A 46,076-nucleotide genomic window follows, 5' to 3' on the forward strand; every position below is an offset into this window, starting at 1 on the left:
ATAGCGAAGATTTTGTGGTATACTAGTCATGAGAAGATTTCCTTTTTGATGAGTAGGTGGTACTCTTATCATATCAGGGAATCTTCTTTTTGACTTCTAGAAGTCTCACATCTATTGTAACGCTACAAGAGCAACTCAGCTATTTCTCAAATCAGTTGACAAAAAGGTCATTCCTTGATAGAATGGTTAAGGTCCAGAAGGACACATCTAGCTTTTTCTTGGTTACAGGTCGCCAACCTGTCACTCGGATTAGGCTCAAATACAAAGGAGAACATATCATGGCAATCTCAAAAGAGAAAAAAAATGAAATCATGGCACAATATGCTCGTCATGAAGGCGACACAGGTTCAGTTGAAGTACAAGTAGCTGTACTTACTTGGGAAATCAACCACCTTAACGACCACATCAAACAACACAAAAAAGACCACGCAACTTACCGTGGTTTGATGAAAAAAATCGGTCGCCGTCGTAACTTGTTGGCATACCTACGCCGCACAGACGTAAACCGTTACCGTGAATTGATTCACTCACTCGGACTCCGTCGTTAATCAAGATGTGAGAGCGTTAAGAAAGTCCAGCAAAAATAGGAATTCATCGCAGTGTGCTTTAGCACACAAGTTGAATTATCTTTTTTGCCAGACTTTTAGCTCGAACTCAATTCAGCAAGAGCCTGTTTTTCAGGTTCTTTTTTGTTTTCCCGTTTTCTCTTTTTTCCGAGTTTTTAGGCTGTGTTCGACTGCTCAAGATATAAAAGCGGTAAGAATGTCCAGCAAAAATAGGAATCCATCGTAGTGTGCTTTAACACATTTGCTACTTGTTAATCAAGATATGCTGTACCCTGCTGCTTCCCTTGGTTAAAGTCATAATTTCCTTCCTCATTTCCCCACATTTTCTATTAAATATGATAAAATAAAATTTAAGCGTGGTTTTGTGCAAAGCTGAATCCAGTAATACTATTGGGTTGAACTTTGTAGAAAACACGTAAACTAACAATTAGGAGAACTTTCATGTCAAAACAAGTATTTGAAACGGTTTTTGCTGGCAAAAAATTGGTCGTTGAAACTGGCCAGGTTGCCAAACAAGCCAACGGTGCGGTGGTCGTTCGCTATGGTGACTCCACAGTCTTGACTGCGGCGGTTATGTCCAAAAAAATGGCGACGGGAGACTTCTTCCCCCTCCAAGTCAACTATGAAGAGAAAATGTACGCTGCTGGGAAATTCCCAGGTGGCTGGATGAAACGTGAAGGGCGTCCGTCAACCGATGCGACCTTGACTGCTCGTTTGATTGACCGTCCGATTCGTCCAATGTTTGCGGAAGGCTTCCGCAACGAAGTCCAAGTCATCAACACAGTGCTTTCTTACGATCCAGATGCTTCTGCTCCAATGGCAGCTATGTTTGGTTCTTCATTGGCATTGGCAATCTCAGACATCCCATTCAACGGCCCAATCGCAGGTGTACAGGTCGGTTATGTCAATGGTGAACTCATCATCAACCCTGACAAGGCTCAGATGGAAGAATCATTCCTTGACCTGACAGTGGCTGGGAACAAGGACGCCATCAACATGGTAGAATCTGGTGCCAAAGAATTGTCAGAAGACATCATGTTGGAAGCTCTTTTGAAAGGTCATGCGGCCATTCAAGAACTCCTTGACTTCCAAAACCAAATCGTGGCAGCAGTCGGCAAGGAAAAAGCAGATGTGGAACTTCTTCAAGTGGATCCAGAATTGCAGGCTGAGATTGTTGCAGCATACAATGATGATTTGAAAAAAGCGGTGCAGGTTGAAGAAAAATTGGCCCGTGAAGATGCGACCAATGTGGTGCGTGAAACCGTCATCGCAGCCTACGAAGAAAAATACGCTGAACACGAAGAATTTGACCGCATCATGCGTGACGTTCATGAAATCTTGGAGCTCATGGAGCACGCAGAGGTTCGTCGTTTGATTACAGAGGACAAGGTCCGCCCAGACGGTCGCCGTGTCGATGAAATTCGTCCGCTAGATGCAGAAGTGGACTTCTTGCCAAACGTTCACGGCTCAGGCCTCTTTACCCGTGGTCAAACGCAAGCTCTTTCTGTCTTGACCTTGGCTCCAATGGGTGAAACTCAAATCATCGACGGTTTGGATGATGAGTACAAGAAACGCTTCTTGCACCACTACAACTTCCCACAATATTCAGTTGGTTCAACTGGTCGTTACGGTGCACCAGGTCGTCGTGAGATTGGTCACGGGGCCCTTGGTGAGCGTGCCCTTGAGCAAGTCTTGCCAAGCCTAGATGACTTCCCTTACGCGATCCGCTTGGTAGCAGAAGTCTTGGAGTCAAACGGTTCTTCCTCACAGGCTTCTATCACAGCTGGTACCCTTGCCCTCATGGCAGGTGGTGTGCCAATCAAGGCACCAGTTGCAGGGATTGCCATGGGTCTGATTTCAGACGGTACCAACTACACCGTCTTGACCGATATTCAAGGTCTTGAGGACCACTTTGGCGACATGGACTTCAAGGTGGCTGGTACCCGTGATGGTATCACAGCTCTTCAAATGGACATCAAGATTGACGGTATCACACCGCAAATCTTGGAAGAAGCCTTGGCACAAGCTAAGAAAGCTCGTTTTGAAATCCTCGATGTCATCGAAGCGACGATCCCAGAAGTTCGTCCTGACTTGGCACCAACTGCACCGAAGATTGACACGATTAAGATTGATGTCGATAAGATCAAGATTGTTATCGGTAAGGGTGGCGAAACCATCGATAAGATTATTGCAGAAACTGGCGTGAAAATCGATATCGACGAAGACGGTCTTGTGGCCATCTTCTCACCAGATCGCGATGCGATTGAACGGACCAAAGAAATCATCGCAGGTCTTGTTCGCGAGGCAAAAGTGGACGAAGTCTTCCAAGCAAAAGTCGTTCGTTTGGAGAAATTCGGTGCCTTTGTCAACCTCTTTGACAAGACAGATGCCTTGGTTCACGTTTCTGAAATGGCTTGGACCCGTGTCAATAAACCAGAAGATTTGGTTGAAATTGGTGATATTGTTGATGTCAAAGTTATCAAGATTGATGATAAAGGACGTATTGACGCTTCTATGAAGGCTCTTCTTCCAAAACCAGAAGGCTATGTAGAGCCAGAAAAACGCGAGCGTTCTGACAGACCACGCCGTCATAAAGATCACGACAAAAAAGACTACAAAGAGAAAAAAGACAACAACTTTGGTGAATTCAAATTCCACAAGGTTGAAAAGAAATAAGCTGATTAGACAAGTTCGGTAGCGGGCTTGTCTTCTCGCTAGAAGGAGTGACTATGGGTTGGTGGAAGGACACCATTGAGATTGTAAAAGAAAAAGATCCGGCAGCACGGACCAGCTTGGAAGTTCTTTTGACCTACCCAGGTGTCAAGGCCTTGGCTGCCCACCGTTTGTCCCACTGGATGTGGAATAAAGGCTTTAAACTCTTGGCTCGGATGCACAGCCAATTTTGGCGCTTTTGGACCAATATCGAAATTCATCCAGGTGCCGAGATTGCTTCGGGAGTCTTCATTGACCATGGAGCTGGTTTGGTTATCGGAGAAACCGCCATTATTGAATCAGGTGTCATGCTTTACCACGGCGTAACGCTTGGTGGAACAGGAAAGGATACAGGCAAACGCCACCCGACTGTGCGAAAGGGTGCCCTTGTCTCTGCCCACGCTCAAGTCATTGGTCCCATTGAGATTGGAGAAAATGCTAAAGTGGGTGCAGCTGCCGTTGTCCTAGCTGATGTTCCAGCAGATGTGACAGTCGTCGGTATGCCTGCTAAAATTGTCCGTGTACATGGTCAAAAAGATGAGAAGGTCATTCATGACATGGAAGGTGGCCGTGAACACTACACCACCAAACTGGCAGAGTTAAGAGAGGCTAGTCACCGTTCGTCGCATTTGTAGGAAGAGGATAAAATGAAAGCATTTAAAGGAAGGAATTGGCTCTATCCAGTCAATCTGATTTTGGCCATTGTGTTGGCAGTTTTAAATTATAGCCAGGGGTCCTATGGGCTCGGTCATATCTGGGCTGCCTTGGCAATCTTTTGGGTGATCCGACTGGTGATGCTGTGGATCCAGCGGAAGAAAAAGTAGGAGTACGCATGATTAAAATTTACGATACCATGACCCGCAGTCTGCGTGACTTTGTGCCCTTGGAAGAGGGTAAGGTTAAGATGTATGTTTGCGGTCCGACGGTTTACAACTATATCCATATCGGTAATGCCCGTAGTGTCGTGGTTTTTGACACCATCCGTCGCTATTTTGAATACCGTGGCTATGATGTGACCTACATTTCAAACTTTACGGATGTGGATGACAAGATTATCAAAGCTGCTAATGAAGCTGGTATGACAACCAAGGAACTGTCTGATAAATTTATCGCAGCCTTCAAGGAAGATGTGGCAAAGTTAGGTGTCAAGCGAGCTACCAAAAACCCTCGGGTAATCGACTATATGGATGAAATCATTGCTTTTGTGCAGGTCTTGATTGATAAGGGTTACGCCTATGAAGCTTCTGGAGATGTTTATTTCCGTGTGGAAAAGGCTGAAAACTATGCTCGTTTGGCCAACAAAACCCTGTCTGACTTAGAAGCTGGGGCTTCTGGTCGGGTTGAGGGAGAAGGTCAACTCAAAGAACACCCTTTTGATTTTGCCCTGTGGAAAACTGCCAAGCCAGGTGAAGTATCTTGGGAAAGCCCTTGGGGAGCAGGTCGTCCAGGTTGGCATATCGAGTGTTCGGTTATGGCGACAGAGATTTTGGGAGATACCATTGATATTCACGGTGGTGGAGCGGACTTGGAATTCCCTCACCATACCAATGAAATCGCCCAGTCTGAGTGTAAGACAGGTCAGACTTTTGCGAATTATTGGATGCACAATGCCATGCTCAATATCAACGATGAGAAGATGTCCAAGTCCTTGGGCAATTTCCTGACAGCACATGATATGTTGGAACAAATTGATGGGCAGGTCTTGCGCTTCTTCCTATCTACCCAGCACTACCGCCGTCCACTCAACTACACTGAAAAGGCTATTTCAGATGCGGAAATCAATCTCAAATATCTGAAAAATACCTACACCCAGCCTTTGTCAGCTGTGTCAGATGAGACAGGTTTGCTTAAACATCTGGCAGCCTTTGAAGAGGCAATGGATGATGATTTCAATGCGGCAAATGGGATTACGGCTATCTTTGACTTTGCCAAATGGATCAACTCAGGCAATTACGATGAAGCTGTAAAAGAAGCCTTTGGCAAGATGCTCGCCGTCTTTGGTATTGTCTTTGAAGAAGAAGTCTTGGACAGCGAGATTGAAGCTTTGATAGCAGAACGTCAAGCAGCGCGTGCCAATCGGGACTTTGCGACGGCTGACCGTATTCGGGATCAATTGGCAGCCCAGGGAATCAAGCTCTTGGATACCAAGGATGGTGTGAGGTGGACTCGTGACTAAGTCAGTCGATGTCAATCTCATTAACGGTATCGCACTTGCTTTTGAGGGTGATGCGGTCTATTCCATGTATATCAGACGGCACTTGATTTTCAAGGGGCTGACCAAACCCAACAAACTGCACGGAGAGGCCAACAAATATGTCTCGGCCAAGGCTCAGGCAAGTCTGATCTCTGCCCTCTTAGAAGCTCAGCTATTGACCGAAAAAGAGGAAGAAATCTACAAGCGAGGCCGCAATGCCAATAGCCACACCAAGGCCAAGAATGCAGATGTAGTGACCTACCGGATGTCCACGGGCTTTGAGGCGGTCTTGGGCTATCTGCACATGACAGACCAAATTCAGCGGCTGGAAGAATTAATCGCCTGGAGTATCGCGCAGGTGGAGAGTGACTAGGGACTATTTCATGGAGGCAAGTGTGGATAAGAATAAGTTAAAGCAATATTTTCCGACGGCATCACTTGCTGATTCTCCTCAAAAAAGGGAGGGGATGGCTAGTTTGAGCTTGGGAGAACGATTTTTCTTGAATCTAGAATTAAACAGTCTGACAGATAGAGAGCGCTATTTGTTGGAACTTCTGCAGGAAAATCAGGACAATATTCCTCGCGCTCCGTGGCAAGATTTTTTTGATGGACAAGGTCCGATGCCGACTTCGGTTGGGCAGTTGCAGGTCCTTCAAATAAAGTTATGGTCCAATCCCAGCGAGGAGGTTGTGCAGGCCTGGTTAGAATTCATGGAAACCTTGTTACCGAATTTGGTTAGTCACTATGCCTCAGCATCGGATTATTTTGTATTTATCATGGACCAGCGTCCTTTTATTGACTATCAGGAGATTCTCAGAGATACAATTGGAGTCATGGAATATGACTTTGGCATAAAGATGACTGCTTTTCTGGGGCAAATTTGGCCGGGTCAGGTTCAAGAATGGTGGCCAGATGCCATAAGGGCTGAAATGGATTTATTCCGTAGTTGGATGCAAAAGAATCTTTCTGCTAGCTTTTTAACCTTTAGTCAATTGTTCTTTTTGGATGGGGCTAAGGACAAGGCGATCATGCGCATTTTATCGGATATGATTGCGAAACATGAGATGGAAGATGTAATTCGTGCACTTTGGGACAATGGTGCAGTGTTGACCAAGGCGGCGCAAAGTTTGTTTGTTCATAGGAATACCTTGCTGTACCGATTGGACAAATGGTTCGAATTGACAGGCTTGCAGCTGAGGGAATTGACGGATTTGGCGCTCCTATACTATATAGTGGAGAGCCAGGTATTGGGATGATGACGAGGTCAGAAAGGATCCTGACGCACCTGTGAGGGTACCTGAGATGTTGGATGCGCCGCCCAACCGCTATCATTGTATGTTGAATTGAGCCTTCTGGAGAAATCCGAGGGCTTTTTGTGTATAAGTCGATTGGGGATAAATGGCAAGAGTAAATAGAGTCATTTTAATAAATCAAAGAAAAATTTGCCCACCAACTTTACCAAACTTAACCGAATTTAACCGAATAAAAAATCAAAAAAGCCCGAAAAATCGAGCTTTTGACTTGTATAAATTCGGATAAAATCCTATAATAAAGGCGGTAGACGGATTTGAACCGACGATCAAGCTTTTGCAGAGCCGTGCCTTACCACTTGGCTATACCGCCATAACAAAGAATATTGTACCTTAAAAAGCGAAAAGGGTCAAGTGGTAAAATCAATATTTAGATATTATTGAAAAAGGAAATTGGCGTTTGAAAGTATGTCGTATGTAGAGAGTCCGAGAGTTTAACAAAAGATTTCGATCTTTAGTCGGTGCATATTTTATTTTGGGGGTTAGAATGAAAAAACATTTTTTACTAGGTCTGGTGTGCTTGATGACTTTATCGGCTTGTACTCAATCCAACATTCCGGTTGAAACAGAGAACTCTTCTTCGACAAGTCAGGAAAGTTCGACCAGTTCAAGTGAGCTAAAGATAGACGATAAAGAGTTGTATCAGGCAGTCTTTGCTGACTATCAGAAAATTGTGGAATTTGCAGCTACAGCTGATCCAAGTAATGTAGATGGTGTGCTAACGGTATTGAATGAACTTCAGTTTCCGATGAATTCTTGGGTGGTGGAAAGTGCAATAAATTCTTCGGACTCCATTAGATATGCCTTTTATGATTTCAATAACGATGGTCAAAATGAATTATTTTTCGGGTCAGAAAATCCAGATGGCTCTATGTTTGTGACGGGTTTTTATGGGATATTTGCTGACCAGGTATCATTGTTAGCCGAAGGTTTTGTGGCTGGAGTTGGTGGTGCAAGAAGTGCCATGGTTCTCTTCCAAGGTGGGGAATATGTGAGTTACGGATGGTACTCTGGAACAGGCGAGGCTGTCGGTACACTGAATCGGATTGATGAAATGGGTCAATTGATAGAAGGCACTCCGATCGATTTTCATATGAGAGATGAATTGGTTTCCGTTTTTGGAAAGACAGAGTCAGACATTTTGAATCCCAATCAATTTGATTGGGAAGAATTTGAGATTGATAGAATAGAATCAGAAACAGAAACGAGTAGTTCCGACCAAACTGATGGAGTCCAGTCCATGAATTTGGAACAAATCCAAGCTGGAAATTTTGCTAGTTTAGAAGGAGAATGGGTCAATGCGCGTGGAGATAAGATGGAGATTGATAGCCAGGGGAATGTCTCTTATAATGATGATCAATTTGTTGGCTTTATTGATTTAAAATATCATAAAGTTGAAGGGGCTATCCTAATTGTAAGTATTACCGATCCGAATGGTCGGGCCTCTGCTAGTGTACCGACCTTATTGATTCCAAAAGGAGTGCAGAATACCTATGGATTTTTAGAAGGGCATAGCGATCAGACGGACACCAGCAAGGATAGGATGTTCAGTACGCAAAGTGTTACGACGACTGAAGACTTTAGTAAAGGTGTCTTTTATCGAGTAGACGATTAGGAGAGACGGAATGAAAAAGAATAGACTCATTTTGGGATTGCTTTTGGGGGCTAGTGTTGGCTTATTGGTGGCATGTGGTCATCAGAAACAGGAGGCGACCTCAACCTCTTCGTCGACTTCATCTTCTCGTTCTAGCTCGACAAGCACGAGTTTCAGTACATCAACTACAAGTTCCACGACCAGTAGTTCAAGTAGCCAGGCTGGTCCCTGGGATGCTGATAAGACAGAGGCGTTAAGGAATTTCGTGATTGAACAATGGGGACCATCCTTCTCGCCACCTCAGTACTATTTATCCTATCATCCAAGAAATGAGGGAAGCTTTTTTGGGGTGAGCTTGCCGTCAGGGGTTCTAAGTGGTCCTGGTCAGCAAATGACACCCGATTTTCAAGGGGAGGCTCCGGAATTGGTTTGGAGCGAGAACGGTCAAGTTGGAGCGGGGCAGACAGCCGTGGTCGGAATCTATTCAGATATTGAAGCATCAAAATCCCAATTAGCCCACCTCTATCTCTTTACTATCAAGGATGGTCAGGTGATTGCTTGGATTACCGAGCAAAATCAGGGCAATCCAGAAAAACGTTTGTATTTCCGACCAACTAAAAACCGGGAATTACAAGCTTTCTTTGAAAACTTGGTTCTCGGTGGTTCAGCAGTGGCAACTGAAACTAGCTCAGCAACTGTTCCTAATACGTCTGTAGACACCAAGAATTTGACCGTCGAGCAGGCAGCTAATTGGGCCAAGGCACATCGCGCATCAGAATATGGAAGTCCGTATAACAAATCGGATTTCATCTCACAAGTAATTACTAACAATCAATCATCGGATGGTTTGGCCTACATTGAAGTTCGAGAAGACCATAATAGTGCAAATATGCAGGCAGCTGGAGCGGATAGGAGTGTTTCCTCTGGAGCAACCTTCTACCGTGTCAATGCTAATGGTCAATTAGAGAAAATGGATGTTGTGGCAGGGTCCTATTCTGTTGTTGCAGAAACATACTTTGAATAGAAAAAGTACCGATTTTTGACGAATTTATCTACTATTTTACTTGAAAATAGGCAGGTATTCTGATATACTAATAGAGTTGCTGTGCAACAAATACTCATCTCGGACCAATTGTGGTCTTGTTGCCAAAAGGTTGGGCTGCAAGTCGAAGTTCGGGAGAGGAGAAAAAACAAAAAGGAGAAATACTCATGGCAGTAATTTCAATGAAACAACTTCTTGAGGCTGGTGTACACTTCGGTCACCAAACTCGTCGCTGGAATCCTAAGATGGCTAAGTACATCTTCACAGAGCGTAACGGTATCCACGTTATCGACTTGCAACAAACTGTAAAATTGGCTGACCAAGCTTACGAATTCATCCGTGACGCTGCAGCAAACGACGCAGTTATCTTGTTCGTAGGTACTAAAAAACAAGCTGCTGAAGCTGTTAAAGACGAAGCTATCCGTGCTGGTCAATACTTCATCAACCACCGTTGGTTGGGTGGAACTCTTACAAACTGGGGTACAATCCAAAAACGTATCGCTCGTTTGAAAGAAATCAACCGCATGGAAGAAGATGGAACTTTCGAAGTACTTCCTAAGAAAGAAGTAGCATTGTTGAACAAACAACGTGCTCGTCTTGAAAAATTCTTGGGCGGTATCGCTGACATGCCACGCATTCCAGATGTAATGTTCGTAGTTGACCCACACAAAGAGCAAATCGCTGTTAAAGAAGCTAAAAAATTGGGTATCCCAGTTGTAGCGATGGTTGACACAAACACAGATCCAGATGATATCGATGTAATCATCCCAGCTAACGATGACGCTATCCGTGCTGTTAAATTGATCACAGCTAAAATGGCTGACGCAATCATCGAAGGTAACCAAGGTGAAGACAGCGTGGCAGCAGTTGAAGCTGAATTGGCAGCTGAACCAGCATCTACAGAATCAATCGAAGAATTGGTTGAAGTAGTAGAAGGTAAATAATCTAAGTAACGAGGACGTTAAGAAAAGCCTTAGATTTATCTAAATTCTAGCTTTTTAGTCCGAGTACATTCTACATCATTTATCAAACACAAAAAACAATCCTAGAGGGGCAGGGCTGAGCCCGCTCCCTCTATTTTTATAAAAAACAAACAAGGAGAATAGACATGGCAGAAATTACAGCAGCTCTCGTTAAAGAATTGCGTGAAAAATCAGGTGCTGGCGTTATGGACGCGAAAAAAGCATTGGTTGAAACTGAAGGTGATATCGAAAAAGCGATTGAATTGCTTCGCGAAAAAGGTATGGCTAAGGCAGCTAAGAAAGCTGACCGTGTAGCAGCTGAAGGTTTGACTGGTGTTTACGTTGATGGTAACGTAGCAGCAGTTGTTGAAGTGAACGCTGAAACAGACTTCGTTGCGAAAAACGCTCAATTCGTTGAATTGGTAAACACTACTGCTAAAGTAATTGCAGAAGGTAAACCAGCTGACAACGAAGCAGCTCTTAAATTGACAATGCCTTCAGGTGAAACGCTTGAAGAAGCATACGTGAACGCAACTGCAACAATCGGTGAGAAAATCTCATTCCGTCGCTTTGCTTTGGTTGAAAAAACAGATGCTCAAGCATTTGGTGCATACCAACACAACGGCGGCCGTATCGGTGTTATCTCAGTTGTTGAAGGTGGCGACGAAACTCTTGCAAAACAAATCTCAATGCACATCGCTGCAATGAAACCAACTGTTCTTTCTTACACTGAATTGGATGAGCAATTTGTTAAAGATGAGTTGGCACAAATCAACCACAAAATCGAACAAGATAACGAAAGCCGTGCAATGGTTGACAAACCAGCATTGCCACTCTTGCAATATGGTTCAAAAGCTCAATTGACTGACGAAGTGATTGCAGCAGCTGAAGAAGCTATCAAAGCAGAATTGGCAGCAGAAGGCAAACCAGAAAAAATCTGGGACAAAATCATCCCAGGTAAAATGGACCGCTTCATGCTTGACAACACTCAAGTTGACCAAGCTTACACACTTCTTGCACAAGTTTACATCATGGACGACAGCAAAACAGTTGAAGCTTACTTGAACTCAGTAAACGCTTCTGTTGTAGAATTTGCTCGTTTCGAAGTGGGTGAAGGTATCGAGAAAGCTTCAAATGACTTTGAAGCAGAAGTTGCAGCGACAATGGCAGCAGCTCTTGGTAAATAAGAATAAAGATTACAAAGCAGGTTAGTTGAACTAGCCTGCTTTTCTTATCCTTTGCATCTCTGGTCCATGCTTCTCCATTCTTGATAAGAGAAATGTGGCTCTTAATGGAAATTTATCACAGTCTGGGGACTGGGAGGTTGGAAGAAATATGGTAATCCTGTTGGCTACAACAAGTCGATAATTGAATTCAGTTATTGGCTTGTTTGCAAGTCAATAGGCAGATAATCTTCGCGGAAGCTTTTCACCCGTCAAGATAAGTTGATAATCTATAATATGATTTTTGGAGGTTTTCCATGTCTGGAAGTCTCTTAGAAGAAAAGAACACCACAATTGGCACGTCAATTGTGGTGTGTTTTTATCATGAAATATGTGTGTGATTATACCAAACCTTGGGCAATCATCGTATCAGCGATTTGCTCAAAGGCTGCGATGTTAGCACCTGCAAGATAGTCTGTACCAAGGTCGTATTTCTCAGCAGTTTCTTTGGCAGTCTTGAAGATGTTGGCCATGATGTCTTTGAGGCGACCGTCAACTTCTTCGCGTGTCCATGACAAGCGGAGGCTGTTTTGGCTCATTTCAAGGGCAGATACGGCTACACCACCAGCGTTGGCAGCTTTAGCAAGACCGTAAAGCACACCGTTTTCTTTGTAAACTTTGATTGCGTCAAGGTCAGATGGCATGTTAGCACCTTCAGCAACACAGTAAACACCATTTTTCACCAAGGCAGCAGCTTGCTCGCCGTTGATTTCGTTTTGAGTCGCACATGGAAGGGCAATGTCAGCCTTGCCATCGTAGTTCCATACAGAACCTTCGAAGTACTTAGCAGTTGCTTTTTCTGCAGCGTATTCTGTCAAACGAGCACGGCGTTTTTCTTTGATGTCCACCAAGAGGTCGAAGTCGATTCCAGTTTCGTCAATGATGTAACCATTTGAGTCTGAAACAGAAATAACTTTTGCACCAAGTTCAGTCGCTTTTTGAACAGCATATTGGGCAACGTTACCAGAACCTGAGATAAGGACAGTTTGGTCTTTGAAGGATTTACCGTTTGCTGCCAACATGTTATCAGTGAAGTAAACCAAGCCGTAACCAGTTGCTTCTGGACGGATGAGAGACCCACCGAAGCCGAGCGGCTTACCAGTCAAGACACCAGCATCAAATTGGCGAAGGCGTTTGTACTGACCGTACATGTAGCCGATCTCACGGCCACCAACACCGATATCACCAGCTGGAACGTCAAGGGATGGTCCGATGTGTTTTTGCAATTCAGTCATGAAGCTTTGGCAGAAACGCATGATTTCAGCGTCTGTTTTTCCTTTCGGATCGAAGTCAGATCCACCTTTACCACCACCGATTGGCAGTCCAGTCAAGACGTTTTTGAAGATTTGCTCGAAACCGAGGAACTTCAAGATGGATTGGTTTACAGTTGGGTGGAAGCGAAGACCGCCCTTGTAAGGACCTACAGCTGAGTTGAACTGAACACGGTAGCCACGGTTAACTTGGACATTTCCATCTTTGTCAGTCCAAGGAACACGGAAGCTGATTACACGTTCTGGCTCAACGATACGAGCCAGGATGTTTTCTTCGATGTATTCTGGATGTGCTTCAAAAACAGGCTCAAGTGTTGAGAAGAGTTCTTCAACCGCTTGGAGGAATTCTGTTTCGTGAGGGTTGCGGGCTTTGACTGCTTCAAAAGAAGCTTGAATATAAGCTTTTGCATTTGTCATAGGAGTCACCTGATTTCTTTATTTATTATTAAATTGTCTGACAATTTAATTTATCTGAAAATTATTATAGCACTATGATTTTTAAATGTAAAGAAGAAAATGCAAAAATTTTTAAAAATTTTCAAAATTCCCTGATAAAAGCCGAACAATGGCAGTAAATAGGGAAAATCCGTATGTTTTCTATGGTATAATCAAGCTAGAAAACGCAAAAAGGAGTTATAGAATGGTTTCAACAGCGACGACATTGGGTGGATTTTCTTTTGACAATTGTTTGATGAATGCGGCAGGTGTCTGGTGCATGAACAAGGAAGAGTTGGATGGTGTGAAAAACTCAGCAGCAGGAACCTTTGTCACCAAGACCGCTACACTGGAATACCGGGAGGGGAATCCAGAGCCGCGCTACAAAAATGTACCGCTGGGGTCTATTAATTCCATGGGCTTGCCCAATCAAGGCCTAGATTATTATTTAGATTATCTTTTGGAGTTACAGGAAGAAGAACCAGAACGTACCTTTGTTCTTTCATTAGTAGGCATGTCGCCAGATGAGATCCACACCATTCTCAAAAAAGTGCAGGATAGTGCCTTTCAAGGGTTAGTTGAGCTCAATCTTTCTTGTCCGAATGTTCCGGGGAAACCGCAGATTGCCTATGATTTTGAAACGACAGAAACCATCTTGCGGGAAGTCTTTGCCTATTTCACCAAACCGCTGGGCATCAAGTTGCCACCTTATTTTGATATTGTACATTTTGACCAGGCTTCTGCGATTTTCAATCAATTTCCGCTCAAGTTTGTCAACTGTGTGAATTCGATTGGCAACGGTCTTTATATAGAAGATGAGAGCGTGATTATCAAGCCTAAAAATGGATTTGGTGGTATCGGTGGCGAATACATCAAGCCGACTGCTTTGGCAAACGTCCATGCCTTTTACCAACGCCTTAAGCCAGAAATTCAAATCGTAGGAACGGGTGGTGTCTTGACAGGACGCGATGCCTTTGAACACATTCTCTGCGGTGCCAGCATGGTTCAAATCGGGACAACTCTGCAAAAAGAAGGGCTAGCAGCCTTTGACCGCATTACCCAAGAACTCCGAGACATTATGGCTGAAAAAGGCTATGAAACCATTGAAGATTTCCGTGGGAAATTGCACCATTTGGATGACCTTACGTAAAAAAGAAACAGTAAAAGAGTTTGGGGCTTCCAAACTCTTTTACTTACGGTTAAAATAATTAAACAAATCACCGATGGTTTTTTGGTGCATATTCACTAGCTCCTGGCCATCAAGGGTGACACTTTCAATCACGAAGAAATCCTGTAGTTGCGGAACTTCCCGAGATTGGAGCATCAGAAATTCTTCTGGACTTTCATACTGCTTTTCTGATGGATGGGCAATTTGTGATTGATAATACCGAATGTGTAACATAATAGACCTCCGTTCGTGACTGCTTGGGACTCAAGCACCTCCAGTCGAGTTTTATCTATCTCTTGTCATATCACTAATTAGTTATTGTTCAACACTTTTAACCGATGAAAAATCCTAATAGCATAACGGCGATAACTAGTAGTGGAGACGGGATGCGTTTGGATAGGAGGAGTAGGGTTGCCAGAATACAGATGAAGCACTCCCCTCCTGATGATAGGCCCTGCAACTGATTCAAAGCTGTCCAGCTGATGATGGCAGCGACCGACCAGGAGATGCCCTTTAAGAATGAGGAAACATAATGTAACTGACGATAAACCTGCCAAAGGGGGGTTGCGAAATAGACTAGCAGGATTCCAGGAAGGAAAATGAGTCCTCCACCCAATAGGCCAGCTAGGAATTTTACCACTATTCCTCCTGTCACAGAGCGGGCAGCGACAAAGGAAGCAAAGCTGAAGAGTGGCCCAGGAACTGCCTGATCCAAGCTATAGCCCGCTAGAAAATCGGCCTGGCTGAGAAAGCCTTCTTGTTTGACCAGGTCTTGAATCATTAGCGGAATCATGATTTGTCCACCGCCAATGATGGAATAGCCATAGCGATAAATAGATGCAAACAAGCGACTATCGCCACCAAAATAGTTTGCCATTGCAGAAAATAGAATAGCTAGGATGATAATGGTGGCTGGCAATTGCCATCTGACTTTGCTGGTTTTGGGGATATTTTGCAATTCTTGTCCGGCTTGCCCCCAGACGGGCACCAAGCCTGCTAGACCTCCTGCAAGTAGAAGCAAGAGAATAGACCAGCTAGAAAGTGGAATAAGAACAAAACTCAGAAGATAGAAAGAGATATATAGGATGAGGTCTTTTTTGGAGGTGACGACCTTCCTGGTCAGTTGAATGGCTGCGTAGAGAATGAAGGAGACCGCTACGGCAGGTAAGAAAATCAGTAGCTTGTTCCAAGCCTGGTTTTGAGCTACCCATTCCAGACCGATTCCTAAGCTGGTCATGATGATTAAGGCAGGAAGAATCCAGATGAGAAAGCTAGCCAAGGCAATCCATGGCCCGCCTAGCCGATAGCCGATAGCAGTAATTGTTTGTGTGCTGGAAGGTCCAGGCAAGAGCGAAAAAATTCCGATGAGTTCCGTCATCTCCTCCTGGCTGATATACTTCTTTTTGTCAATCAATTCCCTGCTAAAGACACCGTAGTGAGCTTCGGGCCCGCCGTAGGAGGCTAGTGAACAGAGAAAGACATCTTTTAAAAATTGTTTGTTTTGTATGTGTTGCGGCATAGTGTTCTCCAAATCTATTCTTATTTCAGTCTATCATAAATTGACAGATTAGCCAGGGAATCTAGGAGAAATATGTGTAAAGTTCTTGTAAAAGTCTATAGGTATTGTCTGGATTTTTGAGGTAAAAAGGCGTATAATGAAAGGGATTATAGGAAAGAGAGAGGTCGACTTCTATGTCTAGAACATCATTACAGGAACGTCGGAAACTTGCTAGAAAGGCACGAAACAAGCGCCAATTTATGTTTATCTGTCTTTTGGCTGCGGTCATCCTGTCCATTATTCTCGTGCATGACCATGTTTTGCCCTTGTTTGGTAAGGCGGATAGGACCAGCCAGCAATCATCTGGGATAGGTTCTTGGTTTTCAGGCAAGCAGGATGAGGTGCAGACCGCCCGTATCATGGCTCATGGGGACTTGCTTTACCATGATATCCTCTATTGGAGTGCTCTCCAGGCGGATGGGACCTATGATTTTTCTGAGAATTTTACCTATGTGAAACCCTGGATTGAGCAGGCTGATTTGGCTATTGCGGACTTTGAGGGGACTATTTCTCCTGATTTTCCTTTGGCTGGCTATCCTTTGTTTAATGCGCCGGCCCAGGTGGCAAAGGATATTCGTGATGCAGGCTATGATGTGGTGGATTTGGCCCATAATCATATTCTGGATTCGCAGTTGTCGGGCCTCATTTCCACAGTGGAGACCTTTAAGGATGTCAATGTAGATGCAGTTGGTGTCTATGCGGAGGGCAATCGGGCGACAGCTCCCATTTATATTCGTGATGTCAATGGTATCAAGGTAGCAATTCTTGCCTATGCCTATGGATTCAATGGGATGGAGGCATCATTGACCCAGGAAGAATACAATGCCTATCTGTCGGATTTTGACCGCAAGAAGATGAAGGCTGAGATTGAACTGGCTGAGAAAGAGGCGGACATTACTATCGTCATGCCTCAGACGGGAGTCGAATACCAGCTGGAGCCGACGGAGGAGCAGGTTAGTCTCTATCATGACATGATTAACTGGGGAGCAGACCTGGTGTTTGGCGGGCATCCCCATGTAGCGGAGCCTTCTGAGACGGTTGAAAAAGACGGTGAGAAGAAGTTAATCATCTACTCTATGGGGAATTTTATTTCTAACCAGCGGATTGAGACCATGGCGGGTGTTGCCAATGCCCAGTGGACCGAGCGTGGGGTGCTGATGGACGTGACGATAGAGAAGAAGGACGGCGTGACCCGCATCAAAACAGCCCAGGCCCATCCGACCTGGGTCAGCAAGGAACCTAAGGGACGTTTTTCACCGGAAGGCTACGAGCTCTATACCTATCAAACCCTGATTTTGGAAGATTTTGTCCAAGGTGGCAAGCATTATGGTCAATTGGATGCAGTAACCCAGGAGCGGGTAGATACAGCCTATGCTGAGATGAATGAATTTATGGCTTTGGATTGGGTAACTGAGGAGAAGGAATAGTAGAGTCTATCTAAATTCTGAATGAAGAACATCTGCAGTTGACCAAGTAAGGTTCAGCAAAACGATGCCAGACAGTTATAAGATAAATAGATATAGTCTAAAATTCCTGTAGATAAGAAGGAGTTAGACATGAGTAGGGACTATCATGATATACAAAGTATGAGGGTTTGGATTGGAGGATATTTCGGACCGACTAATTCTGTTGATATGGATTTTGAAGATGAAGAAGTTATTTATACTCATATATCAGTTTAGATATGATTTAGAAAATTGTAAACTGCTTGAGTGGGATGAAGAATACGTAAATCCATACGTTCTAGATGGCACTCAATGGTATGTAGATATTCTATTTAAAAGAAATGCGCCGTTGAGAATTGAAGGTTCGAATGTTTATCCAAAAACATTTGACCAGCTTTGCAGTGCTATTTCAGAAATTATACAGGCTGATTTTATCTAGTCGACTAGTTGGAATGAGTTATAAAATAAAAACAGCCACTCTAGTGAGTGACTAAAATAAATCTGAGTGCGTGCCAGTATCAATCAAGGTCAAGGTTAGAATATCATTCTCTATTAAATAGATTAGGAGCCAATCTGGTATAATATGGCACTCATAATATCCGGAAAAATTTCCTGTCAGCATATGATTTTGATGTTTGTCTTCAAGTGGGATACCTTGGCTTAGTTTCGTAATAATTTCTTCCAACAAACCCAGATCGTATCCACGTTTCTTCATTAACTTGTAGCTTTTTTGAATTTGTTCGTGAACTTTATTTGATATATTATTCTTCATCCAATGCCTTAAATAAATCTTGGACAGTTGCATAACTTGGTACAGTTGGATCACGTGAAATCTTTCGTGCTTCTTCCATTGCCTCCCAGGTTTCTTGATTGTATTTTGGTAGCTCTACGGAAAATGGTAAACCGCCACGCAATACACATTGGCGTAAGAAGATATTCACTGCACTGGACATATCTAAGCCCAGTCTTGCAAACAAGGCATTAGCGTCTTCTTTAACGATTGTTTCAATTCTGATTTGAGTTGGACTTGTGGCCATTTGATACACCTCTTTCTTATCATGTCTTACTACAAATGCATTACTTTGTAAACTTATTAAGCAACCCAAGAGAGTTTTCTGTATTATAATTGTATAGCGCAGATTAAGAACTGATATAATGAGGTAAGAATTGTGGGCCTTTGATTTGAAATTCCATTGAAAGTGAAAGGATTGATGTATGATAAAACTAATAGCAACAGATATGGATGGAACCTTCTTAGATGGGAATGGTCAGATTGACCGAGCGCGCTTTTCAGCAATCTTGGACCAGCTAGATGCGCGTGACATCCCCTTTGTCATCGCTAGCGGCAATGGTATGGACCGGCTCTTGAAATTGTGTCAGGGCTTTGAGGACCGCTTGATTTTTGTATCGGACAACGGGGCCCGTGTGGTTGAAAAAGGGGAAACCAGGGTGCGGCATATGTTGGACCGGGACCTGGTGGCAGCTATTCTGGACTACTTTAGAGGTAGTTGGGGAGAGGTGTGCTTGATGCTGGCCAATGATCAGACCATTTTTATGCAGGAGGGGGCCAATCAGCCCTTCGCAGGTTCTGATTTGCCGATTGCTCCAGAGCAAATGCAGGCTTTCTTGGATAAGGTGACCTTCCTAGCGGATTTGAGCCAGTTGCCAGCTGAACAGCCTATCTACAAGGCTGGCATTTGGGTGGAGGAAGGTAAGGTCGAGGTTCTGACCTCAGCCTTTAATCGGGCATTTGAGGGTAGGTTGACGGCTGTGACCAGCGGTTATGGCTCTATTGACATCCTGCCAGTTGGTATTCACAAGGCTTGGGGCATCGAGCAGGTCATCCAACCGTTGGGCATTACAATGGCTCAGGTTATGGCTTTCGGCGATTCTGACAATGACCTTGAAATGCTGGCGCAGGCAGGTTATTCCTACGCTATGGAAAATGCGACGGATAGGGTCAAGGCCGTTGCCAAATACCGCGCTCCCAGCCATTTGGACAGTGGCGTCTTGCAGGTTATCGAAGAATTTTTACAAACACACTAAAAAGCCAGTCAAATGAGTGGCTTTTCTTCATTCTCGCGGTAGCATTTTCAAGAAAAAATCGGTCATATATTGAGGAGATTCTTGCTTTCCATTTTTTATCCAAACCTGCATGATACCGAAGAAGGCATGCGAAAAATAGATGCTGCTGTATTCTTTTTCAAGTGGTGATAAATCTTCTTTTCCCAAACGCTCGGACAAATCATTTGCGATAAGTAATCGGACTTTATTTATTAGAAAACTCTGTATTTCTTGAGTACCATTATGGGTCAATAAGGATGAGAGTAATATTTCTCGGTAGAGCAGTTCAAAAATTTCTAAGAAAGAGGACTGTCGATTTCCATCATAGCGATCAAATATGGCCTCTAATTTGTGAAAAAGTCCCTGTTGATAGGAGTCAATCAATTCATATTTATCCTTATAATGGGTATAAAAACTAGAGCGACTAATTCCTGCTGTTTGAGCGAGGTGGGTGGTTGTAATTTCGTTAAACCCTTGAGTTTCTAGGCAAGTCACCATTGCTTCTAAAATGGCTTGACGTGTCCGTTCTTTCCGATTATCTGTTCCCATTTTGCTCCTTTTGAACATTTTTAGACACATTGTCTAAAAACGATTCTTTCTACTTGATTTTGAAAATGATACTTGTATAATGTATTTTATCAGTTTTTGGACAGGATGTCTAAAGGAGTTGCTTATGTCAGAAAAAGTAAAGAATTTTTTCACTCGACCAATGACCTTGATTACCATTATTGGTATAGCTTGTGTCCCGGCCTTATACAATATTAGTTTCCTAACCTCTATGTGGGATCCTTATGGACGATTGGATCAGCTACCTGTAGCAGTTGTAAACCAAGATCAGTCTGCAACCTTTCAAGATAAAACTTTAACCATTGGTGATGATATGGTGGATAATATGAAAGAAAGCAAGAGTCTGGATTTCCACTTTGTATCAGAAAAAGATGCAGAAAAAGGTTTGGAAGAAGGGGACTATTATATGGTCATTACTCTACCAGAAGATTTGTCAGAAAAAGCTTCTAGTCTCTTAACGGATCAGCCTGAACCACTAACAATTTCTTACCAAACCTCTAAAGGTCACAGCTTTGTCGCTTCTAAGATGGGCGAATCAGCCATGGAAAAATTGAAAGCGTCTGTTTCAGAGACGATTACTGAAACATACACCTCGGCTGTTTTTGACAGCATGGGAGAGATTCAAAACGGCATGGTTGAGGCAGCAGATGGAAGCCAACAATTGACAGATGGAGCTAGTCAATTAGAAACCGGAAGTCAGACTCTATCATCAGGCTTATCTACCTTATCTTCATCAGGTCAATCACTGGTGACAGGAGCAAACCAATTGGCTACTGGGGTTGTGTCTTATACAGATGGAGTCAATCAGGCTGCTTCAGGAAGTCAAACACTTTCCAGTGGCTTAACCACCTATACAAATGGGGTAGCTAGTCTTGCTTCAGGTGCGGAGCAATTAAATGCCAATTCCTCTCAGCTCATCGCTGGGGTGGGACAATTGCAATCAGGAGCCAGTCAGGTTGAACAACTGGTAACAGGGGCCAATCAATTGCAGACAGGCTTGGAGCAACTCGCTAGTTCAACTAGTTTGTCTGCTGAACAGTCTAGTCAGATACAAGCACTCTTGACAGGGCTTCCACAGTTGCAGGCGGCCATCAATCAATTAAATGATAGCCTATCAAGTATCGGAGGACTTACAGTAGATACAAGCAGTTTATCCAATCTCTTGACAGAGATGGGGAGCCAAACTCAAGGATTGTTGACAGCAGCGCAAGCGGATAAAACAGCCAGCATTGAAGCCTTGCAAGCAACGGCTACCTATCAAAACTTGACAGCTGATCAGCAAGCTGAATTGGTTGGTGCCCTTCAAAATTCACCTTCGACAACAGTGACATTAGCCCAAACGATTCTGGGTCAATTGTCGCAACTCAGTCAAGCCCTATCAAGCTTGCAAAGTCTTTCTGGCATGGCAACACAAATGAGCCAGCTTCAATCAGCTGTCGGTCAGATCAACACGGCTGCCAATCAAGCATTGCCAGGGGCTACAACAGCCATTGAAAACCTATCAAGTGGCTTGAGTCAGGTCAACACCGCCTTGAACCAACAAGTTCTACCAGGAACTCAGGCGCTAACAGGTGGAGTAAGTCAACTTCAAACGCAACTGTCAAGTGGAGCTAGTCAGCTTATGTCAGGGGTGACAGCCTATACCGCAGGTGTTGCCCAATTAGCAGAGGGCGGAGCTCAGTTGGTTGCGAATAATAGTAGCATCCAATCAGGAGGTAGCCAGTTAACATCAGGATTGGCAACCTTGGCATCCAACTCCAGTCAACTTGTCAGCGGTTCAGGACAACTGGCTTCTGGTAGTCAGCAATTGATTGCTGGTGCAGATCAATTAGCTAGTGGCGGTCAAACCTTGACAAGCGGTATTTCCAGTCTTCGTACAGGTAGTGAAACCCTAACGAATTCACTCAGCTCAGCCAGTCAACAACTATCAGTCGTCTCTGTAGAAGACAAAAATGCACAAGCAGTTTCTCAACCAGTCACCTTGGAACACAGTGACCAAGATGATGTGAAGACCAACGGAGTCGGCATGGCTCCTTACATGGTGTCTGTTGCCCTAATGGTTGCAGCCTTATCAGCGAATGTAATTTTTGTCAAACACATTGATAATCGTTCCTACAAAAATCGTTGGGATTGGGCTAAAGGGAAACTCTTATTGAATGGTGCAATTGCCAGCCTAGCGGCACTGATTTTATATGGAGTTCTTCTGTTAATTGGGATTGATCCGGCTCATCCAATGGCAACCTTGGGATTAATCCTTTTGACCTCATGGACCTTTATGGCACTCGTTACAGCCTTGGTGGGCTGGAATAACCGGTTCGGTTCCTTTGCAAGTTTAATTATCTTGTTATTGCAACTGGGTTCAAGCGCCGGTACCTATCCAATCGAACTTAGCCCACGCTTCTTCCAAGTCATTCAGCCTTATCTTCCAATGACCTATTCTGTTTCAGGTCTTCGTCAAACCATTTCTATGGTTGGAAATAGTAGTCATCAAGTTTGGATGCTGAGCCTCTTCTTAATAGGCTTCATGGGATTCGGTCTCTTGATTTATAATCAAAAAAATGAATAATAATAAAACCAACTGCTCTATGTGAACAGTTGGTTTTTCAGTTAATTTTGGTTGGTAATTGCACTTTTATCGGGGTCGTTATGTGCGATTCGACTAGCAGCAGCGGCTGCAATTGCACAAACGATATCATCAAGAAATGTATGACAATGCTGGCCGTCTTTGCTATTGAGCTCAGAGATGATGCCGGGCTTGGACTTGTCCAGAAAGCCATAGTTGGTAAAACCGATAGTCCCGTAGAGATTGACGATGGAGAGACCGAGGATTTCATCAATTCCGTAGAGTCCTTCGTCATTCATGAGGACGGATTGAAGGGGTTGGGATACCAAGCCCTGTTCAGCCAATTTGTCTATTTCAATCCCCGTCACGATAGCATTTTGTACCTCGCGTTTTTCTAGGACGGCCTGAACATTTTCTAAACACTCCGCAAATTCCAGGTCAGGAATGTATTTGTTTTGCAGGTGCATGACCAATTCGGCAATGCGCTCGAGTGGTACGCCACGTTCGTCTAGTAGGGTTAGTGCTTGTGTTTTCATCTTATTAACGTCATTTAGTTTTTCTTTTATTACTTCGTTAGCTCGGTTTGCCTAACCCCAGTTATGCATACACCTCGCTGCCTAGTACTAAAAGTAAACTAAAAGACTTTACCTCCTTTATTCATTAGGGAATTATTTTCCTTCCAAGATTGATTGTACCGTTTGTGGCGGTGATGGTCAATTTATTTTTGCTGTCTTTATTGCCAACGGTAAGACTCTGCTTGTCGTCAGTCACCGTCACCTTTTGGTCTTTGTAAACATCCTCTGGGAAAATGCCGAATTCTTTGACGGTGCCTTCAACATGTCTTATCCAGACGTCGTGACCAACGTTCAGTACAATCTGCCTGTCATCAATATTGTCTTTGCTAATACAGAGTACGGATATATTAAGAATAAATACGAGGACACCAACAAACACCTCTTCGGTACAGACTTTATTGATGTTGATTATGCCAAAATTGGTGAAGCCCAAGGTGCCGTTGGTTACACTGTTCGTCGGATTGAAGAAATGGACGAAGTCATGCGCAAGGCGGTTGAGGACAATAAAAACGGTAAAACGGTCGTCATTGATGCCAAAATTACCAAAGAACGTCCAATACCTGTAGAGTCCATGAAGTTGGACCCAGCTCTCGCTTCTGAAGAAGAAATCGCAGCCTTCAAAGAACGCTACGAAGCAGAAGAATTGGTGCCATTCCGCATCTTCTTGGAAGAAGAAGGCTTGGAAAGTCACACTGTTAAAAAATAAAGAAGAACAAGACGGCTTTTAGCACGATTAAGAAAGATTTTAGATGAAGAGCTTGGCTTAGTTGCCTGGCTCTTTTTGTTGCTCAATTAAATGTCCAGCCAGAAATAATTTGTCCTTCTTTACTATTTCAAAAATTTTTTAAAAAACTTGTGAAAAATTTAACAAAAAGACTTTACAAAACAAAAAACTTAGTGTACAATAACATTGTGAAAAAGTTAACAAAATGATTAACGGAATTTTTGGAGGAATATCATGGCTGATAAAAAAGTAGTATCACCAGAAGAAAAATTGGCAGAAGCTCGTGCACACGTTGATGAGCTTGTACAAAAAGGGCTTGTGGCTCTGGAAGAATTTCGTCTTCTCAATCAAGAGCAGGTTGACTACATCGTTGCGAAAGCGTCAGTAGCTGCCTTGGATCAACACGGCGTCTTGGCTATGCATGCCCATGAAGAAACTGGTCGCGGTGTCTTTGAAGACAAGGCGACTAAAAACCTCTTCGCCTGCGAACACGTTGTGAACAACATGCGTGGTGTCAAAACTGTTGGCGTGATTGAAGACGACGAAGTAACTGGTTTGACCTTGATTGCTGAGCCAGTGGGGGTTATCTGTGGGGTTACTCCAACAACCAACCCAACTTCAACAGCCATCTTCAAATCATTGATTGCTCTTAAAACACGTAACCCAATCGTCTTTGCCTTCCACCCATCTGCACAAGAATCATCAGCACACGCGGCCCGTGTTGTCTATGAAGCAGCTGTAGCAGCAGGTGCACCTGAAAACTGTATCCAATGGATTACAAAACCATCGATGGAAGCAACTTCAGAGTTGATGAAGCACGACGGTATCGCAACAATTCTTGCGACAGGTGGTAACGCAATGGTGCGTGCAGCTTACTCTTGCGGCAAACCAGCACTTGGAGTAGGTGCGGGTAACGTTCCTGCCTATGTTGAAAAATCAGCAAACATCCGTCAAGCTGCTCATGATATCGTCATGTCTAAGTCATTTGACAACGGTATGGTGTGTGCTTCTGAACAAGCGGTTATCGTGGATAAAGACATCTATGATGAATTCGTGGCAGAATTCAAATCATACCACACTTACTTTGTCAATAAAAAAGAAAAAGCCCTTCTGGAAGAATTCTGCTTTGGCGTGAAGGCTAACAGCAAAAACTGTGCAGAAGGAAAATTGAATGCGGACATCGTAGGTCGTCCAGCTGCATGGATTGCAGAGCAAGCTGGCTTCAAAGTACCAGAAGGGACCAACATCTTGGCGGCTGAAGTGGCTGAAATCGGTGAAAAAGAGCCATTGACACGTGAAAAATTGTCACCAGTTATCGCTGTCTTGAAAGTAGAAGGTCGTGAAGAAGGTCTGGAAGCAGCACGTCAAATGGTTGAATTCCATGGTCTTGGACACTCAGCAGCTATCCACACAGCGGATGCAGATTTGGCAAAAGAGTTCGGTACGCGTGTAAAAGCTATCCGTGTTATCTGGAACTCTCCATCAACCTTCGGTGGTATTGGTGATGTTTACAATTCCTTCCTTCCATCTCTTACCTTGGGATGTGGTTCTTATGGACGCAACTCTGTGAGTGACAACGTAAGTGCCCTTAACTTGCTCAACATCAAGAAAGTAGGAAGACGGAGAAATAACATGCAGTGGTTTAAAGTTCCATCAAAAATTTACTTTGAACGTGATTCTATTCAATACTTGCAAGTAATGGCAAATGTTGAGAAAGTCATGATTGTAGCCGATGAAGTCGTTGTGAAACTTGGATTTGTTCAACGTGTGATTGAGCAGTTGCAACTTCGCTCAAACAAAGTCATGTACACCGTCTTCTCAGATATTGAACCAGATCCAGATATCACAACAGTTGAACGCGGTGCAGAAGCAATGAAAGCCTTCAAACCAGATACAATCATCGCAATCGGTGGTGGTTCTGTAATGGATGCTGCGAAAATCATGTGGCTCTTCTACGAGCAACCACAAGTGGACTTCCGTGACCTTGTTCAAAAATTCATGGACATCCGCAAACGTGCATTCAAATTCCCAGAATTGGGTGAAAAAGCTAAGTACGTAGGTATCCCAACTACATCTGGTACCGGTTCAGAAGTTACGCCATTTGCCGTTATTTCTGATAAGAAAAACAACCGTAAATACCCACTTGCTGACTACTCATTGACACCAACCATTGCCATTGTTGACCCAGCATTTGTTATGAGTGTGCCTGACTTTGTAGCAGCAGATACAGGTATGGACGTTTTGACCCACGCAACAGAAGCATACGTGTCAACCGTTGCCAATGATTACACAGACGGTTTGGCTCTTCAAGCTATCAAGTTGGTCTTTGAAAACCTTGAAAAATCTGTAAAAGAAGCAGATTGGGAATCTCGTGAGAAAATGCATAACGCATCAACAATGGCAGGTATGGCCTTCGCCAACGCCTTCCTAGGTATTTCTCACTCAATGGCCCACAAACTTGGTGGACGCTTCCACACTGTTCACGGTCGTACCAACGCTATCTTGCTTCCATACGTTATCCGTTACAACGGTACTCGTCCAGCTAAGACCGCTACATGGCCTAAGTACAACTACTACCGTGCAGATGAGAAGTACCAAGACATCGCGAAAATGCTCGGACTTCCAGCTTCAACACCAGAAGAAGGTGTAGCATCTTACGCGAAAGCAGTCTATGAACTCGGCGAACGCTTGGGTATCAAGATGAACTTGAAAGACCAAGGTGTTGACGAGAAAGAACTCAAAGAATACTCTCGTGAATTGGCCCTTCTTGCTTATGAAGACCAATGTACACCTGCCAACCCACGTCTGGCGATGGTTGACCATATGCAGGAAATCATTGAAGATGCTTACTATGGTTACAAAGAACGTCCAGGACGTCTCAAGTAATGATTTTCGTCACGATTCGTCGTTAAAGCTCCCTGCTTAACTTCAGTTATGCCTGCGTCGCTTTGCCTAGACTCGTTTAGAAAATCATGACTTGATGATTTGGGATATCTTCGTTGTTGACTAGGTGAACTTGAATTCAACCGTCACCTTCGCCGCCTAGATTCTCTTAGGAAAAACTGATTTCAAAACTGAATAGGCTTAGTCTTCGTCTATCTGCCTAGAAAGACTTAGGGCTAGAACGGTTTCGGTAATCTATCTAGGTTCGTTTAGAAAATCGTTCCTCAACAACCGTTGTATAAACAAATGGACCAGCCTCCAAAACTTTCTCAAACACCAGTTTACACAAGGTAGGCTGGTGTTTTTGGTTATTGAGGAAATATTTATATTATGATATACTAAAATAAAAACAAGGAGGCCTCCTATGGCAGAATTAACCCCTTTAGCCTGGACTTTTGTCCGTGAATGTCCAGTGCCAGCTGATGTTTTTGAGATTTTATTGCCGGGTGAGGAGCCCAAGGCTGCCTATGCAACCATACGAGACAGTGCTATTTTTACCAATCGTCGCTTGATTGTCCGTGATGCACAGGGGCTAACGGGTAAAAAAGTAGAGATGTACTCGCTCCCTTACAGTTCTATCAATATGTGGTCAACGGAAAATGCAGGAAAATTCCTAGATTTCAATGCGGAAGTTGAACTCTGGACTAGGGCAGGTCATATCAAGATAAATCTGAAAAAAGGAATTGATATCAGACGCTTTGACCGCTTGATTGCGGAAGCCATTTTATAAGGCAGGATAGGAGGGGGAAGGATATGAAGAAGCAACTTGGTTTTATTTTAATTGCCGTAGCTTGTCTTGGGGCACTTTATCTTTTATTTGCTGGGGACTGGCTGCTGGCTGTTAAAGATGGTATCGATTTTGACACGCTCAGCAGCCTTCGACTTTTGAGAGGGCTAGCCTATCTGTCCCTCCTCAACTGGTCTTTCTTCGGAGGCTTGGCCTTGTTGAAGGACAAATAAAGCCTGAAAACCGAACCGCTGTTCGGTTTTTTCTCAAATCTTTCCAATTTTCTGTCAATTTATGGTAGAATAGGGGAAATAGATTTTTAGAGGATATTCGCCCATGACTTTAGTTTACCAATCCACCCGAGATGCTAACAACCGTGTTTCTGCCAGCCAGGCTATCTTGCAGGGCTTGGCGACAGACGGTGGTCTCTTTACACCGCTTTCTGCACCAGCAGTTGACTTGAATTTTGACCAGCTCAAGGACGCTTCCTACCAAGAAGTGGCGAAGCTGATTTTGTCTGCCTTCCTAGATGATTTCACGGCAGATGAGCTGGATTACTGTATCACCAATGCCTACGACAGCAAGTTTGATACGCCAGATATTGCCCCAGTGGTAAAACTAAAGGGCCAATACAACCTGGAGCTCTTCCGTGGTTCGACCATTGCCTTTAAGGATATGGCTCTGTCTATCCTGCCTTATCTGATGACGACAGCCGCCAAAAAGCATGGTCTGGAAAATGAAATTGTCATCCTGACCGCGACTTCTGGCGATACTGGGAAGGCGGCCATGGCAGGTTTTGCGGATGTGCCTGGCACCCGTATCGTGGTCTTTTATCCACGTGACGGTGTTTCCAAGGTGCAAGAACTACAGATGACGACCCAGACTGGTGATAATACTCATGTTGTAGCTATTGACGGTAATTTTGATGATGCCCAAACAGCGGTCAAATACATGTTCAACGATGTGGATTTGCGTGAAAAATTGACCGCTAAGAAACTACAATTTTCATCAGCCAACTCTATGAACATCGGCCGTCTGGTGCCTCAGATTGTCTACTATGTCTACGCCTACGCTCAGCTGGTCAAGACTGGCGAGATTACGGCTGGCGACAAGGTCAACTTTACTGTACCGACTGGTAACTTCGGAAACATCCTGGCTGCCTACTATGCCCAGCAAATTGGCCTTCCGATTAATAAACTGATTTGTGCATCCAACGACAACAATGTCCTGACCGATTTCTTCACGACCGGCGTTTACGACAAGAAACGCACCTTCCGCGTGACGACTAGCCCGTCCATGGACATCCTGGTATCGTCTAACTTGGAGCGCCTGATTTTCCATCTCTTTGGAAATGATGCAGCAAAAACAGCTGAACTTATGGATCGTTTGGCGACAGATGGCCAGTATGACATCCAAGGGGCTGACGCGTCTATCCTATCTCTCTTTGATGCCGCCTTTGCGACGGAAGAGGAAACAGCGACGGAAATCAAGCGTGTTTATGAAGAGTCAGACTATATCGAGGACCCACACACGGCTGTTGCCTCCGCTGTCTATAAGAAGTATGTGGAGAAAACAGGCGACCAGACACCGACAGTTATCGCCTCTACAGCTAGTCCTTACAAGTTCCCAGTTGTGGCAGTCCAGTCTGTGACAGGGGAAACAGGTCTATCAGACTTTGAGGCGCTGGCTAAACTCCATGAAATTTCAGGTGTAGCCCTGCCACCAGCTGTGGATGGTTTGGAAACGGCACCTGTCCGCCACAATACCGTCGTTGCGGCAGCGGATATGCAGGTCGAAGTCGAGCGTTATTTGGGAGTATAATTGGAATATTCAAGGAGTGGGCAAAAGCCTAGACTCGCTTTTTATAGTTCATGTCAACATCTCAGCGCAGTGGTTGATTGGCTTTCACAGTTTGGGGAACTGTGAAAGGTTGGAAATAAGGATTGCGTAGCAAACCTCATTTCGTTCGCGTTTTACGCTCCGAATCAGACCTAATGAATGATGCGAACTTTGTTCGCTCTATTTTCAATCTCCAAAGGTTCCCCAAACCGTTGGAGCTGTGCGGGGGTGGGCAGACGAACTCTTCTTAGCTTTGTCGAGTTCTTGCCCACTCCCTTTTTCTATGTCTTATGAAAAAAATTTATAAAGAAATAATCTCTATTGCCCTACCTGCCATGGGAGAAAATGTCCTGCAGATGCTGATGGGAATGGTAGATTCCTACCTGGTGGCAGGTCTGGGGATGGTTGCCCTGTCAGGTGTTTCCGTCGCCAACAATATTCTGGCTATTTACCAGGCCCTTTTCATCGCCCTGGCTGCTGCTATTTCTGCACGTCTGGCCCAATCCAGCAACCAAGGTGAGCAAGTGGTCGGAACCAGGATGACGGAAAGTCTCAAATTGACCCTACTTGTCAGCGGTATTTTGGGTTTAGTCGCTATTTTGGCAGGCCCTAGCTTGCTGGCTCTATTGGGAGTAGAGGCAGCGGTCGTAGAAACGGGCGGTCTCTATTTGATCCTAGTCGGCGGTGCTGTCGTTTTTCTAGGTCTTATGACCAGCCTCAGCGCCATTCTCAGGTCTCTTGGTAGGCCTGCCCTCCCCATGTATGTCAGCCTCTTGAGCAATCTCCTCAACATCCTGCTCTCCGCTTTCGCCGTTTTTGTGCTCCATGCTGGCGTGGCTGGAATTGCTGTCGGAACAGTTCTATCTCGTCTCATAGGTTGCCTGCTCCTTTGGTCGCAGTTGCCAGTTCCCCTGGCAGAATGGACCTGGTCCATGGATAAGGATTTGGTCAGACTTGCCCTACCCGCTGCTGGAGAAAGGCTGATGATGCGGGCGGGGGATGTCGTGGTGGTCAGCCTTATTGTCAGTCTGGGGACGGCTGTTCTAGCGGGAAATGCTATCGGGGAAACCCTGACCCAGTTTAACTACATACCAGCCATGGGACTGGCGACGGCCCTGGTCATCTTGACGGCTAGATACCGTAAGGATAAGACACAGGTTGCTCAATTGTTGCAAGCAGGTTTGTTCTTGTCCGTCGGCTGTATGGTTTTGGTTGCTGGATTAGCCTATTTATTTGGCCCGCAGCTTACTAGACTCTATACCGAAGACATTCTAGTGGCGGAAGCCAGTCAGACTGTCTTGTTTTATTCCCTGCTCGGTGTGCCGGTTACGGCGGCTACTCTGATTCTGACGGCTCTTTGGCAGGGTTTGGGCAATGCCAAGCTCCCATTTTTCGCCACTAGTCTGGGCATGTGGCTGGTGCGGATACTTGGCGCCCTAATCTTGGTCAAGGTTTTCAAGCTAGGATTAGATGCCATTTGGATTGCGACTATCCTGGACAATGCCTTTCGGGCTGGATTATTGTATATTTGTTATAAAAAATGGCTTTAGCTTTCTTTAAGCTTGAAGGGGTATACTATAGTCAAGCTAGAAATAGCGAAATTTTTTTCATATAATCTCCTGGAAACAGTCGGCGGTGGTCGGCTGTTTTCCTGTTGTGTTCAAGAATAAATAAATTGCTCAGCGAATTAGGAATAAAATCTAAGTAAATACGACATTGTATGGAAGGATATGATGTTTCCTTAATAACAGTAAACAATGCTAAGGTCGCTTTGAGGAGCAAGTAGCGAGTGTTAAATAAAATAAAAACCAGCGTCTTAGGCGCTGGCTAGAGAGTTATTATTCAATAGTAAATGGAACGATAGCAGGTTTGGCAGTGAAGCTGAGTGACGGAACGACTTCTAGTTCATATTCCCCCTCTTCGGTAATCGCGAATGCCTGTGAGGCACCTTCAAATGTTCGACCAGCAGAAATAGTGTCAAGTGTTGTTGCAACTGGATAAGATTCCATCTTTTTACCGTTTACATAGAGGGAAATTTCACTACCAATTACATAGTCTTTATCAGAAAGATTTTCTACGTTATATGAGACTACAATAACTTTCAGAGGATCTACTTCTGCAAATTCATTCCGCTCATCTGTATATGAAACTCCCGTAATGGTAATGTTCGCTTCGCCATCGAATGCTAAGGTATCACCGATTTTAAAGTTTGTTTGTTCAGTACTAGATGAACTAGTTTCAGTCACTTCAGGGGCACTAGATGTCTTTGTTGCTTCATTACTGGAACATGCTGTGAGTAAAAGTCCGGTTAAGGCAACTGCGCTTAATAATGTGATGGTTCTTTTCATAAGGAACTCCTAATTTTTATATTTTCTATATTATAGCATATTGTGGATATAAACACAATATTAAAATGTGGGCATTAAACATATAATTGTAACAGAAAGGAGATGGTTACGATTATCAGTTTTGCACCATTGTGGGCCACTATGCGTGAAAAAGATATCTCTCAATACCGTCTCCTAAAGGAAGGTATTGATAATAAAACATTAGATGGTCTTAAGAAAAATAAAAATATTACATTATTAACGTTAGAAAAATTATGTAGGATTCTAGAGTGTACTCCGAATGATATTGTTGAATTTATAGAAGATTAAGGGTGTACAATCTGTATATGTTACAATTTCTAGACTGATGTCTTTATTGAAAAAATAATTTATCTATATAATCTCCTAGAAAACAGTCGGCGATGGTCGGCTGTTTTCACATTTTCTATTGATTTAAAAAAGTGGTATAATAGAGCTGATTAACAAGGAGACAGATATGACAGCAGTAGGAGCTTCGGCAGGAAAGATTATTTTAATGGGAGAGCATGCGGTGGTGTACGGTCAGCCGGCCATTGCCATGCCTTTTTCTGCTGTCCAGATTACTGCGACCGTTGCGGCCCAAGGGACTGCTCTATCCGTGACCTGTGATTTTTATCAGGGATTTGTCCACAAGATGCCCAAGATTTGGGAGAGTCTTAAGCACGCCATTCGCTTTTCCCTCTACCGCATCGGAGCACCGACCGACCCGGCCATTCATATCCAGATTAGTTCCACTATACCAGCAGAGCGGGGCATGGGCTCCAGTGCCGCAGTGGCAGTAGCGGTGGCACGCGCCCTCTTTGCCTACTATCAAAAGGAGCTGACCGACAGCGAGCTCTGGGACATCGTCCAGTCCTCGGAAAAGATTGCCCACGGCAACCCCTCAGGCATTGATGCAGCGATGACTAGCGGCAAGTCCCCCATTTATTTCGTCAAAAACCAGCCCATCCAACCTTTGGCCCTCAACCTCCAGGCCTATTTGGTCGTGGCTGACACCGGCGTCACCGGAAATACCCTTGAGGCTATCCTTGATGTTGCGACTCTTTTGGAAAATGAGCCAAAGGCCGTTCAGCTAGTGGAAGAACTAGGTTCTTTAACCCAGGCTGCTCGAGAGGATTTAGCCCATGATCAGGCAGAGCTTCTAGGTCAAAAGATGAGTCGAGCCCATGTCCTCTTACAAAAATTAGGCGTGTCAGACCCCAGCCTAGATAAACTGGTCAGCCTAGCCCAGACCCATGGAGCTCTAGGAGCCAAGCTGACCGGAGGCGGACGTGGTGGCTGTATGATTGCCCTTGTAAAAACAGAACAAAAAGCCCAGGAATTGGCCCGCATCCTCGCCCAAGCAGGCGCCAAGCAAACCTGGATCCAATACTTAGGAGAATAAGATGAGCCAGAAAATCGGCATTGCCCGTGCCCATACCAATATCGCCCTGATCAAATACTGGGGTAAGCGAGACAAGCAACTCTTCTTGCCCATGAACTCCAGCCTGTCACTGACCCTGGATGCCTTTTACACAGATACCAAGGTGATTTTTGACAGCGATTTGACGGCTGATGAGTTTTATTTAAATGGAATCTTGCAAGATTCAAAAGAAATTTTAAAAATTTCGCGATTTTTGGATTTATTTTGCGAATATATAGGTGAGAGGACTTTTGCCCGAGTGGAAAGTCTCAATTTTGTTCCGACTGCTGCAGGATTAGCCAGCTCGGCCTCAGCCTTTGCGGCCCTGACCTTGGCTACCGCGACAGCTCTAGGTCTGAATTTGAGTCGAGAGAAATTGTCAACCCTTGCCCGTCGTGGTTCAGGCTCCAGCACCCGTAGCCTTTTCGGAGGTTTTGTCGAGTGGGATATGGGGACAGGTTCGGCAGATTCTATGGCCCATCCCATCGATGATGCGGACTGGGATATTGGCATGATTGTTCTTGCGGTCAATACAGGTCAGAAAAAGATTGCTAGCCGTGAAGGCATGGACCATACGGTCGCAACGTCCCCCTTTTACCAGGCCTGGGTGAACACCGCCAAGGAAGATTTGCAGGCTATTAAGCAGGCTATTGCGGACCGGGATTTTGAACAGGTCGGTCAGATTACCGAGCATAATGGCATGAAGATGCATGCTACCACCCTGTCTGCCAATCCGCCGTTTACCTATTGGTCGGCAGATAGTTTGCTGGCCCAGGAGGCTGTTCGTCAGGTCCGTGAGGAAAGTGGCCTATCAGCCTACATGACCATGGATGCGGGACCAAATATCAAGGTTCTTTGCAGAGCCAGTCAAATGGCAGAGCTGGTCGATACCTTATCTCGGTACCTCCCCAAAGAAAAAATCATTACCAGCCTACCAGGTCCTGCGGCCTATGTTCTGACAGATGAGGACTGGCAAGGCTCCCAGCAGGCATTTGAAGAGAGGTCTTAGGATGCAGGTACAAGTACAAGCACCAGGCAAGCTCTTTCTGGCAGGGGAATATGCGGTGGTCGAGGCTGGTCAGCCAGCTGTCATTGCGGCAGTAGACCAGTATCTGACCGTGACCGTTCAAACGTCAGACCAGGCCAGTATTCATTCTATCCAGCAGGCAGACCTCTATCTGCCTTGGAGCCGTCAGGGAGCGACTATTGTTACCCATGGGGAAAATCCCTATCCACTGATTACGACAGCTATGCAGGTGACCGAGGACTATCTGCGGACCAAGGGCTTGACCTGTCAAGGAGCTTATGCCCTAGACATCCAGTCAGACCTGGACGACCAGGTATCAGGCATCAAGTACGGACTGGGTTCTTCAGGTGCGGTTACGGTGGCGACGGTCAAGGCGGTTTTGGTCTATTACGAACAGTCAGCTGAGCCCCTCTTGGTTTACAAGTTGGCTGCCCTGGCCCAGACCCAGCTGGGCATGACCGGTTCCTTTGGTGACCTGGCAGCTTCTAGCTTTGGGGGACTTGTGGCCTACCATTCTTTGGACCGGGCTTGGCTTTTGCAGGCAATGGCAGAGCAGTCCTTGGAGGACTTGTTAGTCTCTGATTGGCTGGGCCTGAAGATTGAATCTATCCAGCTACCCGCTCCCCTGCAACTCCTGGTTGGTTGGACGGGGTCGGCGGCCTCGACTGACAGTTTGGTCCAGCAGCTGGAAAGTCAGAAAAGCCAGGAGCAGAAGGATCGTATCCATAGCCAGTTTCTGGCCGACTCAAAGGCCTGTGTGGAGCAGTTTATCCTGGCCTGTCAGACAGGACAAGTGGCAGCGGTCAAGCAGGCTGTGGCAGAAAATCGCAGGCTCTTGCAGGATTTTTCAGCTGATATGGGCCTGGTCATCGAGACGCCTATACTGAGTCAACTGGCTAATCTGGCCCAGGCTTATGGGGCGGTGGCCAAATCCTCAGGTGCAGGTGGAGGTGACTGCGGCATCTGCCTGGTAGACAGTAGGGAACAAAAAGAGATCATTGAGATGGCTTGGCGACAAGCCGGGATTCTTCCACTCCAACTAAACATCGCCATGCGTGAATAAGGAGATTTTATGTATTATTTTGGACAATTTGGCTTGGATCGTAAGGACCAGCATGTGGGGCTGGCCAACCAGCAGTATAGTAGTCAGTCGGCGTCGGACTTTGCCCAGACTCGTTTTGTGCACCATTCTTTGCCAGAGCTTAAGCTGGAGGATGTGTCCCTTGCAACCAGTGTGGCTAGTTTGGATTTTGCCCACCCATTTTTCATCAATGCCATGACTGGCGGAAGTGAAAGGACTGGGAAAATCAATCAGATGCTGGGGATTTTGGGGTGCTTTGGGAAGATTCCGCTGGCGTCGGGCTCTGTTAGTGCGGCCATTAAGGATCCTTCTGTGGCGGAGACCTTTTCTGTCATGCGTCGAGAAAATCCTCACGGAATCATTTTTGCTAACTTAGGTGCCCACCACGATGTGGACAATGCCAAGCGGGCTGTAGATTTGCTGGAGGCCAATGCCATTCAGATTCATGTCAATGCTCCTCAGGAGATTGTTATGCCAGAGGGGGACCGAGATTTCTCTATGTGGTTGAAGAATATCGAGATCCTGGTGCGAGAGCTGGATGTGCCTGTCATTGCCAAGGAAGTTGGCTTTGGTATGAGCCGGGAAACGGTGGCAAAATTGGCCTCGGTTGGTGTCCAGACAGTTGATATTTCGGGGACTGGTGGGACGGATTTTGCCAAGATTGAGAATGCCCGTCGGGCCTTTCATGATTACGACTACCTGGAGGGTTGGGGCCAATCGACGGTGGTATCTCTGGTGGAGGTCATGTCTCTGCCGGCTGACCGTCGTCCTCAGGTCATCGCCTCAGGTGGTATTAAAAATCCGCTAGATATTGTCAAAGCCCTAGCCCTTGGTGCTGACCTGGTCGGGATGTCCAATCACTTCCTGCAATTTGTAAAAGACGGCAAGGCAGACCGCCTGGAAGAGGCCATGCAGGCTATCGACCGCTACCAGACACAGATTGCGGAAATCATGACCATGCTGGGTGCTAAAACTGTGGCAGACTTGAGAAAGACCGACCTGATTCTAGCACCGGCTGTGCAGAATTGGTGTCAGGCACGTGGTATTGACTGGACGGCCTATGCAAGACGGTCAGCAGAAAAATAATACTCTTAGAAAATCATCTTATCCTTGTCGAGAGCCTTGGTGACTGAAAGGCTCCGAGGGAGCTAGGCTAGATTGGTTTTTATGGAATATAATGGAATAGAATAGAAAGAGGAGCACCTGGCTGAGGTGCTCCTTTTACAATCTTTACTCTGCCAATTGGCCTGCTTGCAATTGGTACATGCGTTGGTAGGTGCCTTTCATGGCCAAGAGTTGTTCGTGGTTGCCCGACTCGATAATCTTGCCCTTGTCCAAGACATAGATGCAATCGGCATCTTGGATGGTGGATAGGCGGTGGGCGATGGCAATGGTGGTCCGTCCTTGACGCATTTTTTCCAGGGAATGCTGGACAGTTTGCTCGGTTTCGGAGTCAATATTGGCTGTGGCCTCATCTAAAATCAGGATTTTTGGCTGGCTGGCCATGGTGCGAGCAAAGGCCAGCAATTGACGTTGTCCAGTTGAGAAGGCGGAACCTTTTTCGGTAACCAGATGGTCATAGCCGTCTGGTAATTTTTCGATAAAGGGAGCAGCGTCCACAAAGCGGGCTGCCTCCTCGACCTGCTCTCTACTGATATCCTGGTACATCTGGATATTGGAGGCAATGGTTCCGTGATAGAGGAAGGGGTCCTGCAAGACCAGACCGATATTTGACCGCAATTCCTGGGCAGGGAAGGTTCGGATATCCTGACCGTCAATCAGAACCCGCCCGGATTCAAATTCGTAAAAACGCATGAAGACGTTGATAATAGACGATTTTCCAGAACCGGTCGCGCCGACAAAGGCGATAGTCTGGCCTTTCTTGACCTGAAAAGAAACCTTGTCAAGGATTTTCCGTTTGCCGTCGTAGGAGAAGGAAACGTCCTCAAAAGCGATATCTCCCTGGCTGATACGGGCTCCCTGGTCAACCTGCAGGGGTTCCTCAATGGTCTGGTCCATAAGGGTAAAGACACGGCCGGCCGAAACCATGGAGGTTTGCAGGGTAGAGAAATGCTGGGTGACCTCCAAAAGCGGGTCGAAGAGGCGGTTAGCATATTGGATGAAGGCATAAATCATCCCAGCAGATACAGTAGCGTCTGACCAGTCCAAGCCGAAGTAGCTAATCAGCAGGGCATAGGTCAAAATCTTAATCAGCGATAGGGCAGGACGGAGGAAGAGACTGTCCAGGGCCATAGACTTGCTAGCATAGGCCAGGTGTTCCTGGTTGATAGCCTCAAATTCCTCAGTTAGACGTTTTTCCTGAGAAAAGGCCTGAATAATCCGAATGCCCTCGATAGACTCTGCTAGCTTGCTGTTGATGTTGCTGAGGAGACTGCGTGTCTTAGCGACGACAGGAGCGGATTTTTTTCGGTAAAGATTGACCAGGATGAAGATGACGGGCAGGAAAAGTACCAGCATGGAGGTCAATTTCCAGTCCAGGGCAAACATGGTATAGAGAGTAACCACGATGACAAAGAGGGCTGAAATAAAGCTGGATAGGATTCCTGAGAACATCTCTGAGATACTTTCTGTGTCATTGGTCAGGCGAGACACGATAGAACCGCTCGGTGTTTGGTCGAAATAGGCCATGCCTAGAGTTTGGACCTTGCCAAAGGCATCCCGACGAATATCTCGGACTACGCTATAGGAAACCTTGGCAAACCAAATATTGCCTAGATACTGAAAGAGCATCTGCACCAGATAAAGCCCAAAATAGGCAGCCAGAATCATGGTCCCAGACTGGGAGATATGTCCGATATAATTGTCAATAAAGTGGGAGGCTAGAAGGGGAATGATGCTGCGAACAACAGTCGTCAGCAAGAGAAAGGTCAGGGCTGCAGCAGTTAGGAGCGAGTAGGGTTTGAGATAGGATAGGAGGCGCCAGAAAACGCCTTTTTCTTTTGATTTAGCTTGCATTTTCTTCCTCCATTTCCAGTTGTTGCATCATGTAGGTGTCGTAGTACCAGGCTTGATTTTCCAAGAGTTCCTGGTGGGTACCCCGCTCGGCGATTTTTCCGTCTTCCATAACCAAAATCAAGTCAGCATGGACTACAGCTGAGAGCCGGTGGGCTGTGATGATAGTGGTCTTGTCCAGACGGCTGCTCTTGATATTTTCGATAATAGCATGTTCTGTCTTGGCATCAACTGCTGATAGGGAATCATCCAAAATCAGGATGTCAGGGTTGAGAATCATGGCACGGGCCATGGCTAGACGTTGTTTCTGCCCACCAGATAGGGAAATCCCTTTCTCACCGACCATAGTCGCAAAGCCGTCAGGCATGTCTTCGATGTCTGCATAGACATGGACAGTTTTGGCCGCCTCTTTGATGTGCTGCAATTCCAAATCAGGGTCGCCAAAGCTGATATTGTCCGCAACACTGGCCGCAAAGAGAAATTGGTCCTGGGGAACATAGCCCATAAGGGCACGCAGGTCTGCCAGGCGGTAGTTTTTGATGTCCTGCCCGTTTAGGGAAATAGCGCCCTGGTCTACATCATATTCCCGTAGGAGGAGCTTGATGAGACTGGTCTTTCCAGAACCTGTTGGACCAACTAGGCCGATAGTCTGACCTTTTTCAATGCTGAAGTGAATATCTTCTAAAGTAGGCTGCTCAGAATCCTTATCGTAAGAAAAGCGGTCGACCTTGTAGGAGATTTGTCCATTTTCTGGTGCTGGCAGAGGCTTGCTGGCCTCTTTTACATCAGAATGAACATCCAGTAAACTCTGGATGCGGTCGTAGGAAACAGCACCACGCTGGGTAATATTAAAGAGGAAACCGATAGCCATGAGGGGCCAGACCAGCAGGTCCAGGTAAGTCATAAAGGTGACCAATTGCCCTAAGGTAACCTGGCCTTGGGCGATGAATTGGGAGCCAAAAATCAAGGTGAGAACATAGGAGAGTCCGACAAAGAAGAGGACAGCTGGGTCGAAGAGGGAATCGTAGCGCATGGTCTTGAGGTTTTGGAGGTAGGCTGCCTGGTTGACCTCTTGAAAGGCCTTGCTTTCCTGCTCTTGGTAGCCGAAGGACTTGGTGACTTTGATACCAGACACAGATTCCTGGACCTTATTGTTCAGCTCTGAAAAGGCAGCTTGAGAGGCCTTGAAATTTTCATGAGTGCGGCGGCCCAGATAGCTGGTCGTCATAGCCATGAAGGGCAGGGGTAGGATAGCTACCAGGGTCATTTGCCAAGAAATCAGAAAACTCATGGTTACCAGGGTCACCACAGCGGTCACAGTCGCATCGACGAAGGACATAACACCGCCTCCTGCGAGACGGGTCAAGGCATTGATATCATTGGTGGCATGGGCCATGAGGTCACCGGTCCTGTGATTTTGGAAAAATGAGGGCGACATATTCATAAAATGCTCAAAGAGGCGAGCCCGCATAATTTTTCCTAGACGAAAAGAGGTGGCCAGGATATTCATTCGCCAGACATAGCGGAGGGCGTACATGCCAAAGCCAGATAGGATAAGCCCCAGTACGCCCAAGAGGAGTCCCTGTCCTGTCAGTGCACGGCTGTCGATTTGGTCAATGATTTCTCCCATAATATAGGCCGGCAGCAGGTTGAGGAGACTGACCAGACACAGAGAGATAATGCCAAGGAGGTAGCGCTTTTTCTCTAGCTTAAAAAACCACCAGAGTTGTTTGACAATTTTCATAATCATCCTTTCTTTTATTTCATAGAGTTTGGGCAAAATAAAGGTTGGATATCTTTTCTAAGATTCCAACGGATAGTTCCTGTTTTTTGTTAGAGATTGAGGTAGCGTAGCAAACTCCGTTTATTCGCGTTATAGGCTCCGAACCAGTCATAACGAATGATACGGACTCTGTTCGCTCCCTCTCCAACTTCCAACAGTCTCTCCCCAGACTGTGGAGTCATACAGGTTATAAATGTACATTCCAGTGTAACATACTATTCAGAAAAAGGAAAGTAAGTAGCCATGAGGACTATTTTTTGAGATTGTCCTTGTCTTTCAGATAAACTGGAGATGCGAACATTTCGAGGTCAATATGTCCTAGCAATTCCGTTTTCCTCTTATTTGTGGTAAAATAGGAGAAAATTTTATGAGGTAGAAACATGAAAGCAATTGTTACTGTTGTAGGAAAAGATAAGACAGGTATCGTGGCAGGTGTTGCAAGCAAACTTGCGGCCTTGGGGCTCAATATCGATGACATTTCACAGACCGTTTTGGATGAGTATTTTACCATGATGGCGGTGGTATCATCAGATGAGAAGAAAGATTTCACTCAGTTGCGTTCGGAATTGGATACCTTTGGTCAGTCCTTGAACGTGAAAATCAACATTCAAAGTGCTGCCATTTTTGATGCTATGCACAACTTGTAAGGAGAGGTTTCATGGATATTAGACAGGTTAGAGAAACCATTGAGATGATTGAGGAGCAGAATTTTGATATTCGGACCATCACCATGGGAATTTCCCTCTTGGACTGTATTGACTCGGATATCGACAAGGCTGCGGAGAAAGTTTATACCAAGATTGTCACCAAGGCCAAGAACTTGGTAGCAGTCGGCGATGAGATTGCGGCAGAGCTTGGTATCCCTATTGTCAACAAACGGGTATCGGTGACGCCTATTGCTTTGATTGGTGCAGCGACGGATGCCACGGATTATCTTCCCCTGGCTCATGCCTTGGACAAGGCGGCTCATGAGATCGGCATCGATTTTATCGGGGGTTTTTCAGCTCTGGTTCAAAAGGGCTACCAAAAAGGAGATGAAATCCTCATCAACTCTATACCGCAGGCATTGGCCCAAACGACAAAGGTCTGCTCGTCAGTCAATATCGGCTCGACCAAGTCGGGTATCAATATGACAGCTGTGCGGGACATGGGGCGGATCATCAAGGAGACGGCGGAAGCTTCTGATATGGGTGCGGCCAAGCTGGTGGTCTTTGCCAATGCGGTTGAGGATAATCCTTTCATGGCGGGTGCCTTCCATGGTGTCGGCGAGGCGGATGTGGTCATCAACGTCGGCGTATCTGGTCCTGGTGTGGTCAAGCGTGCCCTTGAAAAAGTGCGTGGTGAGAGCTTTGATGTGGTGGCGGAGACCGTCAAGAAGACCGCCTTCAAGATTACCCGTATCGGTCAGTTGGTTGGTAATATGGCCAGTGAACGCCTGGGGGTCAAGTTTGGTATCGTGGACCTGTCCCTTGCTCCAACGCCGGCTGTTGGCGACTCAGTGGCACGGGTTTTGGAGGAAATGGGCTTAGAAACCGTTGGTACGCACGGAACGACTGCTGCCCTTGCTCTGCTCAATGACGCAGTCAAAAAGGGTGGGGTAATGGCTTGTAACCAGGTCGGCGGTTTGTCTGGTGCTTTTATCCCTGTATCTGAGGATGAGGGCATGATTGCGGCGGTGCAAAATGGCTCCCTTAACCTTGAAAAATTGGAAGCTATGACGGCCATCTGTTCTGTTGGTTTGGATATGATTGCTATTCCAGAAACAACGCCAGCTGAAACCATTGCTGCCATGATTGCGGATGAGGCAGCTATTGGCGTTATCAACCAGAAAACCACTGCGGTTCGTATTATTCCTCTTGGAAAAGAAGGGGACATGATCGAATTTGGTGGACTACTTGGAACAGCTCCTGTCATGAAGGTCAATCAGGCTTCGTCTGTGGACTTTATCAACCGTGGTGGTCAGATTCCAGCACCGATTCATAGCTTTAAGAACTAAAAATCGTAAACCGATTGCGACAAGCAGTCGGTTTTTTGCTATACTAATAGTAAGAAAAGACAAGGAGAATGATATGGCAGATGTAAGATTATATATTTCTCGTCACGGGAAAACCATGTTTAATACCATTGGGCGCGTGCAGGGCTGGTGTGACACACCGCTGACCAAGGCAGGTGAGGAAGGGATTCGTGAACTGGGATTGGGGCTAAAGGATGCGGGTATTGATTTTAAACTTGCTGTATCTAGTGATCTGGGGCGAACCGTTCAGACTATGACCATTGCCCAGCGTGAGTTGGGAATTTTAGGAAAAATCCCTTACTACCAAGACAAGCGTATCCGTGAATGGTGTTTCGGAAGTTTTGAAGGTATGTATGATGCGGATCTTTTCCAAGGTGTTTTGCCACGTTTACGGGGCACGATTGATACAGTGGGAATGTCTTATGAAGAAATTGCTGCAGGTATTCAGGAAGCAGACACGGCTGGTTGGTCAGAGTCATGGGAAGTCTTGCGCGAGCGCTTGTTGACAGGTTTTGAATCCATTGCAAAAGATGTAGAAAAACAAGGTGGTGGCAATGCTCTGGTGGTCAGCCACGGCATGACTATTGCAACACTTGTTAATCTGCTCAATCCAGAAAGTCCGACCAATTTATTCTTAGACAATGGCTCTATCACCGTTCTCAAGTATGAAAATGGTCAATTTACCATTGAAGCAGTCGGTGATATGTCCTATCGTCATCGCGGAGCAGAATTGATTGCTCAAGGGAAGTAAATTTTTGCTTCCAAATATAAAATGCACCTGTTTCTTCCTATCAAAGTTGGATGAAAAGGTGCATTTTTAGTAATTAATAGGAATAAAGTTATGTTTGTTGCTTCTCTAGTCAAAGAATATTCATGATTTGTCATAGTTTTGTGTACGTGATGGTTCCTACATCACTATTTAAACTCTTTTTTACTAAAAATAACGTAACTCATATAAAAATATAGCATACTAGCCATAAAGCTAACACCCATGGATAGTCTTGAAATATGTTCCCCTTGTTGAAGCGAAAGAAATAGAAAATAATCTGTTGGTAATTTCATATGGAGTAGGTTACTGATAATGAGGTTGGAGATATTGTCAAAAAGAAGGCTAATTAAACTAAAGGCAAGATAGGCTTGATTGACCTTATTAGACTTGACAAATATCAGGATGGACAACAGAGAGATACAGATAAATAAAGGTGTTTGAGCAATGAAACTTTGTATTATTACTGCAAAATCAACACGATCACCTAGAAGTAAGCCAACACTGCTGCTCAATAAATAGGCTAGAAGGATATAAGCGAGATCTAGTACAAAGGTTGCTAAGACTTTATAGAAAAATACCCCTTTTCTTGTTTGTTGCTTGATAATAATATGATTGATGGTACGGTAAGTAAAATCTTCTCCAAAGAATAGGTTGGCTGGAACGATAAAAAATAGTGTGATAAATTGAGAAAGCAATTGAATAAGAGAGCTAGTGAAGTCTTCGTTGCCATGCAACAAAAAAGCGGATAAAAAGGACAGTAAAGCCAATATTCCCAATGAAATCGTTAATCTCTGTTCTTTTTGAATCTTAAATAAATCAGCTTTAAAGTAATGTATCATGCTCTTCTCCTTCTTGAATCAATGTCAGGTAATAATCTTCAAATGACATTTGTTGTTTAAAAATTTCTTTGACCTCAATCTCATGGTTTATCAAGAGATGAATGAGGCTCATAACATTCGTATTTGATGGCAGACTGATATAATCCTTATCTATTTTGTAAGCGATGCCCTGCTCTTCAAGGATAGTCAAGGTCTTAGGATGGTTGTTCGTTTGTAGATAGAGATGTTCTTCTAGGGTTTGTTCAAGCTCTTGCTTTGAGAATTCTTTGACGATAAGACCCTTATGCATGATAATGTAGCGATCAACCACCATCTCAAGCTCTGATAGGATATGACTGGAGATAAGGATGGTCATCCCATATTGATTTCGAAGATTTAAAATAATACTTCTCATTTCTTTGATTCCAACAGGATCAAGACCATTAATCGGTTCGTCTAGGATTAAAAAATCAGGGTCATCTAGGATAGCTAAGGCAATGGCTAAACGTTGACGCATTCCCAGTGAAAAATCTTTGGATTTTTTCTTAGGATCAACATCCTCTAAACCGACAATTGCTAATGTCTCTAAGATTTTTTCGTCCGCTTGCTTGAGATTTAATTGCAGAGCCATGTAACGAAGATTATCGATCGCAGATAAATTAGGTTGTAGAGCAGGGGATTCAATTAAAGCTCCAATACGACAATATTTTGAGCTAGTAATGGTACCTGAAGTTTGGGAAATGAGGCCCGATAACATTCTGAGAAGCGTTGTTTTCCCAGCACCATTTTCACCGACTAAGCCACAGATTTCTCCTTTATTAATCGTTAAAGAAACCTGATGAACGGCCTTTTGTTTCCCATATTGTTTTGATAATTCTTGGGTAGATAAGAGAGATGCCATAACTACCTGCCTTTCTATAAAAAAATGATAAATCTATGATATACTAGATTCAAAAGTTAGCAAATTTCGTTACATAAATGTAACGCGTGGAGAATATAATGGGAACTTACGGAAAAATTTTTAAACTCATTCGTGAATCAAAAAATATGTCTCTAAAAGAAGTGGCAGGGGATTTCGTGACACCTGCTCAGTTATCACGCTTTGAAAATGGAAAGAGTAATCTTTCTGTAGACACATTTTTTAATTGCTTAAGACGGATGAATGTGGTAGAAGGCGAATTTTCTACCCTCTACCAGTCCTACTTTCAGATAGATAATTTGTTTTCATCAGAGGAATTTGTTCGTGCAGTTTATAGTCATAATGCTCAGTATATGGATGATAGAATTTTGTACCATCAAGCAGAGTATGATAGAGATGGTCGTCAGTTTGATAGGGTGATGGTTGCAGCCTTTCATGTTTTTAAGCAACAATGGTGCGATCCTGATTATGATGTTTCAGAGGATGAAAAAGTTATTCTATCGGACTATTTAATGTCCATAGATGATTGGGGGAAATTTGAACTCTGGATTTTCGGAAATTGTAGCAGAGGTCTTCCTAGCAAAATGTTGGAAGTTCTGGGAATGGAAGTTCTCAATCGAACAAAGTTTTATATGGACATCACAGAAAACAGAGATAATGTCTATAAGGTGCTCATCAATATTTCGAGTAGTTTGTTAGATAGGGGAGAGGAGATTGCTGCGATTCGCTTTCTCAAAATTCTTGACTCTGTCAATATCATGGAAAAGAATATGCGGGATCGCTTGCTGCTTAAGCTCCTAAAAGCACGCTTGTCCTACATGAATGGAAATGATGGTGGCCTAGAAATAATGAAGGAATGCCTGCATATTGCCAAATTTTTAGATTGCTATGATTTAATCCACCAGATCAATAAGGAAATTGAGAAAGTTACAGATATGTAATGAATTTTAAGTGGCTCGCTATTTCTTGTAAGATGATACTTGTAAGTTTTATAAATTTACGAATAATGTTTATTTATCTTGGAGGAAATAATGATGAAGAAATTACTTGTTTTAGGTGCTCTTGCAATACTAGGTTTTGTAGCTTTTGGGCTTCTAACAACTAATAGCAGTTCAGCAAGTGCTGAAACGGAGGACAAGGTAGTTCTGTTTGGGAAAGTCGATTTTTCAGACGATGAAGAACAGGACACGGATGAGGGAAGGGAAGAAGTAGCGACGGAGAGCGATGATGCTAGCTGGCTTGAGAACTTTATCACGACACATAAAACACCATTTTCTAAAACAATCAAGAAATGAAATCAGGGATATTCTCTGATTGGTTCTGTTGCAAAGTTTTAAATCTACTATCAAATAAGGTAGAATAATAGAAAAAGATAGCAGGAGGAATGACGATGAATCATTTTAAAGGAAAGCAATTTCAGCAGGATGTGATTATTGTAGCCG

43 protein-coding genes, 1 tRNA gene and 1 pseudogene are annotated in these 46,076 nt (G+C 44.7%); 32 read left to right on the forward strand and 13 right to left on the reverse strand.

The genetic code is table 11. The features are described 5' to 3' along the window. Positions 1 to 278: 278 nt before the first annotated feature. The 7 genes from rpsO (at position 279) to ACVC7T_RS08540 (ending at position 6,728) form a co-directional block, all read left to right on the forward strand. On the forward strand, positions 279 to 548 hold the full coding sequence (gene rpsO, locus ACVC7T_RS08510; RefSeq protein ID WP_002938849.1) for a 30S ribosomal protein S15: 270 nt from the start codon (positions 279 to 281) through the stop codon (positions 546 to 548). Positions 549 to 1,007: 459 nt separating this feature from the next. Then, positions 1,008 to 3,242, forward strand: a complete 2,235-nt coding sequence (gene pnp, locus ACVC7T_RS08515) for a polyribonucleotide nucleotidyltransferase (protein WP_447262784.1) — start codon at positions 1,008 to 1,010, stop codon at positions 3,240 to 3,242. A 53-nt stretch (positions 3,243 to 3,295) separates the two neighbouring features. Beyond that, on the forward strand, positions 3,296 to 3,913 hold the full coding sequence (gene cysE, locus ACVC7T_RS08520) for a serine O-acetyltransferase (protein ID WP_447262785.1): 618 nt from the start codon (positions 3,296 to 3,298) through the stop codon (positions 3,911 to 3,913). 12 nt (positions 3,914 to 3,925) lie between these two features. Next, positions 3,926 to 4,102: a hypothetical protein gene (locus ACVC7T_RS08525; protein WP_447262786.1), complete on the forward strand. Its 177-nt coding sequence runs from the start codon at positions 3,926 to 3,928 to the stop codon at positions 4,100 to 4,102. Between the two features lie 8 nt (positions 4,103 to 4,110). Then, on the forward strand, positions 4,111 to 5,454 hold the full coding sequence (cysS, locus tag ACVC7T_RS08530; protein ID WP_447262787.1) for a cysteine--tRNA ligase: 1,344 nt from the start codon (positions 4,111 to 4,113) through the stop codon (positions 5,452 to 5,454). Then, positions 5,447 to 5,845 carry a Mini-ribonuclease 3 gene (locus tag ACVC7T_RS08535; protein ID WP_172021122.1) on the forward strand — a complete coding sequence of 133 codons (399 nt, stop codon included), beginning with the start codon at positions 5,447 to 5,449 and terminating at the stop codon, positions 5,843 to 5,845. Before cysS ends, ACVC7T_RS08535 begins: the two co-directional genes overlap by 8 nt. Before the next feature lie 22 nt (positions 5,846 to 5,867). Continuing rightward, the gene (locus ACVC7T_RS08540) at positions 5,868 to 6,728 is read left to right on the forward strand and encodes a helix-turn-helix domain-containing protein (protein WP_161943060.1); all 861 of its coding nucleotides are present in this window, start codon (positions 5,868 to 5,870) and stop codon (positions 6,726 to 6,728) included. A 296-nt stretch (positions 6,729 to 7,024) separates the two neighbouring features. Here the strand turns inward: ACVC7T_RS08540 and ACVC7T_RS08545 are convergent. Next, a tRNA-Cys gene (locus tag ACVC7T_RS08545) sits at positions 7,025 to 7,095 on the reverse strand. 174 nt (positions 7,096 to 7,269) lie between these two features. On the opposite strand from ACVC7T_RS08545, the gene ACVC7T_RS08550 reads away from it, so the two are divergent. The 4 genes from ACVC7T_RS08550 to tsf all read left to right on the forward strand — a co-directional run bounded on the left by ACVC7T_RS08550 (position 7,270) and on the right by tsf (position 11,567). Next, positions 7,270 to 8,397 carry a DUF6287 domain-containing protein gene (locus ACVC7T_RS08550; RefSeq protein ID WP_447262788.1) on the forward strand — a complete coding sequence of 376 codons (1,128 nt, stop codon included), beginning with the start codon at positions 7,270 to 7,272 and terminating at the stop codon, positions 8,395 to 8,397. Positions 8,398 to 8,407: 10 nt separating this feature from the next. Then, positions 8,408 to 9,400 carry a DUF4767 domain-containing protein gene (locus ACVC7T_RS08555; RefSeq protein ID WP_447262789.1) on the forward strand — a complete coding sequence of 331 codons (993 nt, stop codon included), beginning with the start codon at positions 8,408 to 8,410 and terminating at the stop codon, positions 9,398 to 9,400. Between the two features lie 185 nt (positions 9,401 to 9,585). Next, entirely contained in the window at positions 9,586 to 10,362 is a 777-nt protein-coding gene (gene rpsB / locus ACVC7T_RS08560) for a 30S ribosomal protein S2 (RefSeq protein ID WP_012775356.1), read from the forward strand. A 164-nt stretch (positions 10,363 to 10,526) separates the two neighbouring features. Beyond that, positions 10,527 to 11,567, forward strand: coding sequence for a translation elongation factor Ts (gene tsf, locus ACVC7T_RS08565; RefSeq protein WP_172028524.1), 1,041 nt, complete (start codon positions 10,527 to 10,529; stop codon positions 11,565 to 11,567). Between the two features lie 377 nt (positions 11,568 to 11,944). Here tsf and gdhA read toward each other — a convergent pair whose 3' ends face one another. Beyond that, positions 11,945 to 13,291, reverse strand: coding sequence for an NADP-specific glutamate dehydrogenase (gene gdhA / locus ACVC7T_RS08570; protein WP_447262790.1), 1,347 nt, complete (start codon positions 13,289 to 13,291; stop codon positions 11,945 to 11,947). 223 nt (positions 13,292 to 13,514) lie between these two features. Here gdhA and ACVC7T_RS08575 point away from each other — a divergent pair, with 223 nt between their 5' ends. Beyond that, the gene (locus ACVC7T_RS08575) at positions 13,515 to 14,459 is read left to right on the forward strand and encodes a dihydroorotate oxidase (RefSeq protein WP_447262791.1); all 945 of its coding nucleotides are present in this window, start codon (positions 13,515 to 13,517) and stop codon (positions 14,457 to 14,459) included. A 39-nt stretch (positions 14,460 to 14,498) separates the two neighbouring features. On the opposite strand, the gene ACVC7T_RS08580 is transcribed toward ACVC7T_RS08575, so the two are convergent. After that, positions 14,499 to 14,711 (reverse strand): hypothetical protein, encoded by a 213-nt coding sequence (locus ACVC7T_RS08580; protein ID WP_172079308.1) that lies wholly within the window; start codon positions 14,709 to 14,711, stop codon positions 14,499 to 14,501. 97 nt (positions 14,712 to 14,808) lie between these two features. Continuing rightward, complete coding sequence (locus tag ACVC7T_RS08585; protein ID WP_447262792.1) at positions 14,809 to 15,996, reverse strand: chromate transporter; 1,188 nt, start codon at positions 15,994 to 15,996, stop codon at positions 14,809 to 14,811. A gap of 239 nt (positions 15,997 to 16,235) precedes the next feature. Between ACVC7T_RS08585 and ACVC7T_RS08590 the strand changes: the two genes are divergently transcribed. Both ACVC7T_RS08590 and ACVC7T_RS08595 read left to right on the forward strand, forming a co-directional pair. After that, positions 16,236 to 17,462, forward strand: a complete 1,227-nt coding sequence (locus tag ACVC7T_RS08590) for a CapA family protein (protein WP_161943332.1) — start codon at positions 16,236 to 16,238, stop codon at positions 17,460 to 17,462. Positions 17,463 to 17,682: 220 nt separating this feature from the next. Next, positions 17,683 to 17,919: a hypothetical protein gene (locus tag ACVC7T_RS08595; RefSeq protein ID WP_105122125.1), complete on the forward strand. Its 237-nt coding sequence runs from the start codon at positions 17,683 to 17,685 to the stop codon at positions 17,917 to 17,919. Positions 17,920 to 17,970: 51 nt separating this feature from the next. On the opposite strand, the gene ACVC7T_RS08600 is transcribed toward ACVC7T_RS08595, so the two are convergent. Beyond that, positions 17,971 to 18,252, reverse strand: a complete 282-nt coding sequence (locus ACVC7T_RS08600; protein ID WP_447262793.1) for a type II toxin-antitoxin system YafQ family toxin — start codon at positions 18,250 to 18,252, stop codon at positions 17,971 to 17,973. Further along, positions 18,242 to 18,517: a type II toxin-antitoxin system RelB/DinJ family antitoxin gene (locus ACVC7T_RS08605; protein ID WP_447262794.1), complete on the reverse strand. Its 276-nt coding sequence runs from the start codon at positions 18,515 to 18,517 to the stop codon at positions 18,242 to 18,244. Before ACVC7T_RS08605 ends, ACVC7T_RS08600 begins: the two co-directional genes overlap by 11 nt. Before the next feature lie 178 nt (positions 18,518 to 18,695). Here ACVC7T_RS08605 and ACVC7T_RS08610 point away from each other — a divergent pair, with 178 nt between their 5' ends. After that, on the forward strand, positions 18,696 to 19,526 hold the full coding sequence (locus ACVC7T_RS08610) for a Cof-type HAD-IIB family hydrolase (protein ID WP_172010395.1): 831 nt from the start codon (positions 18,696 to 18,698) through the stop codon (positions 19,524 to 19,526). Positions 19,527 to 19,553: 27 nt separating this feature from the next. Here ACVC7T_RS08610 and ACVC7T_RS08615 read toward each other — a convergent pair whose 3' ends face one another. Next, entirely contained in the window at positions 19,554 to 20,093 is a 540-nt protein-coding gene (locus ACVC7T_RS08615) for a TetR/AcrR family transcriptional regulator (protein ID WP_447262795.1), read from the reverse strand. Positions 20,094 to 20,217: 124 nt separating this feature from the next. Here ACVC7T_RS08615 and ACVC7T_RS08620 point away from each other — a divergent pair, with 124 nt between their 5' ends. Then, a complete protein-coding gene (locus tag ACVC7T_RS08620; RefSeq protein ID WP_447262796.1) occupies positions 20,218 to 22,677 on the forward strand; it encodes a YhgE/Pip family protein in 2,460 nt (819 codons plus the stop codon). A 41-nt stretch (positions 22,678 to 22,718) separates the two neighbouring features. Here the strand turns inward: ACVC7T_RS08620 and ACVC7T_RS08625 are convergent, their stop codons facing one another. After that, positions 22,719 to 23,210 carry a phosphatidylglycerophosphatase A family protein gene (locus tag ACVC7T_RS08625; protein ID WP_105110693.1) on the reverse strand — a complete coding sequence of 164 codons (492 nt, stop codon included), beginning with the start codon at positions 23,208 to 23,210 and terminating at the stop codon, positions 22,719 to 22,721. A 286-nt stretch (positions 23,211 to 23,496) separates the two neighbouring features. Between ACVC7T_RS08625 and ACVC7T_RS08630 the strand changes: the two are divergent. From ACVC7T_RS08630 to ACVC7T_RS08655, 6 genes and pseudogenes are all read left to right on the forward strand, one after another. Beyond that, positions 23,497 to 23,955: pseudogene (locus ACVC7T_RS08630) on the forward strand (thiamine pyrophosphate-dependent enzyme); the annotation flags it as partial. A gap of 252 nt (positions 23,956 to 24,207) precedes the next feature. Next, entirely contained in the window at positions 24,208 to 26,859 is a 2,652-nt protein-coding gene (adhE, locus tag ACVC7T_RS08635) for a bifunctional acetaldehyde-CoA/alcohol dehydrogenase (protein WP_105160406.1), read from the forward strand. A gap of 421 nt (positions 26,860 to 27,280) precedes the next feature. Beyond that, on the forward strand, positions 27,281 to 27,646 hold the full coding sequence (locus tag ACVC7T_RS08640; protein ID WP_105122131.1) for a PH domain-containing protein: 366 nt from the start codon (positions 27,281 to 27,283) through the stop codon (positions 27,644 to 27,646). Positions 27,647 to 27,669: 23 nt separating this feature from the next. Further along, positions 27,670 to 27,876, forward strand: a complete 207-nt coding sequence (locus ACVC7T_RS08645) for a hypothetical protein (RefSeq protein ID WP_105122132.1) — start codon at positions 27,670 to 27,672, stop codon at positions 27,874 to 27,876. Between the two features lie 103 nt (positions 27,877 to 27,979). Beyond that, positions 27,980 to 29,464, forward strand: coding sequence for a threonine synthase (gene thrC / locus ACVC7T_RS08650; RefSeq protein ID WP_447262797.1), 1,485 nt, complete (start codon positions 27,980 to 27,982; stop codon positions 29,462 to 29,464). A gap of 308 nt (positions 29,465 to 29,772) precedes the next feature. Then, positions 29,773 to 31,032 (forward strand): MATE family efflux transporter, encoded by a 1,260-nt coding sequence (locus ACVC7T_RS08655; RefSeq protein WP_447262798.1) that lies wholly within the window; start codon positions 29,773 to 29,775, stop codon positions 31,030 to 31,032. 288 nt (positions 31,033 to 31,320) lie between these two features. On the opposite strand, the gene ACVC7T_RS08660 is transcribed toward ACVC7T_RS08655, so the two are convergent. Then, positions 31,321 to 31,830: a hypothetical protein gene (locus ACVC7T_RS08660; RefSeq protein ID WP_105110368.1), complete on the reverse strand. Its 510-nt coding sequence runs from the start codon at positions 31,828 to 31,830 to the stop codon at positions 31,321 to 31,323. Positions 31,831 to 31,932: 102 nt separating this feature from the next. On the opposite strand from ACVC7T_RS08660, the gene ACVC7T_RS08665 reads away from it, so the two are divergent. The 5 genes from ACVC7T_RS08665 (at position 31,933) to fni (ending at position 36,444) form a co-directional block, all read left to right on the forward strand. After that, entirely contained in the window at positions 31,933 to 32,139 is a 207-nt protein-coding gene (locus ACVC7T_RS08665; RefSeq protein ID WP_238595438.1) for a helix-turn-helix domain-containing protein, read from the forward strand. Positions 32,140 to 32,305: 166 nt separating this feature from the next. Further along, the gene (gene mvk, locus ACVC7T_RS08670; protein ID WP_447262799.1) at positions 32,306 to 33,232 is read left to right on the forward strand and encodes a mevalonate kinase; all 927 of its coding nucleotides are present in this window, start codon (positions 32,306 to 32,308) and stop codon (positions 33,230 to 33,232) included. Position 33,233: 1 nt separating this feature from the next. Next, positions 33,234 to 34,259: a diphosphomevalonate decarboxylase gene (mvaD, locus tag ACVC7T_RS08675; RefSeq protein WP_447262800.1), complete on the forward strand. Its 1,026-nt coding sequence runs from the start codon at positions 33,234 to 33,236 to the stop codon at positions 34,257 to 34,259. A gap of 1 nt (position 34,260) precedes the next feature. Further along, a complete protein-coding gene (locus ACVC7T_RS08680; RefSeq protein ID WP_447262801.1) occupies positions 34,261 to 35,340 on the forward strand; it encodes a phosphomevalonate kinase in 1,080 nt (359 codons plus the stop codon). Between the two features lie 9 nt (positions 35,341 to 35,349). Beyond that, entirely contained in the window at positions 35,350 to 36,444 is a 1,095-nt protein-coding gene (gene fni / locus ACVC7T_RS08685) for a type 2 isopentenyl-diphosphate Delta-isomerase (protein WP_447262802.1), read from the forward strand. A gap of 144 nt (positions 36,445 to 36,588) precedes the next feature. On the opposite strand, the gene ACVC7T_RS08690 is transcribed toward fni, so the two are convergent. Together ACVC7T_RS08690 and ACVC7T_RS08695 are read right to left on the reverse strand one after the other, a co-directional pair. Next, complete coding sequence (locus ACVC7T_RS08690) at positions 36,589 to 38,334, reverse strand: ABC transporter ATP-binding protein (RefSeq protein WP_105160400.1); 1,746 nt, start codon at positions 38,332 to 38,334, stop codon at positions 36,589 to 36,591. After that, a complete protein-coding gene (locus tag ACVC7T_RS08695; RefSeq protein ID WP_172021149.1) occupies positions 38,324 to 40,075 on the reverse strand; it encodes an ABC transporter transmembrane domain-containing protein in 1,752 nt (583 codons plus the stop codon). Before ACVC7T_RS08695 ends, ACVC7T_RS08690 begins: the two co-directional genes overlap by 11 nt. A 419-nt stretch (positions 40,076 to 40,494) precedes the next feature. On the opposite strand from ACVC7T_RS08695, the gene ACVC7T_RS08700 reads away from it, so the two are divergent. The 3 genes from ACVC7T_RS08700 to ACVC7T_RS08710 all read left to right on the forward strand — a co-directional run bounded on the left by ACVC7T_RS08700 (position 40,495) and on the right by ACVC7T_RS08710 (position 42,879). Continuing rightward, on the forward strand, positions 40,495 to 40,761 hold the full coding sequence (locus ACVC7T_RS08700) for an ACT domain-containing protein (RefSeq protein WP_105160398.1): 267 nt from the start codon (positions 40,495 to 40,497) through the stop codon (positions 40,759 to 40,761). 11 nt (positions 40,762 to 40,772) lie between these two features. After that, on the forward strand, positions 40,773 to 42,110 hold the full coding sequence (locus ACVC7T_RS08705) for a PFL family protein (RefSeq protein ID WP_447262803.1): 1,338 nt from the start codon (positions 40,773 to 40,775) through the stop codon (positions 42,108 to 42,110). 73 nt (positions 42,111 to 42,183) lie between these two features. Continuing rightward, the gene (locus ACVC7T_RS08710) at positions 42,184 to 42,879 is read left to right on the forward strand and encodes a histidine phosphatase family protein (RefSeq protein WP_447262804.1); all 696 of its coding nucleotides are present in this window, start codon (positions 42,184 to 42,186) and stop codon (positions 42,877 to 42,879) included. Positions 42,880 to 43,043: 164 nt separating this feature from the next. Here the strand turns inward: ACVC7T_RS08710 and ACVC7T_RS08715 are convergent, their stop codons facing one another. Further along, positions 43,044 to 43,736 carry an ABC transporter permease gene (locus ACVC7T_RS08715; protein ID WP_447262805.1) on the reverse strand — a complete coding sequence of 231 codons (693 nt, stop codon included), beginning with the start codon at positions 43,734 to 43,736 and terminating at the stop codon, positions 43,044 to 43,046. Then, complete coding sequence (locus tag ACVC7T_RS08720) at positions 43,720 to 44,616, reverse strand: ATP-binding cassette domain-containing protein (RefSeq protein ID WP_447262806.1); 897 nt, start codon at positions 44,614 to 44,616, stop codon at positions 43,720 to 43,722. The genes ACVC7T_RS08715 and ACVC7T_RS08720 overlap by 17 nt, the downstream gene beginning before the upstream one ends. A 98-nt stretch (positions 44,617 to 44,714) precedes the next feature. Between ACVC7T_RS08720 and ACVC7T_RS08725 the strand changes: the two genes are divergently transcribed. Next, positions 44,715 to 45,575 (forward strand): Rgg family transcriptional regulator, encoded by an 861-nt coding sequence (locus ACVC7T_RS08725; protein WP_447262807.1) that lies wholly within the window; start codon positions 44,715 to 44,717, stop codon positions 45,573 to 45,575. A gap of 90 nt (positions 45,576 to 45,665) precedes the next feature. Continuing rightward, positions 45,666 to 45,929, forward strand: a complete 264-nt coding sequence (locus ACVC7T_RS08730; protein WP_447262808.1) for a hypothetical protein — start codon at positions 45,666 to 45,668, stop codon at positions 45,927 to 45,929. Positions 45,930 to 46,076: the final 147 nt, after the last annotated feature.

Source organism: Streptococcus sp. P25B114 (assembly GCF_053010325.1).

Bases quoted from the DNA above. Each gene is read 5' to 3' on its own strand.
- rpsO (WP_002938849.1), top strand. From the start codon at position 279: ATGGCAATCTCAAAAGAGAAAAAAAATGAAATCATGGCACAATATGCT.
- pnp (WP_447262784.1), top strand. From the start codon at position 1,008: ATGTCAAAACAAGTATTTGAAACGGTTTTTGCTGGCAAAAAATTGGTC.
- cysE (WP_447262785.1), top strand. From the start codon at position 3,296: ATGGGTTGGTGGAAGGACACCATTGAGATTGTAAAAGAAAAAGATCCG.
- ACVC7T_RS08525 (WP_447262786.1), top strand. From the start codon at position 3,926: ATGAAAGCATTTAAAGGAAGGAATTGGCTCTATCCAGTCAATCTGATT.
- cysS (WP_447262787.1), top strand. From the start codon at position 4,111: ATGATTAAAATTTACGATACCATGACCCGCAGTCTGCGTGACTTTGTG.
- ACVC7T_RS08550 (WP_447262788.1), top strand. From the start codon at position 7,270: ATGAAAAAACATTTTTTACTAGGTCTGGTGTGCTTGATGACTTTATCG.
- ACVC7T_RS08555 (WP_447262789.1), top strand. From the start codon at position 8,408: ATGAAAAAGAATAGACTCATTTTGGGATTGCTTTTGGGGGCTAGTGTT.
- rpsB (WP_012775356.1), top strand. From the start codon at position 9,586: ATGGCAGTAATTTCAATGAAACAACTTCTTGAGGCTGGTGTACACTTC.
- tsf (WP_172028524.1), top strand. From the start codon at position 10,527: ATGGCAGAAATTACAGCAGCTCTCGTTAAAGAATTGCGTGAAAAATCA.
- gdhA (WP_447262790.1), bottom strand. From the start codon at position 13,291: ATGACAAATGCAAAAGCTTATATTCAAGCTTCTTTTGAAGCAGTCAAA.
- ACVC7T_RS08575 (WP_447262791.1), top strand. From the start codon at position 13,515: ATGGTTTCAACAGCGACGACATTGGGTGGATTTTCTTTTGACAATTGT.
- ACVC7T_RS08580 (WP_172079308.1), bottom strand. From the start codon at position 14,711: ATGTTACACATTCGGTATTATCAATCACAAATTGCCCATCCATCAGAA.
- ACVC7T_RS08585 (WP_447262792.1), bottom strand. From the start codon at position 15,996: ATGCCGCAACACATACAAAACAAACAATTTTTAAAAGATGTCTTTCTC.
- ACVC7T_RS08590 (WP_161943332.1), top strand. From the start codon at position 16,236: ATGTTTATCTGTCTTTTGGCTGCGGTCATCCTGTCCATTATTCTCGTG.
- ACVC7T_RS08595 (WP_105122125.1), top strand. From the start codon at position 17,683: ATGAAGAAGTTATTTATACTCATATATCAGTTTAGATATGATTTAGAA.
- ACVC7T_RS08600 (WP_447262793.1), bottom strand. From the start codon at position 18,252: ATGAAGAATAATATATCAAATAAAGTTCACGAACAAATTCAAAAAAGC.
- ACVC7T_RS08605 (WP_447262794.1), bottom strand. From the start codon at position 18,517: ATGGCCACAAGTCCAACTCAAATCAGAATTGAAACAATCGTTAAAGAA.
- ACVC7T_RS08610 (WP_172010395.1), top strand. From the start codon at position 18,696: ATGATAAAACTAATAGCAACAGATATGGATGGAACCTTCTTAGATGGG.
- ACVC7T_RS08615 (WP_447262795.1), bottom strand. From the start codon at position 20,093: ATGGGAACAGATAATCGGAAAGAACGGACACGTCAAGCCATTTTAGAA.
- ACVC7T_RS08620 (WP_447262796.1), top strand. From the start codon at position 20,218: ATGTCAGAAAAAGTAAAGAATTTTTTCACTCGACCAATGACCTTGATT.
- ACVC7T_RS08625 (WP_105110693.1), bottom strand. From the start codon at position 23,210: ATGAAAACACAAGCACTAACCCTACTAGACGAACGTGGCGTACCACTC.
- adhE (WP_105160406.1), top strand. From the start codon at position 24,208: ATGGCTGATAAAAAAGTAGTATCACCAGAAGAAAAATTGGCAGAAGCT.
- ACVC7T_RS08640 (WP_105122131.1), top strand. From the start codon at position 27,281: ATGGCAGAATTAACCCCTTTAGCCTGGACTTTTGTCCGTGAATGTCCA.
- ACVC7T_RS08645 (WP_105122132.1), top strand. From the start codon at position 27,670: ATGAAGAAGCAACTTGGTTTTATTTTAATTGCCGTAGCTTGTCTTGGG.
- thrC (WP_447262797.1), top strand. From the start codon at position 27,980: ATGACTTTAGTTTACCAATCCACCCGAGATGCTAACAACCGTGTTTCT.
- ACVC7T_RS08655 (WP_447262798.1), top strand. From the start codon at position 29,773: ATGAAAAAAATTTATAAAGAAATAATCTCTATTGCCCTACCTGCCATG.
- ACVC7T_RS08660 (WP_105110368.1), bottom strand. From the start codon at position 31,830: ATGAAAAGAACCATCACATTATTAAGCGCAGTTGCCTTAACCGGACTT.
- ACVC7T_RS08665 (WP_238595438.1), top strand. From the start codon at position 31,933: ATGGTTACGATTATCAGTTTTGCACCATTGTGGGCCACTATGCGTGAA.
- mvk (WP_447262799.1), top strand. From the start codon at position 32,306: ATGACAGCAGTAGGAGCTTCGGCAGGAAAGATTATTTTAATGGGAGAG.
- mvaD (WP_447262800.1), top strand. From the start codon at position 33,234: ATGAGCCAGAAAATCGGCATTGCCCGTGCCCATACCAATATCGCCCTG.
- ACVC7T_RS08680 (WP_447262801.1), top strand. From the start codon at position 34,261: ATGCAGGTACAAGTACAAGCACCAGGCAAGCTCTTTCTGGCAGGGGAA.
- fni (WP_447262802.1), top strand. From the start codon at position 35,350: ATGTATTATTTTGGACAATTTGGCTTGGATCGTAAGGACCAGCATGTG.
- ACVC7T_RS08690 (WP_105160400.1), bottom strand. From the start codon at position 38,334: ATGCAAGCTAAATCAAAAGAAAAAGGCGTTTTCTGGCGCCTCCTATCC.
- ACVC7T_RS08695 (WP_172021149.1), bottom strand. From the start codon at position 40,075: ATGAAAATTGTCAAACAACTCTGGTGGTTTTTTAAGCTAGAGAAAAAG.
- ACVC7T_RS08700 (WP_105160398.1), top strand. From the start codon at position 40,495: ATGAAAGCAATTGTTACTGTTGTAGGAAAAGATAAGACAGGTATCGTG.
- ACVC7T_RS08705 (WP_447262803.1), top strand. From the start codon at position 40,773: ATGGATATTAGACAGGTTAGAGAAACCATTGAGATGATTGAGGAGCAG.
- ACVC7T_RS08710 (WP_447262804.1), top strand. From the start codon at position 42,184: ATGGCAGATGTAAGATTATATATTTCTCGTCACGGGAAAACCATGTTT.
- ACVC7T_RS08715 (WP_447262805.1), bottom strand. From the start codon at position 43,736: ATGATACATTACTTTAAAGCTGATTTATTTAAGATTCAAAAAGAACAG.
- ACVC7T_RS08720 (WP_447262806.1), bottom strand. From the start codon at position 44,616: ATGGCATCTCTCTTATCTACCCAAGAATTATCAAAACAATATGGGAAA.
- ACVC7T_RS08725 (WP_447262807.1), top strand. From the start codon at position 44,715: ATGGGAACTTACGGAAAAATTTTTAAACTCATTCGTGAATCAAAAAAT.
- ACVC7T_RS08730 (WP_447262808.1), top strand. From the start codon at position 45,666: ATGATGAAGAAATTACTTGTTTTAGGTGCTCTTGCAATACTAGGTTTT.